Annotated in this window: 43 protein-coding genes (2 of these 43 only partly in view); 22 read left to right on the plus strand and 21 right to left on the minus strand. The window is 65.3% G+C overall.

Annotated elements, in window-relative coordinates; translation table 11 throughout:
• Nucleotides 1-1,610, plus strand: the 3' portion of a protein-coding gene (locus tag DOM66_RS11420) for a bifunctional protein-serine/threonine kinase/phosphatase (protein ID WP_110690181.1). Its footprint begins 109 nt before the window's first position; the window shows 1,610 of its 1,719 coding nt (coding positions 110-1,719); its start codon lies beyond the left edge, outside the window; it ends in the stop codon at nucleotides 1,608-1,610.
• Between the two features lie 186 nt (nucleotides 1,611-1,796).
• On the opposite strand, the gene DOM66_RS11425 is transcribed toward DOM66_RS11420, so the two are convergent.
• The 16 genes from DOM66_RS11425 to DOM66_RS11500 all read right to left on the minus strand — a co-directional run bounded on the left by DOM66_RS11425 (nucleotide 1,797) and on the right by DOM66_RS11500 (nucleotide 20,248).
• Nucleotides 1,797-3,083 carry a TRAP transporter large permease gene (locus tag DOM66_RS11425; protein WP_110690182.1) on the minus strand — a complete coding sequence of 429 codons (1,287 nt, stop codon included), beginning with the start codon at nucleotides 3,081-3,083 and terminating at the stop codon, nucleotides 1,797-1,799.
• On the minus strand, nucleotides 3,080-3,688 hold the full coding sequence (locus tag DOM66_RS11430; RefSeq protein WP_232825206.1) for a TRAP transporter small permease: 609 nt from the start codon (nucleotides 3,686-3,688) through the stop codon (nucleotides 3,080-3,082). The genes DOM66_RS11425 and DOM66_RS11430 overlap by 4 nt, the downstream gene beginning before the upstream one ends.
• Nucleotides 3,689-3,740: 52 nt before the next feature.
• A complete protein-coding gene (locus DOM66_RS11435) occupies nucleotides 3,741-4,751 on the minus strand; it encodes a TRAP transporter substrate-binding protein (RefSeq protein WP_110690183.1) in 1,011 nt (336 codons plus the stop codon).
• Between the two features lie 515 nt (nucleotides 4,752-5,266).
• Entirely contained in the window at nucleotides 5,267-6,118 is an 852-nt protein-coding gene (locus tag DOM66_RS11440; protein ID WP_110690184.1) for an HpcH/HpaI aldolase/citrate lyase family protein, read from the minus strand.
• Between the two features lie 193 nt (nucleotides 6,119-6,311).
• On the minus strand, nucleotides 6,312-7,508 hold the full coding sequence (locus DOM66_RS11445) for a CaiB/BaiF CoA transferase family protein (RefSeq protein ID WP_110690185.1): 1,197 nt from the start codon (nucleotides 7,506-7,508) through the stop codon (nucleotides 6,312-6,314).
• A gap of 27 nt (nucleotides 7,509-7,535) precedes the next feature.
• Nucleotides 7,536-8,702 carry an acyl-CoA dehydrogenase family protein gene (locus DOM66_RS11450; RefSeq protein WP_223161958.1) on the minus strand — a complete coding sequence of 389 codons (1,167 nt, stop codon included), beginning with the start codon at nucleotides 8,700-8,702 and terminating at the stop codon, nucleotides 7,536-7,538.
• A complete protein-coding gene (locus DOM66_RS11455) occupies nucleotides 8,699-9,556 on the minus strand; it encodes a MaoC family dehydratase N-terminal domain-containing protein (RefSeq protein ID WP_110690186.1) in 858 nt (285 codons plus the stop codon). The genes DOM66_RS11450 and DOM66_RS11455 overlap by 4 nt, the downstream gene beginning before the upstream one ends.
• Nucleotides 9,557-9,694: 138 nt before the next feature.
• Complete coding sequence (locus DOM66_RS11460) at nucleotides 9,695-10,246, minus strand: cupin domain-containing protein (RefSeq protein ID WP_110675564.1); 552 nt, start codon at nucleotides 10,244-10,246, stop codon at nucleotides 9,695-9,697.
• 194 nt (nucleotides 10,247-10,440) lie between these two features.
• Entirely contained in the window at nucleotides 10,441-13,101 is a 2,661-nt protein-coding gene (gene tssH / locus DOM66_RS11465) for a type VI secretion system ATPase TssH (protein ID WP_110690187.1), read from the minus strand.
• Nucleotides 13,098-14,174, minus strand: coding sequence for a type VI secretion system baseplate subunit TssG (gene tssG, locus DOM66_RS11470; protein ID WP_106418148.1), 1,077 nt, complete (start codon nucleotides 14,172-14,174; stop codon nucleotides 13,098-13,100). Before tssG ends, tssH begins: the two co-directional genes overlap by 4 nt.
• On the minus strand, nucleotides 14,138-15,973 hold the full coding sequence (gene tssF / locus DOM66_RS11475) for a type VI secretion system baseplate subunit TssF (RefSeq protein ID WP_110690188.1): 1,836 nt from the start codon (nucleotides 15,971-15,973) through the stop codon (nucleotides 14,138-14,140). The genes tssG and tssF overlap by 37 nt, the downstream gene beginning before the upstream one ends.
• Nucleotides 15,973-16,542: a type VI secretion system baseplate subunit TssE gene (tssE, locus tag DOM66_RS11480; protein WP_245392418.1), complete on the minus strand. Its 570-nt coding sequence runs from the start codon at nucleotides 16,540-16,542 to the stop codon at nucleotides 15,973-15,975. Before tssE ends, tssF begins: the two co-directional genes overlap by 1 nt.
• 82 nt (nucleotides 16,543-16,624) lie before the next feature.
• Nucleotides 16,625-18,124 carry a type VI secretion system contractile sheath large subunit gene (tssC, locus tag DOM66_RS11485; RefSeq protein ID WP_110675567.1) on the minus strand — a complete coding sequence of 500 codons (1,500 nt, stop codon included), beginning with the start codon at nucleotides 18,122-18,124 and terminating at the stop codon, nucleotides 16,625-16,627.
• Nucleotides 18,125-18,136: 12 nt separating this feature from the next.
• The gene (tssB, locus tag DOM66_RS11490) at nucleotides 18,137-18,670 is read right to left on the minus strand and encodes a type VI secretion system contractile sheath small subunit (RefSeq protein WP_110675568.1); all 534 of its coding nucleotides are present in this window, start codon (nucleotides 18,668-18,670) and stop codon (nucleotides 18,137-18,139) included.
• An 89-nt stretch (nucleotides 18,671-18,759) separates the two neighbouring features.
• Complete coding sequence (locus DOM66_RS11495) at nucleotides 18,760-19,515, minus strand: hypothetical protein (RefSeq protein WP_110675569.1); 756 nt, start codon at nucleotides 19,513-19,515, stop codon at nucleotides 18,760-18,762.
• Nucleotides 19,516-19,768: 253 nt separating this feature from the next.
• Nucleotides 19,769-20,248, minus strand: a complete 480-nt coding sequence (locus DOM66_RS11500; protein ID WP_110675570.1) for a copper resistance protein NlpE N-terminal domain-containing protein — start codon at nucleotides 20,246-20,248, stop codon at nucleotides 19,769-19,771.
• A 288-nt stretch (nucleotides 20,249-20,536) separates the two neighbouring features.
• Here DOM66_RS11500 and tssJ point away from each other — a divergent pair, with 288 nt between their 5' ends.
• The 9 genes from tssJ (at nucleotide 20,537) to DOM66_RS11545 (ending at nucleotide 34,518) form a co-directional block, all read left to right on the plus strand.
• The gene (tssJ, locus tag DOM66_RS11505) at nucleotides 20,537-21,094 is read left to right on the plus strand and encodes a type VI secretion system lipoprotein TssJ (RefSeq protein WP_110675571.1); all 558 of its coding nucleotides are present in this window, start codon (nucleotides 20,537-20,539) and stop codon (nucleotides 21,092-21,094) included.
• Nucleotides 21,095-21,162: 68 nt separating this feature from the next.
• Nucleotides 21,163-22,509: a type VI secretion system baseplate subunit TssK gene (tssK, locus tag DOM66_RS11510; protein WP_110690189.1), complete on the plus strand. Its 1,347-nt coding sequence runs from the start codon at nucleotides 21,163-21,165 to the stop codon at nucleotides 22,507-22,509.
• On the plus strand, nucleotides 22,506-23,219 hold the full coding sequence (gene icmH, locus DOM66_RS11515) for a type IVB secretion system protein IcmH/DotU (protein WP_110675573.1): 714 nt from the start codon (nucleotides 22,506-22,508) through the stop codon (nucleotides 23,217-23,219). The genes tssK and icmH overlap by 4 nt, the downstream gene beginning before the upstream one ends.
• Nucleotides 23,220-23,233: 14 nt before the next feature.
• Nucleotides 23,234-27,226: a type VI secretion protein IcmF/TssM N-terminal domain-containing protein gene (locus DOM66_RS11520; protein ID WP_110690190.1), complete on the plus strand. Its 3,993-nt coding sequence runs from the start codon at nucleotides 23,234-23,236 to the stop codon at nucleotides 27,224-27,226.
• Nucleotides 27,227-27,452: 226 nt separating this feature from the next.
• Nucleotides 27,453-28,370 (plus strand): type VI secretion system-associated protein TagF, encoded by a 918-nt coding sequence (tagF, locus tag DOM66_RS11525; protein ID WP_110675575.1) that lies wholly within the window; start codon nucleotides 27,453-27,455, stop codon nucleotides 28,368-28,370.
• Nucleotides 28,371-28,397: 27 nt separating this feature from the next.
• Nucleotides 28,398-30,890 (plus strand): type VI secretion system membrane subunit TssM, encoded by a 2,493-nt coding sequence (gene tssM / locus DOM66_RS11530; protein WP_110690191.1) that lies wholly within the window; start codon nucleotides 28,398-28,400, stop codon nucleotides 30,888-30,890.
• Between the two features lie 431 nt (nucleotides 30,891-31,321).
• The gene (locus DOM66_RS11535) at nucleotides 31,322-31,852 is read left to right on the plus strand and encodes an Hcp family type VI secretion system effector (protein WP_035469455.1); all 531 of its coding nucleotides are present in this window, start codon (nucleotides 31,322-31,324) and stop codon (nucleotides 31,850-31,852) included.
• A gap of 345 nt (nucleotides 31,853-32,197) precedes the next feature.
• Nucleotides 32,198-33,316 (plus strand): type VI secretion system protein TssA, encoded by a 1,119-nt coding sequence (tssA, locus tag DOM66_RS11540; RefSeq protein WP_110675577.1) that lies wholly within the window; start codon nucleotides 32,198-32,200, stop codon nucleotides 33,314-33,316.
• A gap of 2 nt (nucleotides 33,317-33,318) precedes the next feature.
• Nucleotides 33,319-34,518, plus strand: a complete 1,200-nt coding sequence (locus tag DOM66_RS11545) for a hypothetical protein (RefSeq protein WP_110690192.1) — start codon at nucleotides 33,319-33,321, stop codon at nucleotides 34,516-34,518.
• Here DOM66_RS11545 and DOM66_RS11550 read toward each other — a convergent pair.
• Nucleotides 34,509-34,778: a PAAR domain-containing protein gene (locus tag DOM66_RS11550; protein WP_035469462.1), complete on the minus strand. Its 270-nt coding sequence runs from the start codon at nucleotides 34,776-34,778 to the stop codon at nucleotides 34,509-34,511. The two genes, DOM66_RS11545 and DOM66_RS11550, sit on opposite strands and share 10 nt — an antisense overlap.
• Nucleotides 34,779-34,903: 125 nt before the next feature.
• Here DOM66_RS11550 and DOM66_RS11555 point away from each other — a divergent pair, with 125 nt between their 5' ends.
• The 5 genes from DOM66_RS11555 to DOM66_RS11575 all read left to right on the plus strand — a co-directional run bounded on the left by DOM66_RS11555 (nucleotide 34,904) and on the right by DOM66_RS11575 (nucleotide 43,207).
• On the plus strand, nucleotides 34,904-37,396 hold the full coding sequence (locus DOM66_RS11555; protein ID WP_110690193.1) for a type VI secretion system Vgr family protein: 2,493 nt from the start codon (nucleotides 34,904-34,906) through the stop codon (nucleotides 37,394-37,396).
• A gap of 2 nt (nucleotides 37,397-37,398) precedes the next feature.
• Nucleotides 37,399-38,283 carry a DUF4123 domain-containing protein gene (locus tag DOM66_RS11560; protein WP_110690194.1) on the plus strand — a complete coding sequence of 295 codons (885 nt, stop codon included), beginning with the start codon at nucleotides 37,399-37,401 and terminating at the stop codon, nucleotides 38,281-38,283.
• Nucleotide 38,284: 1 nt separating this feature from the next.
• Entirely contained in the window at nucleotides 38,285-41,845 is a 3,561-nt protein-coding gene (locus tag DOM66_RS11565) for a T6SS effector BTH_I2691 family protein (RefSeq protein WP_110690195.1), read from the plus strand.
• Complete coding sequence (locus DOM66_RS11570) at nucleotides 41,845-42,702, plus strand: tetratricopeptide repeat protein (RefSeq protein ID WP_188115177.1); 858 nt, start codon at nucleotides 41,845-41,847, stop codon at nucleotides 42,700-42,702. The genes DOM66_RS11565 and DOM66_RS11570 overlap by 1 nt, the downstream gene beginning before the upstream one ends.
• Nucleotides 42,703-42,778: 76 nt before the next feature.
• Complete coding sequence (locus tag DOM66_RS11575; protein WP_110690197.1) at nucleotides 42,779-43,207, plus strand: hypothetical protein; 429 nt, start codon at nucleotides 42,779-42,781, stop codon at nucleotides 43,205-43,207.
• 89 nt (nucleotides 43,208-43,296) lie between these two features.
• Here DOM66_RS11575 and gatB read toward each other — a convergent pair whose 3' ends face one another.
• The 3 genes from gatB to gatC form a co-directional block, all read right to left on the minus strand.
• Nucleotides 43,297-44,748, minus strand: coding sequence for an Asp-tRNA(Asn)/Glu-tRNA(Gln) amidotransferase subunit GatB (gene gatB / locus DOM66_RS11580; protein WP_110690198.1), 1,452 nt, complete (start codon nucleotides 44,746-44,748; stop codon nucleotides 43,297-43,299).
• Nucleotides 44,748-46,214, minus strand: a complete 1,467-nt coding sequence (gatA, locus tag DOM66_RS11585; protein ID WP_110690199.1) for an Asp-tRNA(Asn)/Glu-tRNA(Gln) amidotransferase subunit GatA — start codon at nucleotides 46,212-46,214, stop codon at nucleotides 44,748-44,750. The genes gatB and gatA overlap by 1 nt, the downstream gene beginning before the upstream one ends.
• A 91-nt stretch (nucleotides 46,215-46,305) precedes the next feature.
• Complete coding sequence (gatC, locus tag DOM66_RS11590; protein WP_106420502.1) at nucleotides 46,306-46,596, minus strand: Asp-tRNA(Asn)/Glu-tRNA(Gln) amidotransferase subunit GatC; 291 nt, start codon at nucleotides 46,594-46,596, stop codon at nucleotides 46,306-46,308.
• A 193-nt stretch (nucleotides 46,597-46,789) separates the two neighbouring features.
• Here gatC and DOM66_RS11595 point away from each other — a divergent pair, with 193 nt between their 5' ends.
• The 7 genes from DOM66_RS11595 (at nucleotide 46,790) to tldD (ending at nucleotide 57,276) form a co-directional block, all read left to right on the plus strand.
• Nucleotides 46,790-47,827, plus strand: coding sequence for a rod shape-determining protein (locus DOM66_RS11595; protein ID WP_035473851.1), 1,038 nt, complete (start codon nucleotides 46,790-46,792; stop codon nucleotides 47,825-47,827).
• A 51-nt stretch (nucleotides 47,828-47,878) separates the two neighbouring features.
• A complete protein-coding gene (gene mreC / locus DOM66_RS11600) occupies nucleotides 47,879-48,853 on the plus strand; it encodes a rod shape-determining protein MreC (protein WP_280951066.1) in 975 nt (324 codons plus the stop codon).
• Nucleotides 48,854-48,855: 2 nt separating this feature from the next.
• Nucleotides 48,856-49,335 (plus strand): rod shape-determining protein MreD, encoded by a 480-nt coding sequence (gene mreD, locus DOM66_RS11605; RefSeq protein ID WP_110676345.1) that lies wholly within the window; start codon nucleotides 48,856-48,858, stop codon nucleotides 49,333-49,335.
• 66 nt (nucleotides 49,336-49,401) lie between these two features.
• Nucleotides 49,402-50,028, plus strand: coding sequence for a Maf family protein (locus DOM66_RS11610; RefSeq protein ID WP_110690200.1), 627 nt, complete (start codon nucleotides 49,402-49,404; stop codon nucleotides 50,026-50,028).
• Nucleotides 50,029-50,204: 176 nt separating this feature from the next.
• Entirely contained in the window at nucleotides 50,205-51,668 is a 1,464-nt protein-coding gene (gene rng / locus DOM66_RS11615; RefSeq protein ID WP_110676341.1) for a ribonuclease G, read from the plus strand.
• Between the two features lie 4 nt (nucleotides 51,669-51,672).
• The gene (locus tag DOM66_RS11620) at nucleotides 51,673-55,737 is read left to right on the plus strand and encodes a YhdP family phospholipid transporter (RefSeq protein WP_110690201.1); all 4,065 of its coding nucleotides are present in this window, start codon (nucleotides 51,673-51,675) and stop codon (nucleotides 55,735-55,737) included.
• Between the two features lie 84 nt (nucleotides 55,738-55,821).
• Nucleotides 55,822-57,276 carry a metalloprotease TldD gene (tldD, locus tag DOM66_RS11625; protein WP_110690202.1) on the plus strand — a complete coding sequence of 485 codons (1,455 nt, stop codon included), beginning with the start codon at nucleotides 55,822-55,824 and terminating at the stop codon, nucleotides 57,274-57,276.
• A 39-nt stretch (nucleotides 57,277-57,315) separates the two neighbouring features.
• Here tldD and yjgA read toward each other — a convergent pair whose 3' ends face one another.
• Nucleotides 57,316-57,671, minus strand: partial view of a ribosome biogenesis factor YjgA gene (yjgA, locus tag DOM66_RS11630; RefSeq protein WP_110676335.1) — the 3' portion only. The gene runs 136 nt beyond the window's last position; only the last 356 of its 492 coding nucleotides appear in the window; the start codon falls outside the window, past its right edge — the gene reads right to left on this strand; the stop codon is at nucleotides 57,316-57,318.

A 57,671-nucleotide genomic window follows, 5' to 3' on the forward strand; every position in this document is an offset into this window, starting at 1 on the left:
AGGCCAAGGGCGGATGCGCGCTGATCAGTGACTCCACCTGGCGCAACTCGATCGCCAAGCAGGCCGGCGATCTCAGTGTGCGCGGCTTTCTCGCCGACTACTACTCGACCCCCGAGCACTGGGACGTCAAGACATCGGCCACCCGCGTATTGCGCGCGCTCAACAGCTGGTGCTACAGCCAGAGCGGCTATATCGAGGGTGGCAGCTATATCTGCTCGCTGTCGGCGATGATCTTCCACCAGCGCCAGGCACACCTGTTCCACATGGGCGATACCCTGGTGTTCCGCATCCGTGGTGCCGAGTTCGAGCAGCTGACCCGCGACCACGTCACCGACCTCGGCGGCTATCGCTACCCTTCGCGGGCCCTGGGCATGGATGGGCATGTCGATATCGACTACTCGACCTTTACCCTCAAGCAGGGTGACCTGTTCCTGTTCATGACCCAGGCGGTGCGCGGCACTTTGGTGCCCTCCGAGTACGTGCAGCTGATCCGCGCCGACGTCAGCGATCTCGATGCGGCCTGCGAGCGGCTGACCGCGGCGGCCAACCAGCGCGCCAGCGAGCGGGGCTACAACGCCAACCAGTTCTGCTTCCAGCTGGTGCGGGTCGACCGTCTACCGGAGGTCGAATCGGAGGAGTCGCCGCGTCTGTTCCATCACCTGCCGGTGCCGCCGGAGGTGAGCCCGGGGGATCGCCTCGATGGCCTGGAGATCGTCTCGGTGCTGTCGCGCACCCCCCGCGCCCGGGTCTATCACGTGCGCGACGCGCGCAGCGGCCGCGACATGGTCATGAAGGCACCGAGTCCGGAGCTGTCGCCGCGCAACGTCTATCTCGAGCACTTCGGGCTGCAGCAGCGGGTGGTCGAGCGCATCAACTCGCCGTTCGTGGTCAAGGTGGTCGAGGCTGAGCGGACGCGGCGCTATCTCTACTATCTGATGGCCTACGTCGAGGGGCACTCGCTCAGCGAGTGGCTGCGGTTGCATCCGCAGACGAGCCTGGCGCAGCGCCTGGAGATCGCGCGTCAGTTGGTCAAGGCGGTGCAGGCGCTGCATCGTCATGAGGTGCTGCATCAGCATCTTCACCCGGACAACATCCTGATCGATCGCCACGGCAACCTGGTGCTGACCGATTTCGGCGCCTGCCATCGGCGGGACAGCGATATCCAGGGCGTGGCGCGGGAGCTGGCGCGGCAGGTGGGGCTGACCGAGCACAGTGCGCCCGAGTATGCCCTCGACACCGAGGTGGGGCGGCGTAGCGATCAGTATTCACTCGCCTCCACCATCTACTGGATGCTGACCGGTCACCTGCCCTATACCCAGCTGCCCAACCATCTGCGCAGCCATACCGATCTGGAGCAGATGACCTACCGCCGTGCACGCTTGAGCAATCCCGCCATCAGTGAAGATCTCGACGATGCCCTGCGGCGTTCGCTCGATCCGCTGCGCGCCCTGCGCTTCCGGCGCATCTCCGAGTTCGCCTACCGCCTGCGGCCCAAGCCCCGCGCCCAGACCGACACCCAGCGCCCGCCGTGGCGCGAGCCGGCCAACGTGTGGCAGGCGATCGCCACGGTGCTGCTATTGCTGCTGATTCTCTCCTGGTGGCTGAAGTAGCGGTTGCAGCGGGGGCTGAGTCACGGCTGAAGAGACGCCGCCGCCTGCCGGAGCGACGCCGCGCAGGGCGATGGCCGCGACGGCAACGATGCCGCAACGAAAAGGGGCCCGGCGCGCAATGCGCCGGGGCCCCTCGGGTGTGGCAGCCGGCGATCTGCTCTCCGGCTTAGCTCGGTCGGTGCCTGGTCAGCCCGGCATGCCCAGCCAGTTGGGCAGGCCCAGCGAGATGAACGGCACGTAGGTGATCAGCAGCAGGAACGACACCAGCAAGATCAGCCACGGCGCCGAGGCGCGGATGACCGTGGTCAGCGGCTGTCCGGTCACCGCCGAGGCGACGAACAGGTTGAGCCCGGTGGGCGGCGTCAGCATGCCGATCTCCATGTTGACCACCATGATCACGCCCAGATGGATCGGATCGATGCCCAGCTGCATGGCGATCGGGAACAGGATCGGGGCCAGGATCAGGATGATCGCCGAGGGCTCCATGAAGCTGCCGGCGATCAGCAGCACCACATTGAGCACCAGCAGGAAGGTGATCGGCGAGAAGCCCTGTTCGACCACCCACTGGGTGATGGTCTGGGGGATCTGCTCGGTGGTCAGCACGTGGGCGAACAGCATCGCATTGGCGATGATGAACATCAGCACGATGCTCAGGCGCGCCGCGTCCAGGATCACCCGCGGGCATTCGCGGATGCCGATGTCGCGATAGACCACCAGCGAGACGAAGGCGGCGTAGACGGCAGCCACCGCGGCGGCTTCGGTCGGCGTGAAGATGCCCGAGTAGATCCCGCCGAGGATCACCACGATCAGCAACAGGCCCCACAGCGACTTGCGCGCCGCATGCAGCCATTCGCTCACGCTGACCCGGGGTTGGGCCGGCATCTTCTTGATCCGCGCGATGACGTAGATCGCCAGCATCAGCAGAAAGCCGAGCAGCAGCCCCGGCACCACGCCGGCCATGAACAGCTTGCCCACCGAGGTCGAGGTCGCGGCGGCATAGACCACCATGACGATCGACGGCGGGATCAGGATGCCCAGGGTGCCGGCGTTACAGACGATACCGGTGGCGAAGCTGCGGGTATAACCGGAGCGCACCATGCCTGCGATCACGATCGAGCCCACCGCCGCCACGGTGGCGGGAGAGGAGCCGGAGAGGGCGGCGAACAGTACGCACGCCAGCACCGAGGCGATCGGCAGGCCGCCGCGTAAATGGCCGACGGTGGCGTTGGCGAAATCGATCAGTCGCCGGGCCACGCCGCCACTGGTCATGAAGGCGCCGGAGAGCAGGAAGAACGGGATCGCCAGCAGGGTGTAGTGATCCGCGGTGGCGAACAGCTTGATCGCCAGCGACTGCAGCGAGTCCTGGCTGAACAGCAGGATCGTCAGCGCGCTCGACAGCCCCAGGGAGACCGCGATCGGCACGCCGATGAACATTAAGACGAACAGGGAGATGAACAGAAAGGCGATGGTCACGGCGTGGTTCTCCGGGTGTCGCTGTCCGTATCGGATTCCTGAGCCAGCGCCAGCGCGTCGCTGACTTCGCTGCTCTGCTCCAGACCCAACTGCTGGCCGCGCAGGATACGCACCAGAACTTCGATCAGTCGCGCGATGATCAGGCCGAAGCCGAGGGGCTCGATCAGCGCCACGTGCCACTCCTTGAGCCCGAACATGCCGAGATCCTCGGCACCGATGCCGCTGATCTGCAGCGAATCGACCCACTGGGCGCTCGATACCATCAGCAGGCCCGCATAGGCCATGAAGACCAGGCAGCTGAGCACACCGCAGGCGCGCTGCCAGCGCTCCGGCAGCAGGCGCACCAGCAGATCGACACCAATGTGCGCGCCGACGCGTACGCCGTAGGCGATGCCCAGGAAGATCAGCCAGGCGAAGATGGTGGTGGTCATCGCCAGGCTCCAGGTCATCTCCTGACCGATGCCCAGCAGCCAGTCGCCTACGGCGAAGGCCGGCGTCTCCAGCGCCGGATAGGCGTCGCCGAGGTCGTAGAAGACGTTATAGAGATTGGTGACGACCACGTAGAAGAAGGTCAGCAGGGTCATCACCGCCAACAGGAGGGCCACCAGGCCCTCCTCGAGTGAATTCCAGATGCGCATGAGCATGGGGAATGGGCGCTCAGTTGGCGTTGTTGGACTGCTGCGCCGCGTCGATCAGGTCGCTGCCGATCTCGTCGCGGAACTCGTCGATCACCGGCGCCATGGCGTCGCGCCATGCCTTGACCTGCTCCGGGGTGAGCTCGTGGATCTTGGTGGTGCCACTGCTGGCGATGCTCTGCTTGGCCTCTTCGTTGAGCTGGTCGGCCTTCTCGTTCACCGAGGTGGTCACTTCGGCGATGATCTCGTTCAGGGTGGTGCGCACGTCGTCGGGCAGGCCGTTCCAGAACTTGGCGTTGGTGATGAGCATGTAGTCGAGCACGCCGTTGTTGGACTCGGTCATGTCGCTCTGCACTTCGTTCCACTTCTGGGTGTAGATGTTCGACCAGGTATTGCCGCCCTGACCGTCGATGACGCCGGTCTGCATGCCCTGGTAGACCTCACCGAAGGCCATCTTGCGCGGAATCGCGTGGAGCTCCTTGATCTGGGCCGCGAGCACGTCGGAAGGCTCGACGCGCAGCTTCAGGCCGCGGGCGTCACGCGGTTCGATCAGCGGCTTGTCGGCGGTCAGCTGGCGCATGCCGTTGTGCCAGTAGGCCAGACCCAGAATGTCGTGGTCCTGCATCGACTCGAGAATCTGCTTGCCGCCGGGGCCCTGCTCGAAACGGGTGACCGCATCCATGTCGTCGAACAGGAACGGCAGGTCCATCAGCTGGACGCTGGGGCTGTACTCGCCGAGCTTGGCCATGGAGGGAGCGAGCAGCTGGACATCGCCGGTGAGCAGCGCGTTGAGACCCTTGGTATCGTCGTAGAGCGAGGAGTTGGGGTAGACCTCGATCTTGACCTTGTCACCCAGGCGCTCCTTGACCAGCTTCTGCAGCATCTGGGCGCCTTCACCCTTGGGCGTGTCGTTGGCTACCACGTGGGAGAACTTGATCACGATCGGGTCCTGGGCCTGGGCGCCGGTGGCACCGCCCAGCAGAATGGCGAAACCGATGGCGCCTGCCAGTGTTTTTCGATTGATCAGAGACATGGCACTTGTCACTCCTGGATTGTTGTGTGTCGCGGTTGCGTCGAAGCCGGTTCGGCATCTCGACGGCGATGCCCGTGAATTATGCGGGGTGATTTGTATCTGAGTATATCAATCTTTGGTGGAAAAGAATGTTAATCGGAGGTCGGTTTAGAAAGTTTATTTTTGATTTAATAAGTTTAAAAAGTAGAAAATGGTGCTGCGTTTTTTGTGTCTATTTCTCTTCTCGTGGATTGAAAATCACATGAAAACAATCGGTTATGTGGATGTTTAGAGTGTCGATGGCCGAGTGGCGCATCGACACGGTGGATGAAAAGCGGCGTCATCGCCAAAAGACAGCCCTTGGGATGCTCCGCCAAGTCGCGAGGGAAAAAATTTGCCTGTTGACACAAGTTAACGCGCTGTCACTGGCGGCGAGAGGGCGTTGCCGGGTAGATCAGCCGTCGCCATCTCTCGCCGCTCTCTGCCATGATCCTCTTGAGCCGCCCTGGTCCGCGGCGCTATTCCGCCAGAAGCCGTCAGCCGTGCTCGGCGGCGCGCGCCAGCAGACGTCGGGCGCGTTCGATCACTGGGGCGTCGATCATCGCGCCGTCGACCTGGGCGGCGTCGTCACCCTGTGCCGCTGCAGCCATCACCCGCCGCGCCCAGTCGAGGGTATCCGGCGACGGCGTCAGGCCGCGATGGACCGGAGCGATCTGGGCCGGATGGATACACAGCATGCCGCCGAAGCCCATGCCTGCGGCGCGCCGGGCGACCTGCTCGACGCGTTCCGGATCACCAAACGCCGGCAGCACCGTCTCCAGCGGTGGCGCCAGCCCGGCCAGGCGGGAGTGGAGCACTAGCTGGTAGCGGGTCTGGTCGAGCAGCATCTCGCCGCCCTCGGTGTCCGGCTCGCTGCCGAGGTCGACGCTCAGGTCCAGGGCGCCGAAGCTGAGTCGCTCGACCCCATCCACCCGGCTCAGGGCGGCGAGCGCCTCCAGGCCCGCCGCACTCTCGATCAGTGGCATCAACGGCCGTCCGAGGCTGGCCGCCCGGATGAGCGACTCAGGGGTCTCTGCCTTGGGGATCACCAGTCCGGCGATGCCGGGATGGTCGCGACAGAGATCCAGGTCGGCGGCGAAGTCGGCGCTCTCCGGGGCGTTGACGCGCACCCACACGCGCGCCTCGGGCAGCGCCGCCAGCGCGTCGAGCAGGGCGCGACGCGCGGCGGCCTTGGCGTTGCCGGCGACGGCATCCTCGAGATCGACGATCACAGTGTCGGCGCCGCTCGTCAGCGCCTTGGGAATGCGCTCCGGGCGGTTGGCGGGCACGAACAGCGCCGAGCGCAGGCCGGGGCGGGAACGTGGGGCGGCATCGGGGCGAGAGGACATCGGTATCTCCGGCAAGGGTAATGAACCAAGACCACAGAGGGTGTCTACAAAATGCCTGCGCTCGATGATACGGCGTTGAAATCGACCTCAAAGTACTCATTTACACCACGCAAACTCCGTCTTTTCGGCCGATTTCGCCTTGTCTCGCCTTCGCTCGCCGAATTTGTAAACACCCTCGGGGCATGGCGTGAACTCAGATCGTACCGCGTTCGCGCAGCGTCGCCAGCATCTCGGCACCGTAGCCGAGGCCGGCGAGAATGGCATCGGTGTGCTCGCCCAGGGCGGGAACCGCCGCCATACGCGCAGTATAGGCGCTGTTACGCCCCGGTGGCAGCAGTGCCGGGAGCGGGCCGCTGGGGCTTGCCACCTCGCGCCAGGCATCACGGGCGGCGAGCTGGGGGTGCTGCCAGACGTCGGCCATGGTGTTGACGTGGGCATTGGCAATCTGGGCTGCATCGAGGCGCGCGATCACCTGCGCCGCACTCAGCTCGGCAAACGCCGCTTCGATGATCGCGCGCAGGGCGTCGCGGTGCTGCGAGCGCTTGGCGTTGGCGTCGAAGCGCGCATCCTTGGCCAGCTCGGGGCGGCACAGCACCTGGTCGCAGAACAGCTGCCACTCGCGCTCGTTCTGCAGTCCCAGCATCACCGTGCCGCCATCGCCGGCGGGGAAAGGGCCGTAGGGGTAGATGGTCGAGTGGGAAGCGCCGGCCCGGGGCGGCGGCGGCGCGCCGTCATAGGCGTAGTAGAGCGGGTAGCCCATCCACTCGACCAGGCTCTCGAGCATCGAGACCTCGATCCGCGAGCCTTCGCCGCTGCGCCCGCGCAGCAGCAGGGCGTTGAGAATACTGGTGTAGGCGTACATGCCGGCGGCGATGTCGGCCACCGAGCAGCCCGCCTTGGCCAGGGCGTCCGGCGCCGGCCCACCGGTCACCGAGAGAAAGCCCGCCTCGCTCTGGATCAGCAGGTCGTAGGCCTTCTTGCTGGCGTAGGGGCCACCTTCGCCGTAGCCGGAGATGTCGCACACGATCAGCCCCGGATAGCGCGGGTGCAGTGTGTCGAAGTCGAGCCCCATGCGCGCCGCCGCGCCCGGGGCCAGGTTCTGTACCAGCACGTCGGCCTCGGCCAGCAGGGCGTCGAGAATCGGCTGCGCCTCGGTGTGCTTGAGATCGAGGGTCAGGCTCTCCTTGGCGCGATTGGTCCACACGAAGTGCGACGAAAGCCCGGCGACACGGGTGTCGTAGCCGCGGGCGAAGTCGCCCACGGCGGGGCGTTCGATCTTGATCACCCGGGCGCCCTGGTCGGCGAGCTGGCGGGTGCAGAAGGGCGCGGCGATGGCGTGTTCAAGGCTCAGCACGGTGATGCCGTCGAGTGGGCGCAGGGTTTGGGTCATGGCGGTCTCCGATGGCGGATCGCGGATTCAGAACGAGCGCGGCAGTCCCAGCAGGTGCTCGGCGACGTAGGAGAGAATCAGATTGGTGGAGATCGGCGCGACCTGATAGAGCCGGGTCTCGCGGAACTTGCGCTCGATGTCGTACTCGGTGGCGAAGCCGAAGCCGCCATGGGTCTGCAGGCAGACGTTGGCCGCCTCCCACGACGCCTTGGCCGCCAGGTACTTGGCCATGTTGGCGCTGGCGCCGGCGGGCTGGCCGGCATCGAACGCCTGGCACGCCTGCCAGCGCATCAGATCGGCGGCCTCGACCTCGATGTGGGCCTCGGCGATGGGGAACTGCACCCCCTGGTTCTGGCCGATGGGGCGGTCGAACACGACCCGCTCGCCGGCGTAGCGGCTGGCCTTGTCGATGAACCAGCGGCCATCGCCGATGCACTCCGCGGCGATCAGGGTGCGTTCGGCGTTGAGCCCGTCGAGAATATAGCGAAAGCCCTTGCCCTCCTCGCCGATCAGGGTATCGACGGGCAGTTCGAGATCGTCGAAGAACAGCTCGTTGGTCTCGTGGCCCACCATGTTGTCGATGGGCTGCACGCGCATGCCCTGACCGATCGCCTGGTGCAGGTCGACCAGGAAGATCGACATGCCGTCGGCCTTGCGCTGGACCTCGGCGAGCGGCGTGGTACGCGCCAGCAGAATCATCAGATCGGAGTGCTGGACCCGGGAGATCCACACCTTCTGGCCGTTGACCACGTAGCGGTCACCGCGTCTGACCGCGGTGGTCTTGATCTTGGTGGTATCGGTGCCGGTGCTCGGTTCGGTGACGCCCATCGACTGCAGGCGCAGCTCGCCGCTGGCCAGGCGCGGCAGAATCGCCGCTTTCTGCGCCTCGCTGCCGTGCTTGAGCAGGGTCGCCATGTTGTACATCTGGCCGTGCACGAAGCCGGCATTGCCGCCGCAGCGATTGACCTCTTCCAGAATCACGCTGGCCTCCGCCAGGCCCAGGCCGGAGCCGCCGTAGGCCTCGGGGATCATGGCGGCGAGCCAGCCGGCGCGGGTCAGCTCGTCGACGAACTGCTCGGGGAATCCCTGGCTCGCGTCGATGGCGCGCCAGTAGTCGCCACCATAGGGCTTGCACAGGCTGCGCACGCCGTCGCGAATGGCTTCCAGGGCGTCGTGGTCGATGGGAGCGATCATGTGCGCGGGGCCTCCGGGTCGGCAGGGGTATCGAATTCGAGCGTGGCGCGCTGGGCCGGGCCGTCGGCGTTGCCGGCGGTCAGCTCGGCCTGGCCGGGGCCGACGAGCCGGCCGCCGACCTCGAAGGGGCGATCGGCGAACAGCGGGCGCAGGCCGCGATAGCGCAGGCGGCGCGGTCTCGCCTCGGGGTTGGCCTGGCTGAAGGCGTGCAGCAGCAGGGTGGCGATCAGCGGGCCGTGCACCACCAGGCTGGGATAGCCCTCGGTGGCGGTGGCGTAGGGCCAGTCATAGTGGATGCGGTGGCCGTTGAAGGTGGCCGCGGAGTAGCGGAACAGCAGTACCGGATCGGGCTGAACGGTCTGTGACCAGTCCGCCGGCGGCATCGGTTCGTCCAGAGCCAGCTTGGGGGCGCTGGGCTGGCGATAGACGATCCGCTGGGTCTCGCGGAGCGACACGCTGCCCGCCTGGTGGTATTCGTGCTCGACGGCGACGAACAGCAGCGAGCCGCTGCGGCCGGGCTTCTCCTCGATCGATGCCACCCGCGAGTGGCGCTCGGCGTCGCACGCCACGCGCAGTGGGGTGAGGAACTCGAACTCGCCGCCGGCCCACATGCGCTGGCGGCCCTCCGCCGGCGGCAGGAATCCGCCACGGGTCGGGTGGCCATCGTCGCCGATGCCCTCCGGCGGTGTCGGCAGTTGAAAGAACGCCCAGTGCCAGAGCGGCGGCAGTGGGGCCTGGTCTGCGGGGCAGGGTTGGCCGAGGGTGGCCGCGAGGCGGGCGACCAGGGCGCTATCGAGGCGATCCCGGCACTGTTCGCGGCGATCGAGCCATTGGGCCAGCGGGGTTGTCGACATGAGTGGGTCCACGCACGAGAGGAGTGAGTGGGTTCAGCATGTCGCGTCCCGCCGGCGACGAGAATCTGGCATTGCGGACGGGGGCGTTAGGTTTTGCCGAATACGACTTTGGTCGGGCTCGTGGCTCGGCGTTCTGGGCTAGAACTGGCTCGCAGGGGTACAGCAACTCACCAGCCGACAGGGCTCGTCACCGGTGTTGCGAAAGCGGTGGGGCACGTGGGTATCGAAGTAGTAGGCCTCGCCGGGGCAGAGTTCGCGCACCTGGGCGCCGATGGTGATCTCGATCCGCCCCTCCAGTACCACGCCGGCCTCTTCGCCGCGGTGGGCGATCATCTCGCGTCCGGTATCGGCACCGGGCGGATAGGTCTCGATCATGAAGGAGAGCGCGCGGTTTTCGCGGTTGGCGCCGACCAGGCGATAGATCACCGCATTGGTGGCGACGTTGGGCAGTTCATCGACGCTGTAGAAGACCTGATTGCGGCTCTCCAGCTCGAAGGTGAAGAAGTCGCCGACGCTGATCGGGATGGCGTCGAGAATCTTCTTCAAGGAACTCACCGAGGGGCTGACCTTGCCCTGTTCGATCAGCGACAGGCTGGAGTGGGTGACGCCGCAGCGCTTGGCCAGCTCGCGCTGGGAAATACCGCGCAGGTTGCGCAGGCTGCGCAGTCTTGGGCCGACATCGTCGGACATCGCGTTCTCCTCTCGGGCTCTGCAGGGCGGCTGGCGGGGATGGGCGTGACAGAGCCTAGCGCCTGGCGCGGCGGCAGCAAACCCTCTTTGGCGGGATTCCCTACCGGTTGCGTTCGCCACGCTGGGTAAGAAGAGGGCGGCAGCGGTGAGGGCCGCTGCCCGGAAGTGCATGGCCTTCCGGGCGGCGGTGGCGCTCAGCTCAGGTCGTAGGCGAACTCGCCCTGATCATCGAGGCTGACCTCGAGCCGCTCGATCGGCTCGCCTGCGGCCATGCGGTCGAGCACCTGGGCGGCGATGGTCGGCATCAGACTGCCGGAGAGGATGTTGTCGATGTTGCGTGCACCGCTGTCGCTGTCGGTGCAGCGCGCGGCGACGGCGTCGACGATCGCCGGGTCGTAGTCGAAACGGGCACGGTGGTTGTACTCGAAGCGCCGTTTGATGCGGTCGAGCTTGAGCCGCACGATGTTGTTGAGGATCTCTTTCTGCACCGGGTAGTAGGGGATGATGTTGAGACGCCCGAGGAAGGCCGGCTTGAACACCGCGTTGAGCTGATCGCGCAGGCTCTCGACGATCGCATCCGGCGCCGGCAGCTCATCGGCACCGAGGCACTGGCGCATGATGTCGTCGGTGCCGACGTTGGAGGTGAGCAGGATCACGGTGTTGCGAAAGTTGATCTCGCGACCCTCGCCGTCGTCGAGCACCCCCTTGTCGAACACCTGGAAGAACAGCTCCAGTACGTCAGGGTGGGCCTTCTCCACCTCGTCCAGCAGCACCACGCTGTAGGGCTTGCGCCGTACTGCCTCGGTCAGCACGCCGCCCTCGCCGTAGCCGACGTAGCCCGGCGGCGAACCCTTGAGGCTGGAGACGGTGTGCGCTTCCTGGTACTCGGACATGTTGATGGTGATGACGTTGCGCTCGCCGCCATAGAGCACGTCGGCCAGCGACAGTGCGGTCTCGGTCTTGCCCACACCGCTGGGGCCGAGCAGCAGGAAGACCCCGATCGGCTTGTTGGGGTCCTCCATCCGTGCCCGCGAGATGGCAATGCGCTTGCCGATCTCGGCCAGAGCATGGTCCTGGCCCAGGACGCGCTCGCCGAGGAGTTGAGGCAGCTCGCGTACGGTGGTGATCTCGTCGCGCAGCATCTTGCCCAGCGGAATGCCGGTCCAGTTGGAGATCACTTCGCCGATCACGTTACCGTCGACATGGCCGTGCACCAGCGCGTGCTCGCCCTGGATCTCGGCCAGCTCGCGGCGGGTGTCGCCGATCTGGCGGCTCAGGGCATCGGCATCGCCGGTCTGCTCACCCGCCTCGACGGCGCCGCGCTCGGTTTCCAGCGCCTTGAGCCGGGTCACGATCTCCTGTTCCCGCGACCAGCGCGCGTCGAGGTCGGCGATCTCGGCGCGGGTGGTTTCCAGGCGCTCCTGCAGGGCAGCGAGCGTCTCGGCATGGTCGCTGCCTTCACGCTGCTCGCGCTCGAGGATCGCGATCTCGCTCTCCAGGTTGTCGACCCGGCGGTGGGCATCCTCCAGCGCTGCCGGCTGCGAGGATTGCGCCAGCGCGACCCGGGCGCAGGCGGTGTCGAGTACGCTGACCGCCTTGTCCGGCAGCTGGCGGCCGGTGATGTAGCGGTGAGAGAGGCGCACCGCCTGGACGATGGCGTCATCGAGAATGCTGACCTTGTGGTGGTCCTGCATGCGCTGATTGAGACCGCGCAGCATGGCGATCGCCACCGGCTCGGCGGGCTCCTCGATCTTGACCACCTGGAAGCGTCGCGCCAGGGCGGCATCCTTCTCGAAATACTTCTTGTACTCGGCCCAGGTGGTGGCGGCGATGGTGCGCAGCTCGCCGCGGGCCAGGGCCGGCTTGAGCAGGTTGGCGGCGTCGCCCTGGCCGGCCTGGCCACCGCTGCCAATCAGGGTGTGGGCCTCGTCGATGAACAGGATGATCGGGTGCAGACTGCGCTTGGTCTCCTCGATCACGTTCTTGAGCCGGTTCTCGAACTCTCCCTTGACCCCGGCGCCGGCCTGCAGCAGGCCCAAGTCGAGGGTCCGTAGCTCGACCTGCTTGAGCGGCGGCGGCACGTCGCCGTTGACGATGCGCAGGGCCAGTCCTTCGACCACCGCGGTCTTGCCCACCCCGGCCTCGCCGGTGAGGATCGGGTTGTTCTGGCGCCGCCGGGTGAGGATGTCGACCATCTGGCGAACCTCCTCCTCGCGCCCCAGTACCGGGTCGATACGCCCGGCGCGGGCGTTGCCGGTCAGGTCGATGGTGTACTGGTCGAGGGCCGGGGTCTTGGACTTGCCGCGCTTGTCACCTTCGCCGCCGGCGGCATTGGCCGCAGTGCCGGTGGCGGTGCTCGGCTCGCCGAGTTCGCGCACGTGCTGGTCTTCGCTGCTGCCGCCGATCAGGTCGCTCAGGTGCGCTTGCAGGTCATCGACCTGGATGCGCTCGAGCTCGCGGGCGCCGTCGACGATCACCCGCCGCAGCTCGTCATCCTTGAGCAGCGCCAGCAGCAGGTGGCCGCTGCGGATCTGGGCCTCGCCATGGTCGATCGAGGCGATCACCCAGGCGCGCTCGATCAGGCGGGTGATTCGCGGCGACAGCGCCGGAGTGCGCGTGTTGCCGGTCTTGAAGGTGGCGACCGTTTCCTCGAGCTGGCTGGCCAGGCGGTCGAGGGCGACGTCGTAGTGGCGTGCGATGCGCAGCACGTCGTTGTCGTCGCTGTCGAGCAGCTTCAGCAGCAGGTGTTCGATGTCCACGTCGTACTGGCGCTCCGCCAGGCACAGCGCCGCGGCGCCTTCGGTGGCCTCGCGGCAGGGATCGTTGAGCTTGTCGAAGAGGGATTTGAGACTCACGCCGTGGCTCCATCGTAGGTGATTGCGAAGAGTGCATGTCCATGTGCGCTGGCTGGCCGCTCCTGCGGCTTGAGCCAGCCCAGCCTGCCCAGCGCCAGGGCGCCGCCCTGGCCCAGCTGGGGCGGCGGTATCTCGCGCTTGTCGAGGATCAGCTCGATCTCGAAGTCGAGTTCGATGCCGGCATAGAAGCGCAGCAGCTTGACCAGCTGGCGGTGACGCTCGGTACCCGGCAGCAGCGCGCGATAGGCCGCCAGGTCGAGGGGGCCGAAGCGCACGCGAAAGGTGGACTGGTAGTCGCGCACCCGAGTACCGGCCACCGCACTCTGGCCGAGGCGCGCATTGGCCTGGCCCAGGCGGGTGTACTGATCGGGGTCGAGGCGTATCCAGCGTCCGCTGAAGGGGACCACCTGGCACGGCTGGCCGAAGGTGTAGGCCAGAATCGACTGCAGGTTGCCGACATTGCGCGGGCGCTGGCTCCACAGGCCGGAGAACCAGCTGAACAGCTCGCGGCGCAGGGTGCCCGGTTGCTCGGGGCGGTCGAGCACCTGCGTCTGGGTGGTCGGGGTGAAGCCGACCAGGTGCAGAATCCAGTTCTCGAAATCGGCGCTGCCCTTGCGCTCGTACTCGATATGGAAGCGGTACTTCTGCCACGCCTCGTAGAACAGCGCCGTCATGCGGTGCGAGAAGAAGTCCATGAAGGCGTGGGCGGCGTCGTCGCGCTTCTCCATGTGACGATTGATCAACAGCTCCGTGTACGGCCGGGGCAGCACGCCGGAGGGGCCGACCAGCCCCATGAAGGTGATCTGGATCTCGCTCAGCGGCTCGTCGCTGGCCGAGCGCAGCTTGGGGTTCTCGAACGACAGATCGCTGATCTCGCTGGGCGGAAAGTTGAGCGAGAGCAGCGAGCGGAAGCGCAGCGGGTCCTGGTGCGGCCGGTTCTCGGGGTCGATACGCCCGGTGCGGCTGTAGTGCAGGCGCAGCAGACGCACGAGTTGGAAGAACCCGAAACGCCAGGGCTCCGCACGCGCCTGGTCGATCAGACCAGGGGCTGAGTACCGGTTCTCGGCGGCCATTGGACGACTCGCTGTTCGCGCTGGCGTGAGCGCAGCGTGAGTTGGGTGAAGCTGTTGAGGCTGCAGTACTGACCGAAGAAGTGATCCAGCACTCTGCCGAACAGATAGATACCGCTACCGGTGAACTGGCTCTCGTCCAGCTCCAGTGTGATGCCGGTACCACGCACGAAGGCGGGGCGCGGATGGCCGATGCGCGTCATCACCGGCTCGCTGTCGATCGCGGTGATGCCGTTGATCTGCTTGCGGATCGCCGAAGCCTGACGGTAGTTGTAGAGCGACAGCAGCTCCATCAGCGCCTCGCGGCCATCGCTGACCAGCGACAGGTGGTTGAGCGAGAGATGCGAGATCAGCCGCCAGATCACTCCCTTGCCCATGGGCGGGCGCACCGGCGAGGTCGGCTTGCGCAGGCAGCGGATCTGCTGCACCACCTGCTCGCGCTCGAGGGTGAAGTCGCCCTGCGGGTGGCCGAAGGTCATCAGCTGGGGCAGATCGCGATTGCTGCAGGTGAGCTTGAGGCTCAGGGTGTCGCTGCTGCCGTCGAGCAGCTCCAGCTCGCGGTCGACCACCCGCAGGCGCATCTCGGTGCCCGGATCGCGGGCGTTCTCTGCGCCCACCCGGCGGGCGATCCAGTAGCTCTGGCGCGCCTGCTTCTCGCTGTCGCGGGGTTCGAAGAAGGGCAGGCAGGGCGCCACTTCGTCGCGGGTCGCGGTGCGGATGACCCGGGTCACTTCGTCGATCGAGACGATCTCGGTGGAGCGCGAGTGGCGCACGTCCGGTACCACCGGATACTCGTGGCGGGTGTGGGTCAGCTTGATCGGCTCGGCCTGCTGCGAGAACAGGTTGACCACCGGGGTGCAGCCGAGGCGGAAGTTGTGCCGCCCCAGGGTCTGGGCCAGGCGCGCCAGGCGCTCTTGCTGGTCGTAGTCGCGGAACAGGAAGTGGATCTGGACCCGCGTCACCGGCTTGTCGGCCAGCGGCCGCGCCAGCCCCGAGAGATCGAAGAACAGGAACTTCTCGGGGAAGGTGAAGTACTCGTGCAGCAGGCGGTAGCCGATGAAGGAGCGCTCGGAGTAGTCGATCAGCCCCTCGTCCGGGCCGAAGCCGACCGGCGTGATGGCGTCCACGGGCAGACCGATCTCGCGGGTCTGGCCGCCCTCGACGAAGCTCACCGAGATCCGGGCGACGTTGTTGAACAGCATCTCGTAGAGCGGATGCATCAGGCTGCCTTCGCCATCCAGGAACAGCCGCAGGCGGTCGAGGCCGAGCTTGCCGAAGTCGGTATTGCCCAGGGTCTCCAGGCTCAGGCTCAGCTTGGCCACATGGTCGTTGCCGTGGGCGTTGAACGAGGAGCGCTCCAGCCGGGTCAGCTCCGCCGCGCTCAGTGCCACGGGCCAGACGTCGACCGGGTAGCAGGTACGGAAGCGGCAGAAGGCGTCCTCCACCGGGCGCGAGTGCAGGGCGGTATGCCGTGGCAGGTGGTAGCGTCCGGTGAGTGAGGTCTGAGGGCCGGGGTCGAACTCGACGATCGACAGCGACGGTGTCGGCCGCAGGTAATGGGGATAGAGCACGTCGAGAAACGCCTCGACGATCTCGGGGAAGTCGTCGTCGAGCTTCTTGTGTACGCGCGCGCTCAAGAACGCGAACGACTCGATCATGCGCTCCGCATGGGGGTCTTCGCAGTAGTCCCCCTCCAGCAGCAGGCGGGAGGCGATCTTGGGATAACGCGTGGCGAACTCTTGCCCCAGAAAACGCAGGTGCGAGAGTTCCTTCTCGTAGTAGGGCAGCAGGTCGTCGAGCATTAGATCAGGTTCTGCACCTTGTATTGGCGGGTATTGACTTGCAATACGGCATCGAAGGCGACGCGCTGGCTGGCTTCGCTCAGCGACAGCACGGCTTCGATGCGGAACTGCAGGATGCGGTCATGGGTGTCCTGGTTGAGCAGCTGCACGCGGACGCTGCTGAAACGCTTGTCGCCGTGCTCGATGGTGCGCTCCAGTTGGCGCTGGATCAGGCGCCGGTCCTCGGTGCTGCGCACGCCGCGGCTGATGAAGTCGGGCAGGCCGTAATCGAGCAGCGTGCCCTGCAGCCCTGGCCAGGCATCCAGCTCGCCGGCGATCAGCTCGCGCCGGGTATTCACCAGCAGCTCCAGATCACGTACCACCGAGGCCTTGTAGGCGCTCACCGAGCAGCGATGGCCGGGCTGCGCCTCGGTGGTGTGCTGCGGCTCGTCGTCGAGTAGACGGTCGAGCAGCGTCGGGACCATCTGCAACGTGTCGCTCATGCGGAAACGCTCCCTGACGTTGTTGAGTGGCGTGGGGGCTGACAGCGGCAGATGCCGCGAGGCATCGTTACCCGTGGCTGACGCCATGGAGACGCCGCACGGCGCGTCGCCGCCGGAGCGGCGACGCGACTGGCGCGCACCTGGGGGCGGCGAGCCGCCCCCATCGGGCTCAGGAGCCGCGGGTCGATTGCGGCAGTTCGGAGACCAGGCGCAGCGACGCAGTCAGCTCGTCGAGCTGGTAGTGCGGACGCAGGAAGGTGACCGCCTTGTAGGCGCCCGGCTTGCCCGGCACCTCGGCGACCTCGACCCGGGCTTCACGCAGCGGGTACTTGGCCTTGGCTTCCTGACCGGCGTTGTCGTCCAGCAGCACGTACTGCGACAGCCACTCGTTGAGGTAATCCTCGACGTTCTGGCGCGAAGCGAAGCTGCCCACCTTGTCGCGCATGATCGCCTTCATGAAGTGGGCGATACGCGAGGTGGCGAAGATGTACTGCAGCTGCGACGACAGGCGCGCATTGGCGTTGGCGACGTCGGTGTTGTACTGCTTGGGCAGCTGGGCCGACTGGGTGCCGAAGAAGGCGGCGTAGTCGGTGCCCTTGCAGTGCACCAGTGGAATGAAGCCGAGGTCGGAGAGCTCCTTCTCGCGGCGATCGGTGATCGAGATCTCGGTGGGGCACTTCAGCGCCACCTCACCGTCGTCGGTCTGGAAGGTGTGGGTCGGCAGGTCCTCGACCAGGCCGCCACCTTCGACCCCGCGGATCGCCACGCACCAGCCGTACTGGGAGAAGGCGTCGGTGACGCGCGCGCCCATGGTGTAGGCGGCGTTCATCCACAGGTACTTGTTGTGGTCGCGGCCGTCGACGCTCTCGGTGAAGTTGAACTCCTCCACCGGGGTGGTCTCTTCACCGTAGGGCAGGCGACCCAGCACGTGGGGCAGGGTGAGGCCGACGTAGCGGGCATCTTCCGAGTTGCGGAAAGACTTCCACTTGGCGTACTCGACGGTGTCGAAGATCTTGGAGAGATCCCGCGGGCCGGTCATGTCGGTGAAGGAGTCCCAGCCGAACAGCTCCGGCGAGGCCGAAGAGATGAACGGGGCGTGGGCGGCGGCGGCGACGTGCGAGACCTGCTCCAGCAGGTACATGTCCTGCGGGTGGCGGCCGAACTCGTAGTCACCGATCAGCATGCCGTAGGGGGCGCCACCGAAGGTGCCGTACTCCTCCTCGTAGATCTTCTTGAACAGCGCGCTCTGGTCGAACTCGGACGCCGACTTGAGATCCTTGACCAGGTCCTTCTTCGACGCATTCAACATGTGGATCTTCATGTTGGTGCTGGTCTCGGACTGGTCGGTCAGGTACTTCAGCCCGCGCCAGGAGGCTTCGAGCTGCTGGAACTCGCTGGCGTGCATGATCTCGTTGAGCTGGTCGGAGAGCAGCGAGTCGATCTCGGCGATGCGCGAATCCAGCACCGCGATCAGATCCTTGCTCGGGGTGACCTCACCCTCGAGCACCTGATGCACCAGCTCGTCGATCAGGTCACGGGTGCGGGTGCGCTCGGTTTCCGAACGCGCCACGCGGCTCTCGGAGATGATGCTGTCGAGCAGCGAAGTCTCCGGGGCGAAGACCTCCTGGGTTTCGCTCTGGGGCTGGTTGTCGGTCTGATTCTCGGCCATGAGTGACTCCTGTTATTCCTTTTCGTCCTGCGGTTTGGCAGCGGCTTCGCGGCCGAGCTCTTCGCCCAGCGCCTTGAGCTTCTCGGTATTCTGCAGCACGTCCATCAACAGCTCTTCGAGCTTGTCGTTGCCGCCCATCTTGTTGCGCAGATCAGCGAGCTTGTTACGCACGTCGAGCAGCTTGCGCAGCGGCTCCACCTGACGCACCACTTCCTGGGGCTCGAAATCTTCCATACGCTTGAAGTTGAGCTCGACCGGCAGCTGCGAGCCGTCGTTGGCCAGGGTGTTGTCGACGCGGTAGCTCAGGCGCGGCTTGACGCCCTTCATCACGCTGTCGAAGTTGTCACGGTCGATATTGACGAACTTGCGATCCTTCAGCCGCGGCAGCGGCTCGAGCGGATTGCCGGTGTAGTCGCCCATCACCCCGACCACGAACGGCAGCTCCTTTTTCTCGATGCTGTCGCCGATCTCGACGTCGTAGGTGAGATGTACGCGGGGCGCTCTGACACGCGAGAGCTTGTGCTGGGTACTTTCGTTCTTGGCCATGAGGTCGTCCTCTTGTTGAGATGTCGAGTGTCCGGGTGACGAATGTCTTGGTGGCGATGTCTTGGTGGCGAGATCGGCGGCGGCGCCGATCACCCCGCGCTGGCGGCCGCCAACGCCTCACTGAGCTGTTCCCGCAGGCCGTCACGCATCGCTTCGATCTCGGCGTCGGAAATCAGCTCCTCGAAGCTGCGGCTGCCCGAGATCTCGGTGCTGTGACGAATCACCGGGTCGCTCGGCAGCGTCGACGACACCGGCGAGCTGATGACGCAGAAGGGCAGGTCACCGAAGTCGTCCAGGCACTGGAAACCCACCGGGAAGCGCAGCCCCTTGAACAGCCGTCCCAGGCCGCCGGCGCGGCTGAAGCAATGGAACAGCATCAGGTAGTGCACTACGAAGCGGTGCAGCTCGGAGCCGCTGCGATTGGGGTCGCCGACCACCTGACGGAAGCGGCTGAGCTCGAACGAGCTGTAGCCCACCACCCAGCGGGTGGGGCTGGTCACGCGCACCCGCGTGCCGTTGTCCAGGGTGTGCTCATACTCGAGCGGGTAGAGCTCCGGGGTCGAGTTGATGATATTGAGCGGCACTTCGAGCTCGTTCATCAGATTGAACGGCCGCGCGCCGGCGTGCTTGTCGAACAGCGTGCGGAATTCCTTGAAGTGATGCTGGGTCTCGCGACCGCTGCCGCGCGGTGCGCCCTGCAGGTACTCGCCGAACAGCGGCTGCGGGCGAACCAGCGGGGAGAGCGTGGCCAGATAGTCCGCTGCCTGCGCCTTGAGCAGATCGGAAACCGCCCGCGTCTGCTTGCGCGAGCGGATGAAACTATCGACATCGAAAGACTGCGTCATGATCGATTCCTGGATCGGCTCGAGCGTTGCTCGGGAGTACCCCGGCGTCATCCATTATCACGTCGGTTAGGCACATTCGTTATTGCACTCGGCGCCCGGCATTCGTCAATTCGTGAGGATGCCAGAAAACGCTATATGCGTGTATCGGAATGTACTGACGGTCTATTAGCGTGATCCGCCATTCATCTTGTAAGAGATCTCTTACAACGTGATGTAATCAAACTTATCGTTGCACTGTAGCACGTTCTGAGACCTAATCGTCAGCGGCGCTATTGGCCAGTGTCAGGTCCGGTGTCTGCCGTTCCAGACGCGCCGGTTCGCCTTCGCTGTCGCGCACCGGCTCACCCTGAGCGTCCAGCGGTTCCAGTGCCGAGCCGTCCACCGGCTGGAAGATCCGCGTCTGGCCGACCTCCGGCTGGAGCGCGTAGAGCTGGCGTTGAAAGTCGTTAACGTCGCGATGTAGCGCCCATTTTCCCCAAGCGGTGTTGACCCGCTCACCGCCTGGCGCATCGATCCGGATCTCGTGCAGATAGAAGCCGGCCGGGGCGCCGGTGATCGGATCGCGCTTGAGGATCAGGTCGGTGTCGACGCCGCGGCAGTCCTGGCAGGGCAGGGTGCCGGTGAACCGTTCGGTCACTTTGACATAATCGACCGGTGTCTGCGGACCGCTGGCGCAGGCACTCAGCGCCAGACATCCGACAACCGAGAGACGTTTCAGCTTCGATGTTCGCATGTGTCTTGATCGGCCTTTGTGTAAATTAATGTTAATGGGTAAGCGTTTGTTAAACTTGTGCCCTATTATAGCGACTAAATCTGTTAAGGTGGTCACTGTCTGATAGAAGTCTAAGTTTCCTTAGTTCTGCGCCGGCAATCGGCGTAGTGCGTTTACGGGCGTGGCTAGCCAACGTTTACCTGTGTTTGTCGAACGTGGCCCAGCGTCCGTTATGCAGGTTTGAATCCGGCCCCGGGGGCATCGAACGCGTCGGGGATTACCTAAAAAGAAGCGGGGAGCGAGAAGTCGATGAGGGTAACGCTGCGCCACGTGAGCGCGTTTCTCCTGATGGGATGGCTAGTGGTGCTGCTGGCGGGGTGCGGCGTGGCCGATCGGGTCGGCAAGCGCTTCGACGATACCTGGGCCGGCGATCTGTTCGGCAACAGCGAGCGCGTGCGCGTCACCATCGACAGCGACAGCGCGCTCAACCCCGACGTCGACGGCGAGCCGCTTTCCGTGGTCGTGCGCATCTATCAGCTGACCGAACGTGCGCCGTTCGCCACCGCCTCGCCGCGTCAGCTGTGGGCCAATCCCCGCGGCGTGCTGGGCAACAGCCTGGTGTCGCAGCGTGAGCTGACGCTGCTCCCCGGAACACGGAAAGTCGACACCGCTGCGCTGGACCCCAGCGCTCAGTTCGTCGGCGTGGCGGCATTCTTCCGCAACACCGTCAGTGACGACTGGCACGTGATCTTCGACGCCAACGAGCTGCGCAACGATGGCCTCTTGAGCGCCTCCGAGGGAGTCCGCCTGCATCTGGTCGACGACCGCATCGAGGTCGATCGCGGTCACGATCTGCTTGGCGACTGAGACCTGCGGTACCAGCGCTACACCGCGGTGCCGTGAAGACGACAGCAACCAGGGTTCGGGACAGGGACGTGAGTAAACACAATCGCATCATGTGGTCGGAGGGTATGTTCCTCCTGCCCCAGCACTTTCAATATCAGGATGAGTTCCATCAGCGCCAGTTGGCCGAGTCACGGCACAGCCAGCACCCCTTTCAGTGGGGCGTGCAGGCGCTGGAGGTCGACGGCGGGGCGCTCGATCAGGGGATGCTGCGGCTCACCCGGCTCAAGCTGGTGTTCCCGGACGGCACCCTGTTCGACGCGCCGCAGCACGATCCGCTGCCGCCGGGGCGTAGTCTCGACGAGCTCGCTCGCAACGGCGAGGTGAAGATCTATGCTGCCCTGCGCACGCTGGAACCGTGGTCGCCGAGCTATCTCGACCAGGACGCGACGCGTCACGGCGGACGCCGTTTCGTGCAGCGCTTCGAGACCCTGCCCGACCTGAACGAGGGCTCGCTGGAGAACGAGCTGGGCACGCTCGAACTCAATGCCACCCTGCTGATGGAGGGTGACAGCCTGGATGGCTTCACCCACTGCCCGATCGCGCTGCTCAAGCGCAATGCCGCCGGTGGCTTCAGCCTCGACAGTGAGCAGTTCATGCCGCCGGCGCTGCATCTCGATGCGGTGTCGCTGCCGCTGGAGATCGCCAACCGGCTGATCGGCATGCTGCAGGCGCGCAGTGAGGCGCTCTCCGGACGTCGGCGGGAGCGCGCGGATCAGGTCGCCGAGTTCGGCTCCAGCGATGTCACCCTGTTCTGGCTTCTCTACACCATCAATCGCGCCTATCCGCAGTTGGCGCACATGCTCAATCATCCGCGTCTGCACCCGGAGACGCTCTACCGCTTTCTCGCCGAGCTGGCGGCCGGCCTGATGACCTTCTCGATGTCGCACCGCCTGGCCGATATCCCCGAGTACGACCACCGCGATCCGGCGCCGGCGCTGCTGGGCCTGGAGAAGGTGGTACGCGAACTGCTCGAGATCGTGGTGCCCAACCAGTACATCCCGATTCCGCTCGAGCAGACGCGCCCCTCCTACTATGTCGGGCGGCTCAACGATGCGCGCCTCAAGGAGGCGGACTTCTACATCTGCGTTCACGCCGACATGCCCGGTTCCCAGATCCTCGAGCTGGTGCCGCGGGCGTTCAAGGTGGGCTCGCCGGAAGACATCGAGGTGGTGGTCAATACCGCCATGCCCGGTGGCACCCTGACCCATGCCGCGCGCCTGCCCAGTGCCATTCCGGTGCGTCTGGACAACCACTACTTCGCCCTCGAGCCCCACGGTGCGGTGTATGAGCGAATGATGGAAGCCCAGGCGATCGCCTTCTACGTACCCAGCGGATTCAAGAACCTCAGTATCGAATTGATGGCGGTGATGAAATGACCGAAGCCCTTGCTCACCCTTCCGATATCGCCGAGCCGCGCACGCTCAAGACGCTGTCGCGCGATTTCATCTCCATGGTCTTGATGGTGCGTCGTGGCCAGCAGGCAGAGAGCGTCGAACGCTTCCTCGAGCGGGTGGACCAGTGGCTGCGCGAGTTCGAGGAGAAGGCGCGGGCCGAGAACTACAGCGCCGAGGCGGTCAAGGACGCGCAGTACGCGCTGTGCGCCTTCCTCGACGAGAGCGTGCTCAAGGGGGGCGTGGGCAACATCCGCGAGCATGTCGAGCTGCATCCGTTCCAGTACCGCTACTTCGGTGTTCACCTGGCGGGGGAGGGCTTCTACGACCGGCTCGACAGCCTGCGCGGTGACGTGCGCGGCAATCTGGACGTGCTCGAGGTCTATCACCTCTGCCTGGCGCTGGGGTTCGAGGGCAAGTACAGCCTCGAGAACCGCGACCAGCTGCGCTATATCGCCAATACCCTGGGGCAGGACATCGCGCGCTACCGCAAGCGTGAGATCGACGGCCGCGAGAGCTGGAAGCTGCCGGATCAGGTCGGCCAGCTGCTGCGCTACGAGATCCCGCTGTGGGTCTACCTGCTGATCATCGTGGTGGTCTGCCTGCTGGTCTATGGCGGCCTGCGCTGGTGGCTGGGCAGCGAGACCGATGCGCTGATCGAGCAGATCCGTCAGCTGTTCGACGGCCAGGGCTGAGGGGCGAGGTGACCATGCGTTTTCTTCGATTCCTGCGCTCGCTCAAAGGTTTCTGGCCGCTCTCGATCGTGCTCTGGCTGGTGGGGCTGGCGCTGTGCGTGCTGCTGCTGCCGCTGGTGACTCAGGAGCGCGAGCTCATCTTCATCGCCATGGCGCTGGTCACTGCGCTGTGGCTGCTGGTCGTGGTGATGCGCCAGTACCATCGCATCCGCGCCGAGCGCAATATCGAGAACCTGGTCGAGCTCGAGGTGCACCGCGAGGCCGCCGAGAGCGAGCCCGGCGACTATCAGGTGCTGAGCGAGCGGCTCAAGCACGCCATGGCGATGCAGCGGGCGGCACGCTCGGTGGATGGCGGCAAGGCGTCGCTCTACGAGCTGCCGTGGTATCTGGTGGTGGGCATGTCGGCATCGGGCAAGACCTCGCTGCTGACCCGCTCATCGCTCTCGGCGACCATGGCCGGGGGCAGCAATCTCTCCGCGGTGAGCGGAACCCAGCACTGCGACTGGTACTTCAGCCGCGAGGCGGTGATGATCGATACCGCCGGCCGCTACCTGGTCGAGGACCGCCCGGCGAGCGAGTTCGCCGACTTTCTCAAGACCCTGCGCAAGCAGCGGCGCAAGCCGGCGATCAACGGCCTGGTGCTGGTGGTCAGCCTGCCCGAGCTGCTCGAGCAGTCGCGTCAGGACGCCCACGCCCTGGCCGAGCAACTGGTCAGCCGGGTGGCCGAGTACCGCGCCTGCCTGGGGATCAATCCGCCGGTCTATCTCTTCTTCAGCAAGGCGGATCTGCTGCCCGGTTTCACCCGCACCTTCGAAGCGCTGGATGCCAGCGAGCGCCAGCAGCCCTGGGGCCTGACCTTCTCACTCGACGAGCTGCGCCGCCAGGGCGTGACCCGAGCCTTCCAGCAGCGCTTCCCGGGGCTGGTGGCCACACTGCGCTCGCGGGTCGATGCCCGGGTGGTGGAAGAGGGCAGCGATGCCGACAGCGAGCTGCTGCGCTTCCCCGACTACTTCGCCGAACTCTACGGCGTGCTCAGCGATTTCCTCGAACAGTTCGACACCCAGCAGAACGCTGAGCGCGCGCCGATCCTGCGCGGGCTCTACTTCACCAGCGCGCTGCAGAGCGGCCCCGCGCTGCCGGCGCTGATCGACGAGCAGACCCGCGATGCCTTCGCTCTGGCGCCGACCCCGGCGGCCGCGGCGGCCCCGCGCGAGGGCGAACGCAGCTACTTCATCACCGACACCTTCCGCCACGTGGTCTTCCCGGACCGCAACCTGAGCCTCTACTACTCCCAGCGCGGCGACCGCCGCTCGCTGCCGCCGTTCATGATCGGCGCGGTCGGTGCGCTCGGTGTCGCGGCCATCGCCGCCCAGGGTTGGTCGGCCTACAACAACAAGCAGTGGCTCGACCATATCCGCGAGCGTATCGCTCCCCTCGGCACGGATGCTCGGCTCGAGCCGGACCAGCGCCGCACGCTGCGCGACGATCTCGAGCAGCAGCTCACGGCGATCGAGCGTCACCGCGAGACCGGCGTGCCGCTGCGCCTCGACCTGGGGCTGTACCAGGGCAATGCGCTGCGCGCGCCGCTGAAGGAGGCGTGGGCCACGCTGTTTACGCGGGATGTGCTGACGCCGCTCTCCTGGCGTCTGGCGCGCCAGCTACGCTCGCTGGCTGCCTTCGGTGACCCGGCCGGCGGTATCGATACCGGCACTGGTGAAAGCGAGGACGGAACGGCCTCGGGCGGCGACGGCAAGGCGGCGGATGCCGCTGGCGCTGCGCGGGATCAGGGCCGCCAGATCGGTGAGGATGCCATGGCGCGCATGCGCGAGCGCTCGACCTCACGGCCGACCCTGGGCAGCGTGCCGACGAGCGCCTCCGAGATCGGCAGTCGCGCGCGCAGCGAGCTGCGCTCGCGCACTACCGACAGCGCCCGCGACGCCTGGTACTCGGCCCGCAGTAGCGCCGAGACGTCGCTGGAAGAGGGGCTGCGTGACCGTACCAGCCAGCTGGGCAGCGCCGTGGGCAATGCCGATGGAGACGAGTCCACGCTCACCCTCTCCGGTGAGCAGGGGCCCTCGCTCTCCGAGGAGATGTTGACCAAGCTGTCGCAGGCGGACGTCGAGCAGCTGATCGAGAGCTACTCCTCGCTCAAGCTCTATCTGATTCTGACCGACCCGGACGCGCACGCGGATCAGGGCGACTTCGTCGCCTCGGCGCTGCCGCGGCTGTGGGCCGACTACGTGGCCCGCCGCGGGATCGATACCTCTCGCGATAGCATCATGGACAATGCTGCGCTCTATGTGCACTACCTGCAGGAGGGCCAGGCGCCGGCGCTGGCGCGCGACGACAAGCTGGTCGCCGACAGCCGTGACCGGCTCAACGCCTTCCTGATCGACTCGAGTCTGGTCGACCGTGAATACCTGCGCTATCAGCTGGAGGTGGAGCAGCGCTTCGAACCGCTGACGCTGTCGCGCATGGCCCCCGACATGGAAGGCCGACTGTTCTATTCCAGCCGCGCGGTGCCGGCCTTCTATACCCGTGAGGTGTGGAACCAGTACCTGCGTCCGGCGATCATCGAGACTGTCTCCGGCGATCTCCAGCGCGAATCGGACTGGGTGCTCGACGACGAGAACGTCGACGATGCGGTGCAGTCGAAGGCGCGCTTCGTCAGCCAACTGATGGCGCGCTACAAGCGTGACTACGCGATCGCCTGGGAGCGCTTCCTCGACAATACCCACGTCGCCGACTTCGACACCCTGGACAAGGCCAGCGTGCGCCTCTCCCAGCTCAGCGATCTGCAGGGCTCGCCGTTGCGTCAGGTGCTGGAAGCGGTCAAGGCCAACACCACCTGGGACGACCCCAAGGCGAAGACCGAGGACGATGCCAGCGGCAAGGCCAAGGACCAGAGCTTCTGGGGCCGGGTGATGAGCGTGTTCAACGGCGCGGGAGGTGCCTCTGCGGTCGATATCAACACGCTGCCGCGCCTCAACGATGGCCTGTTGACCCAGCACTTCCGCCCGGTGACGCGGCTGCTGGCGGCGGATGACGCCACCGGCAGCGACAACTCGGTGCTCAACCAGTACCTGCTCGATCTGCGCCAGCTCAAGGTGCGCGTGGACAACGTGCGCAGCGCCCAGGATGTGGGGCGCAGCAGCAAGTCGCTGATCATGGCGACGCTTGCCGGCCAGCCGACCGAGATCAACACCCTGCGCAACTTCGTCGCCTCGCGCGTCGATACCTCGCGCACGCCGCTGATCCGGGCGCTCGAGCCGCTCTTCCGCGAGCCGGTCGAGGACACCTGGAAGGCGCTCAACGCGCCGGCTCGCCAGCAGCTCAACGCCGCCTGGGACGACAAGATCGTCACCCCCTGGGATCAGATGATCGCCGGGCGCTATCCGGTCAGCAATTCGGTCAACGAAGCCTCGGTGCGCGACATGGAGTACTTCATCGATCCCGACAAGGGGGTGATGTCGCAGTTCCGCAAGGAGGAGATCGGCGATCTGGCCGGCTCTGGCAGCGGACAGCGCTCGACCATGGTCGACCCGCGCATGCTCTCGAGCATCGACGACGCCACCGCCCTTGGTCGGGTCATCGACAGCCTGTCGGATCTGCAGAACGGCTTCGAGCTGCAGATCAACCCCACCGCGGGGCTGACCGACATCATCCTGACCATCGACGGCCAGCGATTGCACTACCGCAACAACACCCAGTCGTGGGAGCGGTTGACCTGGCCGGGCGATGGCGAGGCCTTCGGCGCGCGCCTGGATATCGTCAACCGCAATGGCCAGCGCCATACGGTGTTCGACTATCCCAACCGCTGGGGCTTCCTGCGCATGATCGAGAGTGCGCGGATCACGCCGATCGACAAGGCGCGCCAGCGTTTCAGCTGGAACACCTACATGGGCACGGTCAGCTTCGACGTGCGCAACTTCGGCGGGGTGAAGATCTCCGACCTACAGCGGATCAAGTCGCTGCGTATTCCGCAGCTGGGCGGGGGCGGGCAGTGAGTCCGCGCTCCCCCGGCCGGACCGTGGCGCACAGGCGATTCCGGCTCAGAGCCCAGGCGGGGCTGCAAGGACGTAGTCGGGGCTGCAAGGAAGTAGTTTGGGGCTGCAAGGACGTAGTCGGGGCCGCAAGGACGTGGCCGGGGCTGCAAGAAAGTAGGCAGGGCTGGAACAGGAGTTAGGCGGGCCATGGAACAGGGTGTAGTCGGGTAATGAAGAGGGTGTCGGCATGATCGGCTGCTTTGGCAAGATTCCCACGCAGGCCGACTTCGTGGGCGTGAACGCCACCGGTGCAGTGATTCAGGAGCTCGACCAGTGGTTACAGAGTGCGCTGTTGCAGTTTCTCGATCACGACGACTGGAAGCATCGCTTCGATGCCTTGCCGGTGTGCTTCTTCAACTATCACGCGCGCAACGGCAGCGATGTGACTGGCGCCATGATCAGCTCGTCGGACGCCTCGGGGCGGCGTTATCCGTTCTTCGTCTTCCAGACGCTGAAGGCGGAAGGGCGCCCCGAGATACTGCCCTGCATCAACACCCTGGGCGAGATCTTCGCCGCACAGGCGCGGACGATTCTCACCGACTCCGTACATGGCGCCTCGCCGATCGACCCGGTGGCGGCGATCGGCGAGCTGCGCCAGCTCAACGATCAGGACATCGCGCTCTATCAGCGCATCCATCAGCGTTTCCTGCTCGACTACAGCTTCGCCGACGTGGCCAAGGCGCTGGAGTGGGGATGGCCGGAGTTCGTCAGTGGCGGCTGCCTGCATCGCCTGCACTATGCGCTGACCCGCTGGCGGGCCGGCAGCACCCAGGCGGTGATGCTGCCACTGCCGGCGGAGCGCGGGCTCAAGCGCCCGGTCGCCGATCTCTGGCAGCAGTGGCTGGGTGCCGCCTGCCCCGGCGGCACGCCGGTGATGAGTCTGCTGGTCGACGATTTCATGCGCCCGCGGCTGTTGCTGATGCCGGTGTGGCAGAGCGCGGAACAGTTCTTCGAGGTGCTCTCGAACCCGGACGACAGACGTCTGTGCATCGACGTGCTGTCGCCCTTTGCGGACGACGAGCCGCATCCCGGTACCTTGCCGCTCCCGGATACCCGGTTGAGTCTGGCCGATTTCATGGCGCAATTTCCGTGCGACGCACGGTAGGCGCCCGAGCATGAGCAGATCGCACCGATGAAACGTTTCAAAATCGCTTATCTGAAGTACGCCTTCTTCAAATACCAGCCCTACATTCTGGGGCTCTTGTTCTTCGCCGCCATCTTTCTGGTCTGGCGGCTGGGCGTGGCACTGGGCTTTTCGTCGCTGGCCAGCCTGCTCAGCGGGATCGTGCTGTTCCTGCTGGCGTCGGCGCTCTACGTGCTGCTGCTCTACCGTGGGGTGGGGCAGAAGCGCAATCTCGAGCACCTGCTGATGGAGGACGCCGATGCCGCGGTGCTCGAGGCGAGCCCCCAGGACCGCGAAGAGATCAGTCTGCTGCGCGAGCGTCTGCTCAAGACCATCGATCGCCTCAAGCAGAGCGGCAAGCGCAAGGGTCAGCGTGGCAACGACGCGCTCTATGCGCTGCCCTGGTACATGATCGTGGGGCAGCCGGCGGCGGGCAAAAGCACCATGGTCTACGAGTCCGGGCTCAACTTCCCCTTTGCCGAGCGCGAGAATGCCCGGGTCGCCGGCATGGGCGGCACCCGCCACTGCGACTGGTTCTTCAGCTCCGACGCCATCCTGCTGGATACCGCCGGGCGCTACATGAACAGCGAGGAGGAGGTCGGCAAGTGGAAAGGCTTCCTCGCGCTGCTCAAGTCGCATCGCCGCCACTGCCCGCTCAACGGTCTGATCGTCGCGGTCAATATCAGTGACGTGGTGCAGGCCAGCGACACCCAGCGCAACAACCTGGCCCGGCGTCTGCGCGAGCGCATCCAGGAGGCGCGCGAGCAGTTGGAGGCGCGGCTGCCGATCTATCTGGTGTTCACCAAGTGTGACCTGATCGAGGGTTTCACCACCTTCTTCGAGCGGCTCGACCCGCAGCACAGCAGCGACGTACTCGGCCACACCTTCCCGCATCAGCAGCCCAGCGACGTCAACTGGGGGCAGCAGTTCGACAGTGCGCTGCAGGCGCTGTGCCATCACTGGCTGCAGGTCGGTGATGACGAAATCGTCCAGCGCGACGTGGTCGATACCCGCCGCGACGTGGCGGCCTTCCGCTTTCCGCTGGAGCTGGCGGCGCTGCGTGACTCGCTGACCCGCTTCGTCGATGCCTTGACCAACGCCAACCCCTACCAGAGTGCACCGCTGCTGCGCGGCTTCTACTTCGTCAGCGCCCTGCAGGAGGGCGATGCCATCGAAGGCGAGCACGCCAGTCGCGTGGGTCGTCACTTCGCCCTGGCCAAGCCCGGGCAGCTCTCGGAAGAGCGCGTCAATCACGCCTTTTTCATCGGCAACCTGTTCCGTCAGGTGATCATCGCCGACCGCCATCTGGCCGGGCTCTACTCGAGTGACGTGCGTGGCAAGCGGCGCAAGCTGCGCTGGGGGCTCGCCGCGGCCGCGCTGGGGATCGTCGCCTGTACCCTGTGGATTACCTCGGCGGTGCGCAATCACGGCGAGATCGAAGCGATGTCGCACACCTTCGCCGAGGCTGCGGCCGAGGATGACCAGCAGCCGACTCAGTACGCCCGCTGGCACAGCTTGGACGCGCTGCGCGACTGGGGCAGCCACTACTATCAGCGCGAGCACGGCGACGGCGTGCCCTGGTCGATGGGCTGGGGGCTCTACCAGGGGGGTGCGATCGACCCGGCGATCCGCGAGCACTACTTCGATCGCCTGCGCACGGTGATGCTGGAGCCGGTGGAACAGAATCTGACCCGCTCGCTGTTTTCGCTCACCACCATCGGTGTCTATAAACGCACCACCGACGAGCTGCACGCGGTGGATGGCCCCGACACGGTGGCACCCTATGCCCGCCCGCGGGACAACACCGCGGAGTCACTGGCCAAGTTCGGGCGCAATACGCTGGATACCTATCTGATGCTGTCGGACATGGAGCGTGACGACATCGACAGCGAGGCCCTACGCAATCGCCTGCCGGCGTTCTGGTATCCGGCGATCCAGCGCCGCACCGGGGCGAAGATCGACGAGGACCGTTCCGACTATCGCTACGCCGGGCGCCAGATCGACTTCTACAGTCAGCAGATCCACGAGCCGGACGTACCGCGGATCACCTCCAACGCCTTCCTGGTCTCGAGTAGCCGCAACTATATCGACAGCCTGCTGGAGCAGACCCTGACCAGTACCGAGACCATCGTGCTCGAGTCCGACACCCTGTTCGCCTTCGGCCGCGGCGACTACGCCGGCCTGCAGCAGGCGGGGCAGAAGGAGCTGGACGAGCTGGCCCAGCGCCTGCTCAACACCAATGATCTGGGGCAGATCCTGATCACCGGCCACGCCGACCCGATCGGCAACGAGACGGTGAACCAGCAGCTGTCGTTGCAGCGGGCGATGACCGTGCGCCAGTACCTGGTGGGCAAGGGCGTGCCGGCAGGCTTGATCGAGGCCAAGGGGGCGGGCAGCGAACGGCCGCTGGTGACCTGCGACCCCAATCAGCCGCGGGCACAACTGATCGAGTGTCTGGCGCCGAATCGCCGGGTGGAGATCGAAGTCAAGAAGCAGCAGTGATGGGACGCACTGCTGTTTTTCGAGAATGTAACGAATTATGTAAAGTGTGTTTAAATGTAGAGATTGTCTTTAAAGTTTAAGATGGGTGGATATAATTGAGGTTCACCAGAATCGTGTGAGGTTTTGCAGCGTGTCGGAGGCATTTTGAAACCGGCTGCGATCATGTAAGAGATTTGCCATGCCTTTGTCGGCAATCTCTTACAAAAAGAGCGTATGCATGTGTTCTGATATTGTCTAATTAAACTTCGTTATTTGTTGGCGTTGCTGCTTTACCTAGCAAGATCAATTGGTTGAGGTTTGTATGCTTTTCGGTCGTCGGAGGTTTCGATGGCCGTCAAGTGGGCCAGGGGTCGCCCGGTATGCGCGAGGTCGATTGCCATCGCGCATCAGGAGCGGCTATTCGCGAGTGAGTAAATAGGAGAACAGAGCACATGGCATTCGATGCGTATCTCAAAATCGACGGCATCCCCGGTGAAAGCCTGGACGACAAGCATGTCGACTGGATCGAACTGAAGAGCTTCGACTTCGGCGCTAGCCAGGCTACCTCGGCGACCGCCAGTTCTGCCGGCGGTGCCTCGGCCGAGCGCGTCAATCTGAGCGAATTCCGCATTCAGAAGTTCGTCGACAAGGCGTCCGCCAAGTTGTTCGAGTCCTGCTGTAAAGGTCAGCATATCAAGGAAGTCGTGCTGCACGTGAACCGCGCCGGTGGTGACAAGGTGCGTTACATGGAGGTCAAGCTGGAAGAGGTGATCGTCTCCTCGACCGAGATGGAAGGCACCTCCGTGTCGACCGGCTTCGAGCAGAATGAGAGCGAAGATCGTCACGACCTGCCGTACGAGACCGTCAAGTTCAACTACGCGCGGATCAAGATCACCTACACCCAGCAGAAGCGTTCCGACGGCCAGGGTGGCGGCAACGTCGCCGGCGGCTGGGACCGCACGCGCAACAAGGTCTACGCCTGATACCGGGCTCGCGCCCGAGTTGCGACGGCCACTCCGCGCGAGTGGCCGGGTGGCATGCTCCTCGCCCGTGGCGGCGGGCGAGGAGCGTGGCGCCGACGCCCGGCGGCTCCCCTGTGGGAGCCGTGCGGGCGTTTGCGTTGCTGGTACCGTGTGCCGGCGACCCGTTGCAACGGATGATGCGTCGACTGACCGAGAACGGCGGGGCGCGCTTCCCGTGCCGTTCCCGGTGAGTCATCGCGGTCCAGGTACTGCCAATACCGTCATGACGAGTACCGCCATTTTTTATTGCCGGGGCGAGCGTTGCGCCGATAGCCGCCGCGGCCCGAGCCGTTGACGAGGGACGACATGGATCAACTCGGCGAACTCTCTATCGAGGCGCTACTCGCCCCCATCGAGGGCGGTGGCCATGCCGGCGGCGAGGATCTGACCTTCTCGCTGCTGTTCGACCAGATCAAGGAGGCGCGCCGCGCCGACCCGACCTATCTCCCGCAAGGTGAGTGGCAGACCGAGCTCAAGCAGTCCGACTGGGGCCAGGTGATCAACCTCACCAGCGAGGCGCTGATCGCGCAGAGCAAGGATCTCCAGCTCGCCGGCTGGCTGTGCGAGGGGCTGGCGCATCGCGAGGGTTTCGACGGTATCGCCTTCGGCCTGACCCTCGAAGCCCGGCTGCTCGACGAGTACTGGGAGACCCTCTACCCCGAACTCGACGAGGATGACCTCGAAGAGCGCTCGGCCCGGCTGAGCTGGCTGGGCGACACGCTGATCGGCGTGGTGCGCACGCTACCGTTGCTCGACGGTGACGGCTACGGGCTGGCCGACTACGACGAGTCGCGCCAGGTCGAGAACCAGGCGCGCAACGACCCCGATGCCATGGATCGCGCCCTCAGCGATGGCAAGATCAACGATGAGATCTTCCAGCGCTCGGTGGTGCTCACCAGTACCGACTTCCTGCAGCAGCGTCACGCCGTGATTGCCGCCACCCTGGTCGCGCTGGAGCAGTTGGACGAGATCGGCGATCAGCGCTTCGGACGTGATGCGCCGAGCTTCGCCGGACTGCAGAAGGTGCTGGTGCAGTGCCGCGAACTGACCGAGAAACTGCTGCGCGAGCGCGGTGCCGACGTCTCTGCCAGCGCCGACGCCGAGGCCGCTGCCGAGGTGAAGGCGGAGGAGCCCGCGTCGACCCGGGTCGAGCCGAGTCTGTCTGCCCCTGCGGGCGTCGAGCCGACGGGCGCTTTGCGTACCAAACCCCAGAGCCGCGACGAAGCCTTCGAGATGCTCAACGGCGTGGCGCGCTACTTCAAGGAGCGCGAGCCCCACAGCCCGGTGCCCTATCTGATCGAGCGGGCGGTGAAGTGGGGCCGTATGCCGCTGGAGGAGTGGCTCAAGGATGTGATCAAGGATCACGGCGTGATCGACAACATCCGCGACACCCTGGGTACGCAGCCGAAGGATGATGACTACTGACCATGTCCCGCGCCTCGATATTCGATCTCCTGCATCAGCGTCAGGTCGTCAGTGAGCCGGTTGAAGCGCCGGTGGAGACCCGCTGCGACTATCTTCCCGATCGGCTTCGGCTCATCGATGGTCTGGCGCTGACCGCCGCCGGATTCATCCGCAGCGGCGAGATACCCGAACCCGCCACCCCGGAACTTTCGTCGAGCCTCTACGGCGCCGATGGCTATCGCCTGCTGGTGCATCGGGTCGGCGACGCCATGAGCGTGAACGAGCCGCGCCTGGGCCGGCTCGACGCCAAGGCGTTGAGACTGCACCAACTGATCCAGACGGTGGTGATCGAGGCGCTGATGATGCTCGAGGCGCTGCCCGAAGAGAGTCACTTCGATGTGCTGCTCAGCGCGCCGTTGCGTGCCGGCGAAGCCGCGGAACTCGTGCAGTCGCGCCTGCGTGATGCCATCGCCGAGACCCAGTACGGCGCCTGTCTGGGCGAGGTGCGGTTGGCCCCGGAAGGCGCGGATCCGCACGCCACGCTCGACGTCGGCGAGCAGGGCGGCATGCCCTATGTGCTGTGGATCGGCGTGGACTCACTGATCAACGACAGTGACGTGGGGTCGCTGCGCTATCGCGACCTGCTGGCGCGGGCCTCACGTGGCGGCGGCCTCTATCCCGGTGAGGCGGTGGCGGTGCTGCTGCTGCAGCGGTTGACGCCCGCGCAGGAGCCTACCGCGTTCGACAGCGGCTGGTACCTGGAGGCGGGCATCCGGCGGGAGCATGCGCCGCGGGCGACCCGGCGCGATCACGACAAGCGCCAGGCGCTGATCGCACTGCTCGACGAGCTATGGCCGGCGGCGGAGCCATCGTCTGAGGCAGAGGAGCAGACGGGGGGCGATGAGACCGCGTCAGCGGCGCCCTCGCGGCTGGTGATCGATGCGCTGGGTCTGCCCGGACGGGCGGTAGAGCTGGGCGGTGCGGTGGTCGAGCGCTGGCCAGACCTGGATACGGTCGACGATGGTCTGGGCGTCGATGCGCTGTGCGGCTGGAGCGGTGAAGCCACCCGGGTGTTGCCGTTCGTGCTGGCGGCGGCGGCCTGTACTCCCGAGCAGCATGCGCTGGTGCTCACGCTGCACGCGGAGCAGAGCACCCAGGCCTGGGCGCTGAAAGGCTGCGCGGCCCTGGCCGCAGCCGCGCAGCCCGCGGAGGTTCAGTCGTGACCGCTGTCGCCGTTGTGGGAAGAGATCAGGGTCGCCCCACAGGCGGTCTTGTGGCCGTGCAGCGCGACCGGCTTGCCGTTGACCTTCATGGTCGGATGACCCTCGACGATCACCGTGGTGCTGCCATGGCCATCCTTGGGGCAGGTGACCTTGTCGCCGACGCAGGCGACGGGCTTGCCATCGATCAGGTAGCTGCTCTGTGCGGTAATGACTTTGCCGCCATGGCTCGTGGCGTCACCGAGTACAACGATGCCTTTCATCGGTCCGGGCTTCCTGGCAAGGGTGAAAAGGAGCAGGCTCGTTTCGGCGAGCCGGCGAGCGTTAATTTAGCCACCGACCCGACGCGGGAACAAGCACCCGCCGGCAAGAGGCTGCGGAGGTAAGCATGGCAGACATCACACTCGACGCGCTGCGCGAGACGTTCGATATCGACCTGTCGCAGTCGCAGCGGCTGCTGACCCTCGACGTCGCCGGCACTGCGCTCGTCCCCCATCGGTTGGTGGGCGAAGAGCATATCAGCGCGCCTTTCACCTATACCCTCGACTGCATCTCCCAGCAGGGGGATATCGAACTCAAGACGCTGATGGCGCAGCCGGCGCGGCTCTCGATCCTGCAGGCCGATGGCAGCTATCGCCCGCTGCACGGGCTGGTCTCCGAGGCCGCGCTGCTGGGCGAGGATGGCGGCGTCACCTATTACCAGCTCACCCTGGTGCCGTGGATTCAGATGCTCGGCCTGGGCCGCGACAGCCGTATCTTCCAGGACCGTTCAGTGGTCGATGTGCTGACCCAGGTCTTCGACGACTATGACCTGGCCAAGGGTCGCTATCGCTTCGATCTGCGCCGTGATTACCCGGCGCGCAGCTACTGCGTGCAGTACCGCGAGAGCGATCTGAACTTTGTCAGCCGGCTGATGCAGGAAGAGGGCCTGTTCTACTACGCCGAATTTGCCGGCGAAGACGATGATTATGCGGGCCACCGTATCGTCATCACCGACGATGTCGATACCACCCAACCGGTCAGCCCACAGGCGATCCGCTTCCACCGCCAGGCGGCCACAGAGCGCGAGGATGCGCTGAACCAGTGGGGCGGCGTGCGTACCCAGCAGCCCACCCGGGTCAGCGTGGGTACCTTCGACTACAAGCAGCCCTCGCTGACCAAGCGCACCGGGCTGGATACCTTGAGCGACCAGGGCAACCTGCCTAAGACCGAGCTCTACGACTATGCCGGCGAGTACTACTACCACGGCTATGAGCGCGGTGAGCGGCTGACCGAGAACCGCCTCGAATCGCATGAATCCCGCGCCAAGCGCTTCCGTGGCAGCGGCGGCGCACGCCAGCTCCAGGCCGGGCGCTGGTTCGAACTCACCCAGCATCCGCTGCACGACAGCGGTGGCGAAGAAGAGCGTCAGTTCCTGCTGCTGGGCGTGACCGTGCATGCCGAGAACGCCCTGCCGGTCTCGGCCCAGCTCCAGGCGCTACCGGGCAGCCTGCAGCCTCAGCTCGACGCCGCCAAGAAGGCGCACGGTCTCGAGAGTGATACCGCAGACCCCACCGGCGAGCGTCTGTCAGATTATGCGACTGGCGGCACCGGCCACTTTCTGGTCGATCTCGAAGCGCAGCGGTGCAGCCAGCCCTACCGCCATCCGCTGACCCACCGCCGCCCGGTGATCGGCGGGCCCCAGACCGCCACCGTGGTCGGCCCGGCCAATGAAGAGATCCACACCGACCACCTCAACCGGGTGCGCGTCCAGTTCCACTGGGACCGCCAGGGCCAGCAGGACGAAAATGCCAGCGTCTGGCTGCGGGTCTCCCAGCCCAACGCTGGCGCCGGCTGGGGCGGGGTGTTCGTCCCGCGTATCGGCCAGGAAGTGCTGGTCGACTTCCTCGAAGGCGACGCCGACCGCCCGCTGATCACCGGCCGGGTTTACAACGGCGAGCAGACCCCGGACTGGCACAGTCACGGCCTGCTCTCAGGGTTCAAGAGCAAGNNCGCCTTCCGCGGCACCGGGTTCGAGCTGCGCACCGATGCCTATGGCACTATCCGCGCCAATCAGGGGCTCTACCTCACCAGTTGGGGCCAGCTCGGCGCCAGCGGCGACCAGCTCGATTTGACGCCGGCCAAGCAGCAGCTCGACAGCGCCTACCAGCTCACCGACACGTTGAGCCAGAGTGCCCAGGATCACAACGCCGAAGCACTCGACAGTCGTACTCACCTCAAGCAGGCGGGCGAGGATGCCAACGACACCTACGGCAACAGCGAACAGCTTGCCGGTTCATCAGGACAGGCCAAGCAAGACAACGCCCGTGGCGCTACCGACAGCGGCGGCCGTGGCGAAGCGGCACGCATGAAAGCGCCGTGGCTGCATATGGCCTCGCCCGCCGGCATCACGATGAGCACGCCGGAATCGACTCACCTGGCCCAGGGCCGCTCGCTGAGCGTCTCCAGCGGCGAGGACGTCAACCTGGCCACCGGCAAGAGCCTGGTCGCCTCGATCTCCGAGAAGCTCTCGCTGTTCGTGCAGAAGGCCGGGATCAAGCTGTTCGCGGCGCGGGGCAAGGTGGATATCCAGGCGCAGTCGGACAACCTGGAAGCCACCGCGCGGCGGGATCTCGGGGTGACCTCCACGGAAGACAAGATCGACTTCGCCGCCGCCAAGGAGATTCTGCTGGTCAGCGGCGGTGCCTACGTGCGCATCAAGGGCGGCGATATCGAGCTGCACGCCCCCGGCAAGGTCACGGTCAAGGGCGCGACGAAGAACTTCGGCGGGCCGGCGAGCCTGAACGCCACCCCGCCCGAGTTGCCTGAGGGGGAAGACGTGCTCTGTGCCAGCAAGAGCCAGGCTGCGGCAGGCAGCGGTGACGGAAGCGTGGAAAGCTAGCGATGCGCAGCGTGAGTGATGCGGCGTGGATGGCCGAAGCCAATGAGGCCGCCAGGGAAGGGCGGCTTTACCGTCTGGTGGACCCTTCGGAGTCGCCAGACTGGGCGCTGAGTGGCGAGGCTCGCCAGCGGGCGACGCTGATTCGCCACCCGCTGCTGGCCCAGACCCCGGCCCAGCGTCTCTATCTCGAACGGATAGACCAACGCCGCGTCGCGGCGCTGTCGTCGCAACTCGATCGCCAGCGCGTCGAGCGTGGTAATGGGCTGCTCGGCCCAGTGCCGCTCTGCGGCTGGCTGATTTCTCACCATGCCAGCACCAGCATTGCCACCTATCTCGGCCGCCAGCTCAAGCAGATGACGCCGGAAGGGAAACCAGCCCTGCTGCGCTTCTACGATCCCCGGGTGCTGGAGCACCTGCCGCGCATTCTCGAGCGCTGGCAGCTCTCGGCGCTGCTGGGGCCCATCGATCGCTGGGTCTATCTCGATACCGAGCTGCAGCTGCGCGCTCTCGACCCACACGGGGAGGTGCGCCGGCTCGGCGGCCTGAAACCCAGCGCCGAGCAGTGGCGGGCCATACAGCGCATCGGCCAGATCAATCGCTGCCGGGAGCTCTATCGCACCCTCCCTGGCTCGGCGGGGCTCTCGGCAGCGCCCGTGAATAGCGTCGACACCTTGTTGGTCGCCGCGCACGACCTCGGTCTGCGAGACCGGGCAGACGTGGCCACCTTCGTCCTTCACGGGCTGACCACGCGGATCGATTTTCATCGCCACCCGATCATGCAGGCACTGCTGGGCCGCCTGGGCGGACGGTTGAATTACATTGGATTGTCGAATCAGCTTTCCGACGCTGACTGGGAAGCGATATCGGACATGGGGGAGATGACATAGTATGACGGCACCATCTCAAGCGAGCGCTCACGCGGCGGAAAATGAGGCGGCGGGCCAGGAGAGCGGGCGCTGCCAGTTCTGTGAACGCAAGGGACTACCGATCCTTCCCGTGCGCTACGCCGTCTGCCAGCGTAACGACCGCAATGGCGATATACCGGAACTCGAGACGTCGAGAATCCAGGAGTTCACCGACATACTGCTGGATAAAAGCCTGGTAGGCGGCGAAGAGCAGGCGAGAAGTGTGCCCGACGAGGTCAGGGCGGAGCTTACGCAGAGCACCGGCAGCCAGGTCAATAAGTACATTCTGCGTCAGCTACGCCAGGGGTATCTCTACTTATACGATCAGGACAATACAGACGGGAATTATTGGTACGCCTACGCGATCACCAGCGATGGCAAGTACTATCAGTTCCCGGTGCTACAACCGCGGGCGCTGGACGAAATCAAGTTTCCCGACAGCTGCCAGGCCAAGCCCGACGATGTCCTGAATGCTTCTATTGTCACCCTGCCGTTTCCCGAGAAGTCTGGCACGCTTTACTACGCCTTCAGCGAACACCCCTGGTCCAACGCCCACATCCAGATGATCGGTAGTGATGAGGCGTGGCGTCAGGCCCACATGCAGCAGGTGAACATCCCGGCATGGGTGAGCGGGCAGCGACAATCTTGCGCCTTTGGCATCGATGAGCTGGAGACAGTCGCCGAGTACAGCGCGGCGGCAGGAAGTCTGGATGAACAGTTCTGGTCCAGCGGCCCGGCGCGATCGCTATTCAAACCCAGTGAACTCAGGGACGCCATGCAGCGCCGGCTAGACCACGCCGGCAGTGAATACCAGGGCAAGGGCCTCATTCTCGCGGTCAAGGACGAGATCGGCATCATCGACGAGTTGAACGCCTATCGGCATCAAGCGCTGGCCAGCGTCGAAGAGTTCTTCTACAACAAGGAAGAAGAGGACGACGAGGCCCAGATACACAATGTGCGTCGTCGCAAGTTGCTCTGCATGCAGGCCATCGATGCCTTCAAGAAGAACTTCGCGCGTAACTACGTGGCGAGTCAGGAGCAGTCACTGAGTGACAAAATCGATAAGGCGCGTGCCGAGCGGGATGCCTTTCAGGAGGAGGAGTATTCCCGGGAAAACTCCTCTCCCCGTGAGCGTGCCCAGCACCAACGGCGTCTAGGCCAGTTGAATCGGGCCGTGCGCGAGGCTGAGACGGAAAAGGAGGACTTTCGACGTGATCAGCAGCGCGAAGCCGAAGAGTTGCGTGAAGAGAGGCAGCGGCTGACAGAGCGGATATCGCAATTGGAGCATGAACAGGCCGAACTCGACCGCCGGGCGGCTAGCAGTGATCCGGCGATCGCCAGACAAGCCGAAATGCAACGGCAGACACTGTTTCTAGATAACGAGCTTCAGCATAAACGGCGTGTGCTCCAAAATCTAAAATCCGAAGCCCAGCGAGCGGCGGATAGGCACGCCGACCAGCTCGATGAGCTTTACGACTCTGATGCTCTCGACCGCTTCAGAGCCGATTACGAAGAGAATACGGCACATTGCCAGAGTTTGGCCGCCGTATTCGACGATGACTATGCCATCTGGGCAAGGCATGGTTTACCCGCCGTGATTGGCCGTTATAGCCAATCCGACTACTGGACCGGACTGGGGCTCAGTGGCCTGATAGGCAATGCACTGCGTGGCGGCATCATGTCGCCCTCCAGTGGTGGCTTATGGAAGCTGTTGGCCGACGATCTCGAGTCGAGTGAGTCGCCGCTACTCGCGGCGCTCTTTGCCAATGACGCCGAAATGATCGCGCAGGCCCGAGAGCGTTTAGGTAGCTTGCCCGCTGGGTCACAGCTATCGGCGCAGACGCTAAAGTCCTGGGGTGAGCGCTTTCAGCAGGTACGTGAACGCACGCAAAAGCCTGACGGGCGCGCGCCGACAAGCGATCAGATCATCAACCGTTGGCGCCCGATACAGGATCTACTGGCAACGACGATCGGCAACTCGATTGCCTCGCTGGTACTGTACCGAGCCGCTGGTGTGCCCGCGCCGGACTATAAGCCGGCGCTCTCGCAGTTCGTGCGTTATCACCAGCTGGCCTTCATGGCCGATCCGCAAGCACTGGACGGCGAGCAGCCGGCGCCCACTATGGTCGAGCGGGAGGTCAAACTCTCCGAACTCTATCAGTGGCTACGCGCCGTCTCGCAAGCAAGTTCCAAAAAGCCGAATCAAGGTGCCGATACCAGCGAGGCAATGAAGTCTCTGGATGGGATGGTCGGCAACTTTTCCGCGCCGATGGCCGATAGCGACAGAACGGTTCGGATTGCCTTGCCGGTCTACGTAGATGTCAAAGCGGTGAGGGGGGGGAGTGGTGCGGAGATACCGGCTGATAGCTATACGCCAGAGGATGAACAGCAGCGGCTGGGTGATCTGGCGCAGAACGCCCGCGATATCGGCAACACCCTGCTCAGCGCCCACAAGGGCAGTGGCCAGGTCGCCGGTGCGTGCCTGGTGCTATGGAGCCTGATCGTCTCCTGGCAAGGAGGCGCCTTCGAGGACGATGAGGAGGGTGCCGACTGGAGCAAGATCATCGGCTCGGGTGTCAGCGTGGCGGGCGGTGCGATGGCGGGCATCGAAGGCTACCACAAGATCCGTATGGCGAGCCTTGGCCTGTCGACGGAAGGCGCGATGATCGGTGGGATTAAATGGGCCTTTGTCAGTGACGTGCTCGGCGCGGCGGGTGGCATGATCTCGATCTGGGATGGTCTGAAGAAGTTGACGGAAGCCAACGAGGCCAGCAAGACAGGCCAGAGTCTTACCGGCCACTATGGCATGATCGTCGGCGGGGTTGGGGTTATCGCCGGTATTGCTTCGATCGTCGTGATCAGCGCAAGTACAGTCGTCGGTGTTTTCGTAGGTCTATTCGTCGGCCTTGTGACACTCTTGGTTGGCTTTATATTCGTTACTATGGTGTCTCCGGCGGTGCAGATGTGGGTGAACCGAAGCATTCTCGGTAAGCCATCGGCACAGGAGGAGATGCAGGTCCTGCCGTTTGACGACATGGCGTCCGAGCAGGGGTCGCTGGAAATGGTGTTCCAAGGGCTGCTGGTGGAGTTGTCTTGGGAGCCTGTCAGGCCTAACCCGGCAAATTATATGGGTACAGGTTCTCAAGGTGGCGGTGCCTTGGGGATTAGTTCGGATGCAAGTGCGCGGCAAGCGGAAGAAGAACGTGTTGCGGATTTGGTGAGAATAAAACTAGAGGTTGTTGTTCCTGATCTCGATAGGGTTTTTTTAAAGACTACGCTTTTTTCTAAATCCACTTTTGATGTGTTGCTTGATGAGTCATACGTCAAAGAGGGGGCTGGCGAGGGTTTGGTTCTAAAGAATCGTATAAGTAGAAGCGTTTTATCACGGCCGGAGTTTGAGCTGGTGGGGAGGCAGTACCACATGCAGTGGTCGGGTGAGTATTATAAATCAGATCTTGGTGGTAAGGTCGATTTTTTGATCGATATGCGGGTTGCTGGCGATGTTGTACCCAAAAGTGATACGTTTGTCCTGAGGGTTGAATGATGAGGATTTTGATCGTTGCGGTTTTGTCTGTGCTTTTGTCAGCTTCGTTTTCAGCTTTCGCCGAGGTTGTTGTTGAGGATCCAAGCGACGCCGCTCTCAATAGAGCTTATGAAGACTATTCGAAAGAAGATTTCATGGGGGGGGATGGAAGTAGGTCGGGTGAAGAGAAATACCTTCTCGGATTGTTGTATTTGAATGGTAGTCGTGAGTTTGAGGTAAAGCAGTCTTGTCGCTTGGCTTTTTCAGAGTTAAAAGATTCTTGGAGTGACGGTGTTGCTGATGCGGGATATGTACTTGCGAACATGTATCGTGACGGCCAGTGTGTAGAGGGAGACGTCGATAAGGCTAAATATTTCTTAAGAGAATCAGCCGAAAAAGGATATTTGCTTTCCCAAAGAGTCTTGGGTAGGGCTTACATGGGGAGAGATTGGTCGGGGTATTTTGAAAAGAATATGAGCCTTGCTATGTGCTGGTTGAAAAAGGCAGGGGAGCAGGGGGATAGGCAATCTTTAGCTGGCTTGGCTTATATTTATAAAAATGGTATTGGTGTAAAAAAAGATGAGGGCAAGTCTTTTATTTGGTTGAAGCGTGCTGCTTCTGCAAGGTTTACAGAGAATAAGAGAGCTGAGTTTCCTTTGTTGGCGGAATATTACGAGAAAGGTGTTGGTACGAAGATTGATCTGGTGCAAGCCTATAAGTATTACGACCTTAGCGGATCTGCCGGTGTGGAAGGAAAGCAGCGCGTTGCCAAGGAAATGACTCAAGAGCAGATCGACGAAGCTCTCCGTCAGTCCAAGGAGTGGCAGAAAGAGCACAACGTTCAGGTTGGCGGTGGTTTTATCCGTCGAGCCAACTGAAGCTTTCGCGTAGGTGCTGGTGTGTAGTGAGTCATAAACTGACGCCAGCCTGTCCGACGCTAAGGGATGGTTTTCTATGCCGGTTCAAGAGCATTCAGATCAGGCTTTTTACGCCAAGATCTCCTCGCTTATCGCGCTTTGCGGCGGGGGTGGATTATTGCTCGCGTCGCTGTTGGCGATTCCCAGTTCGCCGATTTTTCCAGGTGCGCCCATCCTCATCGCTTGCGCCCTGATCGTGGCTGGGCTCTGGTTCCAGTTCAATCCGGTGGTTCGTCTCACGGATGAGCATGTTTCGGTCAAGCTGGCGATCATCCGTCCGCGTACGACCCTTGCCCTCGACCAGTTGGCGCGCGTCGAAGCGACCCCGCGCGAGTGTGTGCTTTACTACCGCAAAGCCCGTTCCGGTGAAGGCAAGCTCAAGATTCCGCTCAAGAGCCTGGCCAAGGAGGATCGCGAGAGGTGCAAGTTGGCCTTGCAACAGCGGGTGCACACCGAGGCGGCCTAGGCTGATTGCATCACCAATACACAAACGCCCATGGCCTTGGCCATGGGCGTTTGCATTGGGGCAGGGCTGGTTTGTCAGGCAGTGCCGACTCAGGCTTCGTCCAGCTTCTGCTTGAGCAGGCCGTTGACCTGTTGCGGGTTGGCGGTGCCGCGGGAGGCTTTCATCACCTGGCCGACGAAGTAGCCAATCATCTTGCCGCGCTTCTCCGGGTCGGCGTCGCGGTACTGGGCGACCTGCACCGGGCTGTCCGCGATGACCTGGTCGATCATCGCTTCGATGGCGCCAGTGTCGGTGACCTGCTTGAGCCCGCGTGCCTCGATGATCTCGTCGGCGCTCTGGCCTTCGTTGTTCCACAGGGCCGCGAAGACCTGCTTGGCCGCCTTGCCGTTGATGGTGTCATCGAGCACGCGGCTGACCAGGCCTCCCAGCTGCTCCGGGGTGACCGGGCTGTTGCTGATGTCGATGTTCTCGCGGTTGAGATGCCCGGAGAGTTCGCCTTGCACCCAGTTGGCCGCCTGCTTGGCATCGCCGCACACCGCGAGCACCGCTTCGAAGTATTCGGCCATCGGGCGGGTCGAGGAGAGCACGCCAGCGTCGTAGGCCGAGAGCCCTAGGGCGTTCTCGAAACGGTGGCGCTTTTCGGTAGGCAGCTCCGGCAGGGTCGTGCGCTGGTGATCGATATAGGCGGCATCGAGCATCACCGGCAGCAGGTCGGGGCAGGGGAAGTAGCGGTAGTCGTTGGCTTCCTCCTTGGTGCGCATGCTGCGGGTCTCGTCCAGGTCCGGATCGTAGAGACGCGTCTCCTGAACCACCTTGCCGCCATCTTCGATCAACTCGATCTGGCGCTCGACCTCGAACTCGATCGCCCGCTCGACGAAGCGGAAGGAGTTGACGTTCTTGATTTCGGCGCGGGTGCCGAAGGCTTCCTGGCCCTTGGGGCGCACCGAGACGTTGACGTCGCAGCGCATCGAGCCCTCGGCCATGTTGCCGTCGGAGATGCCCAGGTAGGTGACGATGGCGTGGATCGCGCGAATGTAGGCGACCGCTTCCTTGGCCGAGCGCATGTCGGGCTCGGAGACGATCTCCAGCAGCGGCGTGCCGGCCCGGTTGAGATCGATGCCGCTCATGCCATGGAAGTCTTCGTGCAGCGACTTGCCGGCGTCCTCTTCCAGGTGGGCATGGTGGATGCGGATTCGCTTGCGCACGTCGTCATCCAGCACGATCTCGACTTCCCCCTTGCCGACGATGGGCTGGGCCATCTGGCTGGTCTGATAGCCCTTGGGCAGATCGGGGTAGAAGTAGTTCTTGCGCTCGAACAGCGAGGTGTCGGGAATGTGCGCGTCGATGGCGAGGCCGAACTGCACCGCCATTGCCACCGCGCCCTCGTTGAGCACCGGCAGTACGCCGGGCAGCCCCAGGTCGATGGCGCAAGCCTGGGTGTTGGGCTCGGCACCGAAGGCGGTGGAGGCGCCGGAAAAGATCTTGGATTGGGTCGCCAGCTGTACGTGCACTTCCAACCCGATGACGGTTTCCCACTGCATTAGATCGTCTCCTGCTCGAGGCTCGGGTGGCGGCGATGCCAATCGGTCGCCTGCTGGAATTGATGCGCCACGTTGAGCAGCTGCGCTTCGGCGAAGTGCTGGCCCAGAATCTGCAGGCCGATCGGCCGCTGCCCCTGGCCGGAGAAACCGGCGGGCACGCTGATGCCCGGGATGCCCGCCAGGTTGATGGCGATGGTGTAGATGTCCTGCAGATACATAGAAACGGGGTCTTTCTTGGCGCCGAGATCGAACGCCGGGGTCGGCGCGGCTGGGCCCATCAGCACGTCGACCTCGTCGAAGGCGTCGAGGAAGTCCTGGCGGATCAGCCGGCGGACCTGCTGCGCCTTGCGATAGTAGGCATCGAAGAAGCCTTCGGAGAGGGTGTGAGTGCCGATCAGGATGCGGCGCTTGACCTCGTCGCCGAAGCCTTCGGCGCGGGAGCGCTTGTAGAGATCCTCGAGACCCGCCGGGGCATCGCAGCGGTGGCCGAAGCGCACGCCGTCGTAGCGCGAGAGGTTCGAAGAGGCTTCCGCCGGGGCGATCACGTAGTAGGCCGGGATCGCCAGGTGGGTGTGCGGCAGGCTTACCTCGCACACCTTGGCGCCGAGCGACTCGTAGACGCCGATCGCCTCGCGCACCGCGCGCTCGACTTCCGGGTCGAGGCCATCGCCGAAATACTCCTTGGGCAGGCCGATCTTGAGCCCGGAGAGGGGCGTGTCGAGCTCGGCCAGGTAGTCCGGAACCACCCGGGCGACGCTGGTGGAGTCGCGCAGGTCATGGCCGGCGATGGCGCCGAGCAGATGCGCGCAGTCTTCTGCGCTGCGCGCCATCGGCCCGCCCTGATCGAGACTCGAGGCGTAGGCGATCATGCCGTAACGCGAGACGCGGCCATAGGTCGGCTTGAGCCCGGTCACGCCGCAGAAGGCGGCCGGCTGGCGGATCGAACCGCCGGTGTCGGTGCCCAGGGCTGCCGGGGTGAAGCCGGCGGCGACCGCGGCGGCGCTACCGCCGGAGGAGCCGCCGGGCACCGCGTGCTTGTCCCACGGGTTCTTGACCGCGCCGTAGAAGCTGTTTTCGTTGGAGGAGCCCATGGCGAACTCGTCCATGTTGGTCTTGCCCAGACTGACCATGCCGGCCGCCTCGAGCTTCTCGACCACGGTGGCGTCATAGGGCGAGACGAAGTTGTCGAGCATCTTCGAGCCGCAGCTGGTGCGCACGCCGCGGGTACAGAAGATGTCCTTCAACGCCAGCGGCAGCCCGGCCAGCGGGCGCTCGTCGCCGCGGGCACGCGCCTGGTCGGCGGCATCGGCCGCAGCCAGCGCCTGGTCGCGGGTCACGGTGATGAAAGTGTTGAGTTCGCCATCCAGGCGCTCGATGCGGTCGAGCAGGCTGGTCGTGAGCTCGCGGCTGGAAAAGTCGCCGGCCTTGAGGCCCTTGGCGAGTTCCGTGAGCGTCATCTCGTGCATGGAGAGAATTCCTGTCTAGAAGCGGGTCTGGCTATGAAACCGTGGGCGCCGCGCGGCGCCGGCCCGGAAAAAGATCTCGCGTGCGAGTGTGTTACTCGACCACCCGGGGCACCAGATAGAGGCCCTCGGCGGTAGCCGGTGCGCAGGCCTGGAAGCGTTCGCGCTGGTTCTCCTCGGTGACCTCGTCGGCGCGCAGGCGCTGGGTGGTGTCGAGCGGGTGCGACAGCGGCTCGATGCCCTGGGTATCGACAGCCTGGAGACGGTCGACCATCTCCAGAATGCGCGACAGATCGTCGACGTAGCCGGACGCCTCGGCATCGCTGTTGATGCCCAGTCGAGCCAGGTGCGCGGCTCTCAATACGTCCGCATGTTCGATTGCCATGAGTGTCGTTCCTCGTCTCGAAATGGGGTGGAAAACGGGGTCCAAAAAACGCGCCGTGAAGATAGGCCGATAAATGGCGCAAACCTTAGCATATTCGGCCCCGAACTGGCAGGCGCGTGCTTGCTGCTTCCCCCCCACGATGATACCGTTTGCGTCCGCACAGGGTTCCGGTCTGGACTAGGTAAAAGTTTCCATGTTTAAACGTTTACGGGGGCTGTTCTCGAGCGATCTGTCGATCGACCTGGGAACTGCCAACACGCTGATTTATGTCCGCGGTCGCGGTATCGTCCTGGACGAACCCTCCGTCGTGGCGATTCGCCAATCCGGTAACATGCGTAGCGTCGCCGCCGTCGGTCTCGACGCCAAGCGGATGCTGGGGCGCACGCCCGGTAACATCACTGCCATCCGTCCCATGAAGGATGGTGTCATCGCTGATTTCACCGTTACCGAGCAGATGCTGCAGCACTTCATTCGCAAAGTGCATCAGAGCACCTTCCTCACGCCCAGTCCGCGCGTTCTGGTCTGCGTTCCCTGCATGTCGACGCAGGTCGAGCGCCGCGCGATCAAGGAGTCGGCCGAGGGCGCCGGCGCCCGCGATGTCTATCTGATCGAAGAGCCGATGGCTGCGGCCATCGGCGCCGGTCTGCCGGTCGAGGAGGCGCAGGGCTCGATGGTCGTGGATATCGGTGGCGGTACCACCGAGATCGCGATCATCTCGCTCAATGGCGTGGTCTACTCCGAGTCGGTACGTATCGGCGGCGACCGCTTCGACGAGGCGATCACCTCCTATGTGCGCCGGCACTACGGCAGCCTGATCGGCGAAGCCACTGCGGAGCGGATCAAGGAGGAGGTTGGGTGTGCCTACCCGGGTGGCGAGCTGCGCGAGATCGACGTGCGCGGGCGCAACCTGGCCGAGGGCATTCCGCGCAGTTTCACGCTCAACTCCCACGAGATTCTGGACGCGCTGCAGGAGCCGCTGGCGGCGATCGTCGCCGCGGTCAAGAGCGCCCTCGAGCAGTCGCCGCCGGAGCTGGCCTCGGATATCGCCGAGCGTGGCCTGGTGCTCACCGGTGGTGGGGCGCTGCTGCGCGACATCGACAAGTTGATCGCCGAGGAGACCGGCCTGCCGGTGATCATCGCCGAAGATCCGCTCACCTGCGTGGCGCGCGGCGGCGGCAAGGCGCTGGAGATGATCGACCAGCACACCTTCGAACTGCTCTCCAGCGATTGAGGCCATCCGCGACCGGCGCCGCGCCTGCGGCCCGGTCACCGGTAGGCGGGGGTGAGGCCTATCAAACCGCTGTTCTCCTACGGCCCGGTGCCGACGTACCGCATGCTGCTGTGTGCGGTACTCGCATTCGGGCTGATGTTTGCCGAACACCGCTTCAGTGCGGTGGAGTCGGCACGTTCCCATATGACCTCCATCGTGGCGCCGATCCAGTGGCTGGTGAGCCTGCCCAGTGAGGGCGTGCGCTGGGGCGCCATGGCGTTCTCCGACAAGCAGAGCCTGATCGACGAGAACGGCCGCCTGCGCGAGCAGCTGCTGACGCTCTCCAACCGGGTCCAGCGCATGGCCAGCCTGACCGCCGAAAACGTGCACCTGCGCGAACTCCTTCATGCGCCCAACCCCGATGATGTGCCCTACATCACCGCGGAGCTGCTGTCGCTGGACTCCGACCCCTTCACCCAGCAGATGGTGATCAACCGCGGGCGGCGTGACGGTGTCTATATCGGCCAGCCGGTGATGGATGCCTCGGGGCTGATCGGTCAGGTGGTCTCGGTCTCCGCCTACACCAGCCGGGTGCTGATGGTGGCCGACGCCAACCATGCGGTGCCGGTGGAGATCAACCGCAACGGTCTGCGCTTCATCGCCCAGGGCACCGGCCAACTGGATACGCTCGATATCCCCAGCGTGCCGGCCACCGCCGACATCCGCGAGGGCGACCTGCTGGTCACCTCCGGGCTGGGCGGGCGCTTCCCCCAGGGCTATCCGGTGGCGCGGGTGACCGAGGTCAAGCGTGAGTCTAGTCAGGCGTTCATGGAAGTCACCGCCGAGCCGATCGCGCAGCCCGAGCGTTCGCGCTACTTCCTGCTGCTGTTTCCGCCTTCGCCGCCGGATGCGAGCGGGCTGGGCGACCCGGAGAGCATGGCGCGTCAGATCGTGTGGCCGGGGGACCCGGCGCATCCCGATGCCCATCGGGTCAGTGAAGCGGCGCTGAAAGCGGCGCTGCGTCTGCAAGCGGAGGGGGCACCGTGAGTATGGGGCTCTTCGGTTATCTATTCGTCTGGTTCACCCTGCTGCTGGCGCTCTGCCTGCAGGTGATGCCGTTGCCCGACGCCTGGCTGGTGTGGCGCCCGGACTGGCTCGGCGTGCTGCTCGCCTACTGGTGCGTGGCGACACCCCAGCGGGTAGGGGTCATCCATGGCTTTGTGCTCGGCCTGCTGCTGGATCTGATCGAGGGTGCGCCCCTGGGGCAGAACGCGCTGACGCTGTCGCTGCTGGCCTATCTCTTCCTGCTGCTCTACCAGCGCTTCCGGGTCTATTCGATCTGGCAGCAGGCGGTACTGGTGTTCGTACTGCTGGGCATCGGGCAGTTGGTAGAGCAGTGGTTGCGCACCATTTTCGGTCCCGTCTCGGTGAGTCTGGAGTTCCTGATCCCGGCGCTGATCGGCGCACTGCTGTGGCCTTGGCTGTTCACCATGATGCAGGCCGTCAGACGCCGCCTGGGCATCGGCTGAGCTGGCTCGATCGGCCCGCGTCGGGTGTCGCTTTCTATCCGCTTTCGGTTTCAGGAGTTCGCAGCCATGTCTGGCGCACCCGTTTCCTCCTCTTCTGGGTCTGCCGCGGCTTCGTCTGCCGCTTCCTCGCCGCAGTTGCGGCTGGCATCGGCCTCGCCGCGCCGGCGCGAGCTGCTCGCGAGCATCGGCGTCGAGGTCGAGGTCTCGCCGGCGGATATCGACGAGTCGCGCGTTAGCGACGAGACACCCGAGATCTTCGTCAGCCGCCTGGCGCGGGAGAAGGCGCTGGCGGGGCACAGCGGTAGTGCGCTGCCGACGCTGGGCGCGGATACCGTGGTGGTATGCGACGATGAGGTGTTCGGCAAGCCGCGTGATCTGGCGCATGCCTGCTCCATGTGGCGCGCGCTCTCCGGGCGCGAGCATCGGGTGCTCTCGGCGGTGGCGCTGATCGGCCCCCGCGGGCTGCTCGAGTGCCGGGTGGCGACCCGGGTATGGCTGCGCACCTTGAGCGAGGCGGAGATGGCTGCCTACTGGGCCACCGGCGAGCCAGCCGACAAGGCCGGCGGCTACGCGGTGCAGGGGCGTGCTGCGATCTTCGTCGAGCGGCTCGAAGGCAGCTACTCCGCGGTGGTCGGGCTGCCGCTCTACGAGACTGCGGAACTCCTGCAGGCGCAGGGCATCCAGATCTTGTAGGCGCACCTTGTTATCGTGAAGCGCCACTTGCGCAGGGCGCTGAGGGGCCCTGCCTTGTGGGAGAGTGCCGGGGCTGTGTCATAATCCTGACAGCGAGACAGCCATCGCCACCAGCAGCACCGGCAACTGACGAGGGATTCCACCCGCGCCCGACAACCCGTGACAAGGATGCCCGCATGAGCGGTGAGGTTTTGATCAATCTGACGCCGATGGAGACCCGCGTGGCGGTGGTCGAGAACGGCGTGCTGCAGGAAGCCTTCATCGAGCGCAGTCGGCGGCGGGGCATCGTCGGCAATATCTACAAGGGCAAGGTGGTGCGGGTGCTGCCGGGCATGCAGGCAGCCTTCGTCGATATCGGACTGGAGCGTGCTGCCTTCATTCATGTCAATGAGGTGGTGGCGCCCGATTCGCCGCAGGCCGAGCCCGCCTCGATCAGTCATCTCCTGCATGCCGGACAGTCGCTGGTGGTCCAGGTCACCAAGGATCCGATCGGCTCCAAGGGCGCCCGCCTGACCACCCATCTCTCGATTCCCTCACGCTATCTGGTCTACATGCCGGACTCGCCGCATGTCGGTGTCTCCCAGCGCATCGAGGACGACGCCGAGCGCGAGCGGCTCAAGACGCTGGTCGCGAGCGGCCAGGCCGAGCTGGCGGACGAGCAGCAGGGCGGCTTCATCATCCGCACCGCGGCGGAGGGGGTGGGGCGCGAGGAGCTGCTCGCCGATATCGTGTTCCTGCAGCGGCTGTGGTTGAGGGTGGCCGAACGGCGGATCAGCGCGCCCACCCCGAGCCCGATCTATGACGACCTGCCGCTGTTCGTGCGCACGCTGCGCGACGTGATGCGCGACCAGATCGAGAAGATCCGCATCGACTCGCGCGAGAACTACTTCAAACTCAAGGAGTTCGCTCGCGAGTTCATGCCCACGGTGGAGTCGTGCATCGAGTACTACCCGGGCGAGCGCCCGATCTTCGACCTCTACAGCGTCGAGGACGAGATCCAGAAGGCGCTGGGGCGCAAGGTGCAGCTCAAGTCCGGTGGCTATCTGGTGATCGACCAGACCGAGGCTATGACCACCATCGACGTCAACACCGGCGGCTACGTCGGTCATCGCAATCTCGAAGAGACGATCTTCAAGACCAATCTCGAGGCCGCCACGGCGATCGCCCGGCAGCTGCGGCTGCGCAATCTCGGCGGCATCATCATCATCGATTTCATCGACATGGAGGAGCTCGAGCATCAGCGCCAGGTGTTACGTGTGCTGGAGAAGGCGCTCGAGCGCGACCATGCCAAGAACAAGCTGACCGGTGTCACCGAGCTCGGCCTGGTGCAGCTGACCCGCAAGCGCACCCGCGAAAGTCTGGAACAGACGCTGTGCGAGCCTTGTCCTACCTGTCATGGGCGCGGCACGCTGAAGACACCGGAAACCATATGCTACGAAATCTTTCGCGAGATCCTGCGCGAGGAGCGGGCCTATTCGCCCGAGACCTATATGGTGCTGGCTTCGCAGTCCGTGGTCGACCGCCTGCTCGACGAGGAGTCGGCGGCGGTGGCGGATCTCGAATCCTTCATCGGCAAGACGATCCGGTTCCAGGTCGAGGCGCACTACTCCCAGGAACAGTACGACATCGTGTTGATGTAACCCGATGAGCCCGCTGCGCATCACCCTCCGCTGGCTGCTCACGCTGGTCGCCGTGCTCGCCCTGGTGCTGGCGCTGGTGGTCAGCGGGGTGCGCCTGCTGGCCTGGCAGAGCGAGCGTCTGGCGCCGCCGCTGATGGCGTGGCTCGACGCCAGCCTGGAGACCCAGGGCAGCCTCGGGGGGCTGTCGCTCTCGCTGTCCCGCTTCGACCCGAGCTTGAGCCTCGACGATCTCGATCTGAAGAGCCAGGGCGGCCAGCCGCTGCTGGAGGTCGCGCATGCCCATGCGCGGCTCGATAGCGGCGCCAGTTGGGACCAGCGCGCGCCGGTCTTTGCGCCGGCGACGCTCGAGGGCCTGACGCTACACCTCTACCGCAGCGCCAAAGGCGGTTGGGGGTGGCCCGATGGTGCCGGCAGTCGCTGGTTCGGCGCGCGTGACGATAACGCCGCCAGCGCGCCCCCCGACCTCGACCGCTGGCTCGTCTGGCTGACCCATCAGCAGGCGGTGCTCGAGAATGTGACCCTGGTGTTGCATGCCGACGGCGAGACCCGCCCCCTGACCCTGTCGCGGCTGGACCTGGCCAGCCGCGACGGCCAGGCGTCGCTGGTCGCACGCCTGGCCGGCGCTGCGGGGCAGGCGGCGGACGAGGCTAGCCCGGCGGATGCCGAGTCGGCGGGGCGGTTGCAGCTCAGCGTCGATAGCGGCGTGGCGGGCGCAAGCGGCGCAGGCACGGGGCCGGTCGCGCGCTTCGACGGCAGGTTCGATCTGGGCGTGCTGACACCGCTGTTGGCGCTGTTGACTCAGCCTTATCCGCGCTCGCTGGCGGCACTCGATGGCGAACTCTCGGCCAGCGGCGAGTGGCGCGATGGCGGCCTGCGCCAGGCCCGCCTGGCCCTCGACGTGCCCACGCTGCAGGTCGTCGACAGCGGCGATGGCAAGACTCACACCTTGAACGATATCGGCGTCGAGGGCGGGCTGACCCGGGATGCCGACGGACAGTGGCAGGCCTGGGCCGATGACCTGCGTCTGGCCCAAAAATCCGGAACTCAAGTGTCGGGAACTCAAGTATCCGCAACTCGAGTACCGGGAACTCAAGGCGCTGGCGCCGCCGCGGATATCGCGCCGCTGCCGAGCTGGCCACAGCGTCTGCAGGCGCGCTCGACGCCCCAAGGCTGGTGGCTGCGGAGTACACCCTTCGCCCTCGGCGGCATGGTCGCGTCGCTACGCCAGCTGCCGCTGCCCGAGGCACTGCTCAAGCCGCTGCGGAAACTCGACCCGCAAGGCCGCGTGGCCGGCCTGGAAGTGGGGCGCGATGCCGGCGAGTGGTACGCCCAGGCGGCGCTGGAGGGTGTCTCGGTGTCGGCCTGGGACGACGCCCCGGGCGGAGGGCCCTTCGACGCCTGGGCGACTTTCCGCGGGCGTGGCGGGCGGGTGGCTTTTGCCGGCGGTCCGCAGACCCGCTTCCTGCTGCCTTCGGTCTATGCCGAACCGCTCGTACTCTCCGCTGCCAGCGGGATTATCGACTGGCATCTGACCCACGATGGTGCCGTGCTCAGCGGCGAGCATCTGCGCGCCGGATGGCGCGGGGCGAGCGCCAGCGGACGCTTCGGGCTGACGCTTTACGATGCCAGGGACAAGCCCGGGGCCTTCATGCTCGATCTCGCCTTCGCCGATGCCGATGCGCGGCGTACACGGCTGCTGCCGTGGCTGCCGACGCGGGCGCTCGACGATCCCGAGCTGATGCAGTGGCTGGGCGGCGATATCGGCGGGGTGGTCAAGCACGGCCGGCTGGGGCTATCGCTCACCCTGAGCGACAAGGAGGCGCCCGAGGGGCAGATGTTCTCCAACCCCGACGATCGTTTCACCCTGGCGCTGGATATCGCCGATGGGCGGCTACAGTACGCCCCCGACTGGCCGGCGCTGGAGCAAGTCTATGGCCACCTGCAGATGCACAACATGAACCTGCAGGCGCAGATCGACCATGCCAGCAGCCACGGCCTGACCACCCACGATGCCGAGGTCACGCTGGCTGACCAGCAACTAGCGATCAGCGGCGACGTCAGCGGCAGCAGTGCGGGCCTGCTCGGCTTCCTGTCCCAGGCGCCGCTCGACGATCTGAGCCGTACCTTCGGTCTGTGGCGCAGCCAGGGCAAGGTCGATGCGGCACTGCACATCGCGCTGCCGATGACCCCGCAGAGCGATGCCGAGACTGACCTGAGCGTCGACGTCCAGGGGCATGCCAACGTCGAGTCGCTGACCTTTCCGGAACTGCAGTTGACCCTCGGCGGGATCAACGGGCCGCTGCACTATCGTCATCAGAAGGGCCAGGACTATCTCCAGGGCCAGCTCGGCGCTCGGGCCTTCGACGGTCCGCTGCTGGCGACCTTCGATATCGGCGGCGCCCAGGGGCAGGGCATCACCTTCGAGGGGCGCGCCCTGGCCCGTGGGCTGCTGGGCTGGGCCGGTCTCTCGCGGGTCGGTGGTCTGGCCAGCGGCTTCTTCCCCTACCGCGCCCAGGTCTCTTTCGATGACCAGAACAATGCCAGCCTCGCCGTGCGCAGCGATCTCGAGGGGCTTGCCATTCAGCTGCCCGCGCCGTTCGGCAAGGCGGCCGGGCACCGCGAGCCGCTGGCCATCGATGCCGATATCGCCGCTGGCTCGGGTTCGGTCACCCTGGCTGACTGGGGCCGCGCGCGCTGGCGCACCCTGGGTGAGCAGGTGCAGGGGCAGGTGTGGCTCGAGGGCTGGCCCGGAGCGCAGGCGGCATGGCCCAGCGAGCCCGGTTGGTACGTGCTGTGGCGGCCCAACCGGCTCGATACCCGGCGCTGGGCCAGCGCGCTGACGGCGCTACAGGCGGCCCCTGGTGATGCCCAGCCGAGCCGTGAGGTGCCCACCGCGATCACCGACGACCTGGACAAGCCCGAGTCGGTGCCGGTCAACGATGGTGGTGGGTTGAAGCGGGTGGCGCTGGCGACCCCATGTATTCTGGTCGAGGGCCGCTGCCTCGGCGGCATGCAGGCCGACGCTTCGCCACTCTCCGGCGGTGGCTGGCAGCTGTCGCTGGATGGCGAGATTGCCGCTGGCCGCGCGCGCTGGCAGCCGCAGGCGGAGGTGCCCATCGACGTGTCGCTGGCGCGCCTCAATCTCGATGCACTGACACCCAAGCCGGCGGCGGGCGATAAAGGTGGGAGTATGGGGCAGACGCTGATGACGCAGATCGAGACCGCGCCGCGGCCGATCGCTCTGCCCGACGGGCTGGCTCGGGTGCCGGCAGGTCAGGTGAAGGTTGCGCACTTCGAGCGTCAAGGCAAGCAGTTCGGGCCGCTGGAGGCGCGCTGGCGCGCCGATGACCGCGGCCTGACCCTCGACCCGCTGAAGCTGACGCTGGGCGATATCGGGTTCTCCGGCAACCTGCGCTGGGAGGCCTCGGGGAGTGCCAGCCTCACCCGCGCCAACCTGCAGGCCAAGGGGAAAAATCTGGGCAGCGCCTTCGCGGCGCTGGACCAGCAGGTGCCGATCACCAGCGAACGTGCCCAGGGGCGGCTGCAGCTGGCCTGGCCCGGCGCCCCATGGCAGTTCGCCCTGCCGCTGGCGAGTGGCCGGCTGGCGGTGGATCTGGGCAACGGCCGTCTGCGCCAGGTCCACTCCTCCTCGGCCAAGCTGGTGGGGCTTTTCAATCTCGACAATATCCTGCGCCGGCTCAAGCTCGATTTCTCCGACGTCACCAGCAGTGGCACCGCCTTCAATACGCTCAAGGGCAGCGCCACGCTCTACAACGGCGTGATCCAGAGTGACGGGCCGCTGGTGGTCGACGGCACCTCGACGCGCTTCACGCTATCGGGTAGCGTCGATCTCAACCGCCAGACGCTGGATCAGCGCCTGGGTATCACGGTGCCGGTGAGCCAGAACCTGCCGCTGGTGGCGATCATGGCCGGGGCACCGCAGGTCGGCCTGGGGCTGTTCGTGTTCCATCAGCTGTTCGGCCGCTGGATCGACAACGTGACCCAGGTCCACTATCGCATTCAGGGGCCCTGGTCCGCGCCGGATATCAGCGTGGAAAGCGCCCAATAATCCGGCAGCCGGCGCGTACCGGGCGCCCCTCGCGAGAGGGTGTCACGGCACGTGAGACGGCTGCCACAATCGGGAAAACGCCCAATGACAGACATGAGCGAAAGCGCCTTGAAGCAGGCTTCGAGCCTGCTGCTGGCCCCGGGTGGCCTCGACCAGACGTCGCTGGACGTCGGTCTGGGGCAGGCCATGGGCGTCGGTATCGACTATGCGGATCTCTTCTTCCAGCGCACCTGGCACGAGATGTGGGTGCTCGAGGATGGCGAGGTCAAGGATGCCAGCTACAGCATCGATGGCGGGGTCGGCGTGCGCGCGCTCTCCGGTGAGAAGACCGGGTTCGCCTATTCGAGCCAGATCACTGCTGACGCGCTCGCCGAGACCGGGCGCACCGCCTCGGGTATCGCGCGCAGCGGTAGCCGCCAGGCGCCGCGGGCGATCCACGCGGTGGCGGCCAGCGCGCGCTATGCCGGGATCGACCCGCTCAGCGGTCTCTCCGCCGACGAGAAGATCGCCATGCTCAAGGAGGCCGACCGCGTGGCGCGGGCCGCCGACCCCGCCGTCTCCCAGGTCAGTGCCTCGCTGACCGGCGTGCACGAGGTGGTCCTGGTGTGCGCCAGCGACGGCACCCTGGCGGCGGATATCCGCCCCCTGGTGCGGCTCAACGTCAATGTGATCGTGGCCCGCGATGGGCGCCGCGAACGTGGCAGCGCCGGCGGTGGCGGGCGCTACGCGATGAGCCGACTGCGCGACGCCGGGGTGGCCACCATCTACGCCCGCGAGGCGGTGCGCCAGGCGCTGGTGAATCTCGACGCGGTGGCGGCGCCGGCGGGCCAGATGCCGGTGGTGCTGGGCAGCGGCTGGCCCGGCATCCTGCTCCACGAGGCGGTGGGGCACGGGCTCGAGGGTGACTTCAATCGCAAGGGCAGTTCGGCCTTCGCCGGCCGCCTGGGCGAGCAGGTCGCCTCGCGCGGCGTCACCGTGGTCGACGACGCGACCCTGGCCGACTGCCGCGGTTCGCTGAGCATCGATGACGAGGGGACGCCGGGGCAGTACACCCCGCTGATCGAGGATGGCATCCTCACCGGTTACATGCAGGACAAGCTCAACGCACGCCTGATGGGCATGCAGCCGACCGGCAATGCGCGGCGCGAATCCTACGCCCATGTGACCATGCCGCGGATGACCAACACCTGCATGCTGGCGGGAAACGACGATCCCGAAGAGATCGTCAAGAGCGTCAAGCGCGGGCTCTATGCGGTCAGTTTCGGCGGTGGCCAGGTCGATATCACCTCGGGTCGCTTCGTGTTCTCGGCGTCCGAGGCCTATCTGATCGAGGATGGCCGCATCACCGCACCGGTCAAGGGTGCGACCCTGATCGGCAACGGCCCCGAAGCGATGTCCCAAGTCTCCATGATCGGCAACGACATGGCCCTGGACACAGGCATCGGGGTGTGTGGCAAGGAGGGGCAGGGCGTACCCGTCGGGGTGGGCCAGCCGACGTTGAAACTCGACGAGCTGACCGTCGGTGGCACGGCGTCGTGAACACCGGGCCGCGGTCGCCGGGCGGCCGCGGCGGGCGACTCACAGCCCGACGGTGTCGCGGATCAGCTGGAACAGCTTGCGCGCGCTGGCCGGCGGCTTGCCGCGCTGGCGTTCGGCGCGGGCGTTGCGGATCAGTTGGCGCAGCGCCTGGCGGTCGACGCTGGGATGCGCCTCGATGAACGGTTCCAGCGCGGTGTCGTCGTCGATCAGGCGGTCTCGCCACTGCTCCAGCCGGTGGAAGGCGGCGTTGCGCTGGACCTGCTCCTGGTCGATCGCCTCGAAGGCGGCGCGGATCGCCTCGCGGTCCTCCTTGCGCATCACCTTGCCGACGTACTGCATGTGGCGCCGGCGCCCTTCGTGGGAGCGGATACGACCGGTCTCCTCCACCGCGGCGA

The sequence above is a fragment of the Salinicola endophyticus genome (assembly GCF_003206575.1).
Lineage (GTDB): Bacteria > Pseudomonadota > Gammaproteobacteria > Pseudomonadales > Halomonadaceae > Salinicola > Salinicola endophyticus.

Excerpts from the sequence above, each read along its gene's own strand:
- DOM66_RS11435 (WP_110690183.1), bottom strand. The coding sequence starts at position 4,751 with ATGTCTCTGATCAATCGAAAAACACTGGCAGGCGCCATCGGTTTCGCC.
- DOM66_RS11440 (WP_110690184.1), bottom strand. The coding sequence starts at position 6,118 with ATGTCCTCTCGCCCCGATGCCGCCCCACGTTCCCGCCCCGGCCTGCGC.
- DOM66_RS11445 (WP_110690185.1), bottom strand. The coding sequence starts at position 7,508 with ATGACCCAAACCCTGCGCCCACTCGACGGCATCACCGTGCTGAGCCTT.
- DOM66_RS11450 (WP_223161958.1), bottom strand. The coding sequence starts at position 8,702 with ATGATCGCTCCCATCGACCACGACGCCCTGGAAGCCATTCGCGACGGC.
- DOM66_RS11455 (WP_110690186.1), bottom strand. The coding sequence starts at position 9,556 with ATGTCGACAACCCCGCTGGCCCAATGGCTCGATCGCCGCGAACAGTGC.
- DOM66_RS11460 (WP_110675564.1), bottom strand. The coding sequence starts at position 10,246 with ATGTCCGACGATGTCGGCCCAAGACTGCGCAGCCTGCGCAACCTGCGC.
- tssG (WP_106418148.1), bottom strand. The coding sequence starts at position 14,174 with ATGGCCGCCGAGAACCGGTACTCAGCCCCTGGTCTGATCGACCAGGCG.
- tssF (WP_110690188.1), bottom strand. The coding sequence starts at position 15,973 with ATGCTCGACGACCTGCTGCCCTACTACGAGAAGGAACTCTCGCACCTG.
- tssE (WP_245392418.1), bottom strand. The coding sequence starts at position 16,542 with ATGGCGTCAGCCACGGGTAACGATGCCTCGCGGCATCTGCCGCTGTCA.
- tssC (WP_110675567.1), bottom strand. The coding sequence starts at position 18,124 with ATGGCCGAGAATCAGACCGACAACCAGCCCCAGAGCGAAACCCAGGAG.
- tssB (WP_110675568.1), bottom strand. The coding sequence starts at position 18,670 with ATGGCCAAGAACGAAAGTACCCAGCACAAGCTCTCGCGTGTCAGAGCG.
- DOM66_RS11495 (WP_110675569.1), bottom strand. The coding sequence starts at position 19,515 with ATGACGCAGTCTTTCGATGTCGATAGTTTCATCCGCTCGCGCAAGCAG.
- DOM66_RS11500 (WP_110675570.1), bottom strand. The coding sequence starts at position 20,248 with ATGCGAACATCGAAGCTGAAACGTCTCTCGGTTGTCGGATGTCTGGCG.
- tssJ (WP_110675571.1), top strand. The coding sequence starts at position 20,537 with ATGAGGGTAACGCTGCGCCACGTGAGCGCGTTTCTCCTGATGGGATGG.
- icmH (WP_110675573.1), top strand. The coding sequence starts at position 22,506 with ATGACCGAAGCCCTTGCTCACCCTTCCGATATCGCCGAGCCGCGCACG.
- DOM66_RS11520 (WP_110690190.1), top strand. The coding sequence starts at position 23,234 with ATGCGTTTTCTTCGATTCCTGCGCTCGCTCAAAGGTTTCTGGCCGCTC.
- tagF (WP_110675575.1), top strand. The coding sequence starts at position 27,453 with ATGATCGGCTGCTTTGGCAAGATTCCCACGCAGGCCGACTTCGTGGGC.
- tssM (WP_110690191.1), top strand. The coding sequence starts at position 28,398 with ATGAAACGTTTCAAAATCGCTTATCTGAAGTACGCCTTCTTCAAATAC.
- DOM66_RS11535 (WP_035469455.1), top strand. The coding sequence starts at position 31,322 with ATGGCATTCGATGCGTATCTCAAAATCGACGGCATCCCCGGTGAAAGC.
- tssA (WP_110675577.1), top strand. The coding sequence starts at position 32,198 with ATGGATCAACTCGGCGAACTCTCTATCGAGGCGCTACTCGCCCCCATC.
- DOM66_RS11545 (WP_110690192.1), top strand. The coding sequence starts at position 33,319 with ATGTCCCGCGCCTCGATATTCGATCTCCTGCATCAGCGTCAGGTCGTC.
- DOM66_RS11550 (WP_035469462.1), bottom strand. The coding sequence starts at position 34,778 with ATGAAAGGCATCGTTGTACTCGGTGACGCCACGAGCCATGGCGGCAAA.
- DOM66_RS11560 (WP_110690194.1), top strand. The coding sequence starts at position 37,399 with ATGCGCAGCGTGAGTGATGCGGCGTGGATGGCCGAAGCCAATGAGGCC.
- DOM66_RS11565 (WP_110690195.1), top strand. The coding sequence starts at position 38,285 with ATGACGGCACCATCTCAAGCGAGCGCTCACGCGGCGGAAAATGAGGCG.
- DOM66_RS11570 (WP_188115177.1), top strand. The coding sequence starts at position 41,845 with ATGAGGATTTTGATCGTTGCGGTTTTGTCTGTGCTTTTGTCAGCTTCG.
- DOM66_RS11575 (WP_110690197.1), top strand. The coding sequence starts at position 42,779 with ATGCCGGTTCAAGAGCATTCAGATCAGGCTTTTTACGCCAAGATCTCC.
- gatB (WP_110690198.1), bottom strand. The coding sequence starts at position 44,748 with ATGCAGTGGGAAACCGTCATCGGGTTGGAAGTGCACGTACAGCTGGCG.
- gatA (WP_110690199.1), bottom strand. The coding sequence starts at position 46,214 with ATGCACGAGATGACGCTCACGGAACTCGCCAAGGGCCTCAAGGCCGGC.
- gatC (WP_106420502.1), bottom strand. The coding sequence starts at position 46,596 with ATGGCAATCGAACATGCGGACGTATTGAGAGCCGCGCACCTGGCTCGA.
- DOM66_RS11595 (WP_035473851.1), top strand. The coding sequence starts at position 46,790 with ATGTTTAAACGTTTACGGGGGCTGTTCTCGAGCGATCTGTCGATCGAC.
- mreD (WP_110676345.1), top strand. The coding sequence starts at position 48,856 with ATGGGGCTCTTCGGTTATCTATTCGTCTGGTTCACCCTGCTGCTGGCG.
- DOM66_RS11610 (WP_110690200.1), top strand. The coding sequence starts at position 49,402 with ATGTCTGGCGCACCCGTTTCCTCCTCTTCTGGGTCTGCCGCGGCTTCG.
- rng (WP_110676341.1), top strand. The coding sequence starts at position 50,205 with ATGAGCGGTGAGGTTTTGATCAATCTGACGCCGATGGAGACCCGCGTG.
- DOM66_RS11620 (WP_110690201.1), top strand. The coding sequence starts at position 51,673 with ATGAGCCCGCTGCGCATCACCCTCCGCTGGCTGCTCACGCTGGTCGCC.
- tldD (WP_110690202.1), top strand. The coding sequence starts at position 55,822 with ATGACAGACATGAGCGAAAGCGCCTTGAAGCAGGCTTCGAGCCTGCTG.